Below are 55,677 nucleotides of genomic sequence, written 5' to 3'. Positions count from 1 at the left end.
CAAGTTCGCGGTCCGCGCGTACACCCGCTGCAGCAAGTGCGGTCGTCCGCACGCTGTCTACCGCAAGTTCGGGCTGTGCCGCATCTGCCTGCGCGAGATGGCGCACGCGGGCGAGCTGCCCGGCGTGCAGAAGTCCAGCTGGTAACCACGCACTGACGACAGCACCCCGCGGGCGCCATGCGCTCCCGCGGGGTGCTGTTGGCGGTTGATCGGCGAACGTGCGGAAGATGGCGAGGTTTTCGAGAAATCTCGCCATCTTCCGCACATTCGGCTGCTGTAGTTGGCTGATTTGGCTCTGAACTGCCGGTTGTCTACACTTGACCGGTTGCCTGTCGCTTTAGTCCAGGCGAGTCGGTATGTGATGCCTGCGGGTGCCACTACTGACGTGCGACCCCTGATCGAACCCGGTCAGGAACGGAAGAAACACTTCGCAGTAGGCCCACCGTGCGATGTGTCAGGCCCGTGGATGTTGATCTTCGTGCAAGCGGTTCATCCACCGGGAACCGACGCGAGCACGCTGTATGGGAACCGCAGCGGGAGAGGTTGATTGACGCTGTCATGACAATGACGGATCCGATCGCAGACTTTCTGACACGTCTGCGCAACGCCAACTCGGCGTACCACGACGAGGTGACCCTGCCCCACTCGAAGATCAAGGCCAACATCGCCGAGATCCTCAAGAAAGAGGGCTACATCACCGATTACCGCACCGAGGACGCCCGCGTCGGCAAGTCCCTGGTGGTGCAGCTCAAGTACGGCTCCAGCCGTGAGCGCAGCATCGCCGGCCTGCGTCGCGTGAGCAAGCCCGGTCTGCGGGTCTACGCAAAATCCACCAATCTGCCGCGGGTACTCGGCGGCCTGGGCGTGGCGATCATCTCCACGTCCTCGGGCCTGCTCACTGACCGCCAGGCAGCACGACAGGGCGTGGGCGGCGAAGTCCTCGCTTACGTCTGGTAGGGGGAAGCAGAACATGTCGCGTATTGGTAAGCAGCCCGTTTCGGTCCCCACCGGAGTCGACGTCACGATCGACGGGCAGAACGTTGCGGTCAAGGGCCCCAAGGGCGCACTGACCCTGGATGTGGCCGAGCCGATTGCGGTGTCCCGCAACGACGACGGCGCCATCGTGGTGACCCGACCGGATGATGAGCGGCGCAACCGCAGCCTGCACGGGCTGTCGCGCACCCTGATCGCCAACCTGGTCACCGGTGTGACCGAGGGCTACACCCGCAAGATGGAGATCTTCGGCGTTGGTTACCGCGTGGTGGCCAAGGGCTCGAACCTGGAGTTCGCCCTGGGCTACAGCCACCCGGTGCTGATCGAGGCTCCCGAGGGCATCACCTTCGCGGTGGAGACGCCCACGAAGTTCTCGGTGTCGGGTATCGACAAGCAGAAGGTCGGCCAGATCTCAGCGGTCATCCGTCGCCTGCGTCGCCCGGACCCGTACAAGGGCAAGGGCATTCGCTACGAGGGTGAGCAGATCCGCCGCAAGGTCGGAAAGACAGGTAAGTAACCATGGCTCCCAAAACTGTTACCGCAGAAAACGCAAAGCGTAAGCCGGTGGGCCAGAACATCTCTGAGACCCGTCGCAACTCTCGTCTGCGCCGCCACGCCCGGCTGCGCAAGAAGGTCGCCGGCACCGCCCAGACCCCACGTCTGGTGGTCAACCGGTCGGCCCGGCACATCCACGTCCAGCTCATCGACGATCTGGACGGCGTCACCCTGGCGGCGGCCTCGTCGATCGAGGCTGACGTTCGTGCGGTCGAAGGCGACAAGAAGGCGCACAGCGTGCGCGTCGGTCAGCTGATCGCCGAGCGTGCCAAGGCTGCCGGTATCGACACCGTGGTGTTCGATCGCGGCGGCTACACCTACGGTGGCCGCATCGCCGCGCTGGCCGATGCTGCGCGCGAGGGTGGGCTGAAATTCTGATGACTGTTAACGAGAGGACTGCATGATGGCCGAGCAGGCTGGCGCCGCTTCGGCGCAGGACAACCGTGGCGGTCGTGGTGACCGCGACGGCCGGGGCCGCCGCGATGACCGTGGTGGCCGCGGCCGCGGCGACGACCGTGGTGAGAAGAGCAACTACATCGAGCGCGTGGTCACGATCAACCGCGTGTCCAAGGTGGTCAAGGGTGGCCGCCGGTTCAGCTTCACCGCTCTGGTGATCGTCGGCGACGGTCACGGCATGGTCGGTGTGGGCTACGGCAAGGCCAAGGAAGTCCCGGCCGCCATCGCCAAGGGCGTCGAGGAAGCACGCAAGAACTTCTTCCGGGTTCCGCTGATCGGTGGCACCATCACCCACCCGGTGCAGGGTGAAGCCGCGGCCGGTGTGGTCATGCTGCGTCCGGCCAGCCCGGGTACCGGTGTGATCGCCGGCGGCGCGGCTCGTGCGGTACTGGAATGCGCTGGGGTGCACGACATCCTGGCCAAGTCGCTGGGTAGCGACAACGCGATCAACGTGGTTCACGCCACGGTTGCCGCGCTGAAGCTGCTGCAGCGTCCGGAAGAGGTGGCGGCCCGTCGCGGTCTGCCCATCGAGGATGTTGCGCCGGCCGGCATGCTGCGGGCCCGACGCGAGAGCGAAGCGCTGGCTGCTGCAGCCGCGCGTGAGGGATCGGCATAACCATGGCAGAGCTCAAGATCACCCAGGTGCGCGGGATCATCGGCGCGCGCTGGAAGCAGCGCGAAAGCCTGCGGACGCTGGGACTGAAGAAGATCCGTCAGTCGGTGGTTCGTGAGGACAACGCCCAGACGCGTGGCCTCATCAACGTCGTGCATCACCTCGTTGAAGTTGAGGAAGTCAAATGAGTGTCATCAAGCTTCATGACCTGAAGCCGGCTGCCGGCTCGAAGACCGCCAAGACCCGTGTTGGTCGTGGTGAGGGCTCCAAGGGTAAGACCGCCGGTCGCGGTACCAAGGGCACCAAGGCCCGCAAGAACGTCCCGGTGACGTTCGAGGGTGGCCAGATGCCGATCCACATGCGGCTTCCGAAGCTCAAGGGCTTCAAGAACCGCTTCCGGACCTCCTACGAGGTCGTCAACGTCGGCGACATCAACAAGGCCTTCCCGCAGGGCGGCACCATCGGTGTCGACGAGTTGGTGGCCAAGGGCCTGGTTCGCAAGAACAGCCTGGTCAAGGTTCTCGGCGACGGCAAGCTGACCGCCAAGATCGACGTCACCGCGAACAAGTTCAGTGGCAGTGCCCGCGAGGCCATCACCGCTGCCGGTGGTTCGGTCACCGAACTGTAGTTGGCGGCTCGCCGCCGAGCTGTAATTTTCTCTCCGCGAGCAGACACGGAAGTCCCCGCACGCCCGGCGTGTCGGGGACTTTCGCGTCTGCTCGGCAGGGGCGGTGATTGAATCTAACCGGAGGTGCTGCCGTGGATGCCGATGTGATCGTGGTGGGCGGGGGACTGGCCGGGCTGGTAGCCACACGTGAATTGACCCGGCGCGGAAAGAAGGTCGCCGTCGTCGATCAAGAAAATGCCGCGAATCTGGGTGGGCAGGCGTTCTGGTCGTTCGGCGGGATCTTCCTCGTCGACAGCCCCGAGCAGCGGCGCATGAGGATCAAGGACTCGCTCGACCTGGCGTGGAACGACTGGCAGGGCAGTGCCGCCTTCGACCGCATCGACGACGAAGACGCCTGGGCGGCCAAGTGGGCCCGGGCTTACGTGGAGTTTGCCGCCGGGGAGAAACGCGCCTACCTCACCGAGCACGGCATCACTTTCGTGCCGACCGTGGGCTGGGCCGAGCGCGGCGATCTGCGTGCCGACGGCCACGGCAACTCGGTGCCCCGGTTTCACGTCGCCTGGGGGACCGGGACGGGAATCGTTGAGCCCTTTGTGAATTCGGCTCTTTCCGCCGCCGGCGAAAGACTCGTCACATTCCACCATCGGCACCGGGTCGATGAGTTGGTGTTCACCGGTGGCTCTGTCACCGGCGTCCGTGGTGTGGCGCTGGCACCCGACGACGCTCCGCGCGGCGCACCGTCAAACCGCGATGGCGTGGGCGATTTCGAACTGAGCGCGCAAGCAGTCGTCGTCGCCTCGGGCGGAATCGGCGCCAACCATGACATGGTCCGCCGCTACTGGCCGGCGCGCATGGGCACTCCGCCGCGGTCGATGATCACCGGCGTCCCCGCGTACGTCGACGGCCGTATGCTCGACATCGCCGCCGACGCCGGTGTGCGCCTGGTGAACCGGGACCGCATGTGGCACTACACCGAAGGTATCCAGAACTGGAATCCGATCTGGCCCGACCACGCGATCCGGATCCTGCCCGGCCCGTCGTCGATGTGGTTCGACGCCATCGGCCGCCGGCTGCCGGCGCCGTACCTGCCCGGCTACGACACCCTGGGCACCTTGCGTCACCTGCGCACCGACCCTGACATCGCGGGCTACGATCATTCCTGGTTCATCCTGACCCAGAAGATCATCGAGAAGGAGTTCGCGCTGTCGGGGTCGGAACAGAATCCCGACATCACCGGTAAGGATCGGTCTGCGATGTTGCGCGAGCGGGTGTTGAGTCGCTCGGCCCCCGGCCCAGTCGAGGCGTTCAAACGCCACGGTGCCGACTTCGTCGTTGCCGACGATCTCGAATCCCTCGTGGCGAAGATGAACGCGCTCACCGACGAACCGTTGCTCGACGCGAAGGGCATCCGGGCGCAGATCGAATCCCGCGACTTGCAATTCGCCAACCCGTACGCCAAAGACGCTCAGGTGCAAGGCATCCGCAACGCGCGGCGCTACCTCGGTGATCGCCTGGCCCGGGTCGCCACGCCGCACCGCATCCTCGATCCGGCCGCGGGCCCGCTCATCGGCGTCAAACTGCATGTCCTGACCCGAAAAACGTTGGGCGGCATCCAGACTGATCTGTCTTCGCGCGCCCTCGGGACCGGCGGCGAGACCATCCCCGGGCTGTACGCTGCGGGTGAAGTCGCCGGGTTCGGTGGCGGCGGTGTGCATGGCTACAACGCGCTGGAAGGTACGTTCCTGGGTGGCTGCATCTTCTCCGGCCGCGCCGCCGGGCGCGCGGCTGCCGAAGCGCTCTGATTCTCCCGCGAGCAGACGCGAAAACCCTCGAACAGCGGCGTGTCAGGGACTTTCACGTCTGCTCGGCGACCTTAGGTGAGCGCTGGAAGGACCTCGGCGGCAAGGCGTTCCATCTGCTCACGATCTTCGGCGACGTTCTCGCCGACGGGGTTGAGCACGACCATCTGCGCACCGGCGTCGGCCACTGCCCGCAACCCGCGCGCCACATCGGCGGGGGTGCCCGACACCGGAACCGCTTCGATGCCGGGCGTCTGGCCGTAGATCCGGTGCAGTCCGTCGATCACGCGTCGGTGGGCGCGGGCGGGATCATCGTCGATCATGAGGTAAACCCGTTTACCGATGGTGTAGCCGGACGGATCCTTGCCCTGCTCATCGAGCTCGCGGCGCACCGTCTCGACCGATTCGGCGAACGTCGCGGTGGTCGACGACCCTGCGCCCAGGAACGAATCTCCGTAGCGCACCGCGCGGGCCAGCGCCTTGGGTGCGGTGCCGCCGAACCAGATCGGCGGATGCGGGCGCTGCACGGGCTTCGGCTGGATCGGCAGATCGTCGACCTCGCGGAACTTCCCGTGAAACGTGACGCGTGGCTCGTCGGACCAGGCCGCCTTCATCAACTCCAAACCCTCGTTGAAGTAGCTGATGAAGGTGGTGCGGTCCACCCCGAACGCGGCGAACGGCCGGAAGTTTCCGCCGTGCCCGACCCCGACATCGAGACGCCCGTGGCTGAGTCGGTCGACGGCGGTGATGGCTGAGGCCAGTTGCAGCGGGTCGTGCAGGGAGGTGATGAGCACCGCGACCCCCAACCGCAACCGGGTGGTGCAGGCCGCCGCGTACGACAACAGCGGCAGCGGGGCGATCCCCGGCGACTCACCGATCGTCTGCTCCACGGTCCAGCCGCCTTCGAAACCCAACTCCTCGGCACGGGCCAGATAGGCCTTCAGGCCCGCGTCATCGAATCGGCCGGTGCCCAGTTGCGGTATCGAAATCGAGAACCTCACCACACCACGGTACGGACGACACGGCCTCACTACCGGGCGTACGGGTGAACCGGCGCCAGGTTGTGGCCCGTAGCAGGTCACCTCTTGCGCGAGCAGACGCGCAGGTATCCCGACACTCCGGTGTTGCGGGACTTTGGTGTCTGTTCGCGTAGAACTGGGGGCGCACAATCGGATTCGCCGCTCACCTAGAGGCGCTGCGGTAAGTTTCGAGAGAGCTGAAGCGTTCGGCTCACCGATTGTGCGGGGGTTGGGGCCGATGCGACCAGATGTCGCCGCGAGGTTCCATAGCTTGCCGGTGCAAATCGCATCGCCGGGTGTGTCGCAGTCCGACCCGTTTCGCGGCCCCTCGGGCCTGTGCTGCGACGTCGGTAGGCTCGGGGCATGTTCGACTTCCTCCCGAGTCTGCCCGGTCCCGACGAATTGCGGGCGTTGGTCCGCAAGGTCGACACCGTTCGGCACAATGGCATTCCCAGTGCATGTGTTCTCGAACTCGATCTGACGTCCGTACCTGCGGAGACGGCCGGGTTCGATCCGTTGGCGATGATCTCCAGCGGAGGACGGCCGCTGGTCCTGCGCCAGGCTGTTGCAGCGATACACCGAGCGGCCGACGACGACCGGGTAGCCGGGCTGATCGCCCGGGTGCAGATTCCGGCCGCGGCAGCCGGGCCGGTACAGGAGTTGCGCGACGCGATCGCCGAGTTCGGCGCCGTCAAGCCGACCCTGGCCTGGTCGGAAACCTATCCGGGCACATTGTCGTACTACCTGGCCTCGGCGTTCCGCGAGGTGTGGATGCAACCGTCGGGCACGGTCGGACTGGTCGGTTTCGCGACCAATGCGATGTTCCTGCGGGATGCCCTGGACAAGGCCGGGATTGAAGCGCAGTTCGTGACGCGTGGCGAATACAAGTCTGCGACAAACATTTTCACGCAGGACCGCTACACTGACGCGCACCGTGAAGCCGACAGCCGGTTGATCCAGAGCCTTCAGACCCAGGTGTGGCAGGCGACCGCGGAATCCCGGCACATATCGGTCGACACCATCGACGCGTTGGCCGACAAGGCGCCGTTGCTGCGCGACGATGCCGTATCGGGCGGGCTGATCGACCGGATCGGCTTCCGTGACGAGGCGTACGCGCGCATCAGTGAACTTTGCGGTGCCGCGGCGGAATCCGATGGTGAGGGCAGTGCCCCGCGGCTGTACCTGTCGCGGTACGCGCGGGCGTCGGCGCCCAAGCCTGCGCCCCCGCTACCCGGGCTCAAATCGAAGCCGACCGTCGCCGTGGTGACGGTGCACGGTCCGATTGTCAGTGGTAAGGGTGGTCGTCAGGTGCTGCCGTTCGGTAATTCCGGCGCCGGGGGCGACACCATCGCCGCGGCGTTGCGTGAGGCCGCCGCCCGAGACGACGTGGTGGCCATTGTGCTGCGGGTGGACAGCCCCGGCGGCTCGGTGACCGCCTCCGAGACCATCTGGCGTGAGGTGGTGCGGGCCCGCTCACCTGAGAAGGGAGACGGCAAGCCCGTCGTCGCGTCGATGGGTGCGGTGGCGGCATCCGGTGGCTACTACGCGGCCATGGCCGCCGACGCGATCGTCGCCAATCCGGGCACCATCACCGGCTCGATCGGGGTGTTGACCGGAAAGCTGGTGTCGCGTGAGCTCAAGGACAAGCTCGGGGTCGGTTCCGACGCGGTGCGCACCAATGCCAATGCCGACGCGTGGTCGACCAATGCGCCGTTCACCGATGAGCAGCACGCCCAGGTCGAGGCCGAGGCCGACCTGTTCTACGAGGACTTCGTGCAGCGGGTCGCAGATGGCCGTGGCTTGGCGGTGGATGCCGTCCAGGACGTGGCCCGTGGCCGGGTGTGGACCGGGGCCGACGCTCACGAACGTGGGCTCGTCGACGAACTCGGCGGGCTGCGCACCGCAATTCGCCGGGCCAAGCTGCTGGCCGGCCTCGACGAGGACACCAAGGTCAAGATCGCGCACCTGCCCGGGTCATCGTTGCGGGACCTGTTGTCGCCCAAGCCATCATCACAGCCGGCCGCCGCGTCGCTGCCCGAGGCGCTCGGCTCGCTGGCCGTCGCGTCGGCAACCGGGGTGCTGGAGCAGGCCCAGCGCTCGCTGACCGGAGCCAACGCGGTGTGGTTGGGGGACTACCGCTTCTGAAGCTCGCGTCTGCTCGGCGGACTGAGAACGGGCAGTTACCCGTTCTGACGCCGGTGTTAATTGCGGCACGGTGCTCAGGGCGGTGCATTCCGCGTAGTGGCACGGTAACGTCAAACCTTGGCAACTACTGAATTGCCGACGAGACGACGGCCTGGCCCTGCGGTGTCAACCCAGTCAGACCAGCCGAAAGAGAGCGCACGGCGGGGAACGGTGTCGTCAGACACTATGGAGGAGCTGTGCCCGCGCGCAAGAGCCCGATGACGGGCTTCGGAGACAAGCCGGAGATCGACTACCGCGAACTCGCTGAAAGTGCCCCGGATTCAGGCGTGCTCAGACGCGCGATCGCCGCATCGGCGATCGGTAACGCCACAGAATGGTTCGATTACGGAATTTACGCCTACGGCGTGAGCTACATATCTGCGGCCATATTCCCCGGCGACACCGAGCAGGCAACGTTGTTGGCGCTTGCGACATTTGCGGTTTCGTTCCTGGTGCGACCACTCGGGGGATTCGTCTGGGGCCCGCTCGGCGATCGGGTCGGCCGTAAACACGTGCTGGCCATCACGATCGTGCTGATGGCCGGCGCTACGTTCTGCGTGGGTCTGGTGCCGTCGTACGCTTCGATCGGCTTGTGGGCGCCGGCGATCATGGTCGTGCTGCGGATGATCCAGGGGTTCTCCACGGGAGGCGAATACGGCGGTGCCGCAACGTTTATGGCGGAGTATGCACCGTCGCGTCGACGCGGTTTCCTCGGCAGCTTCCTGGAATTTGGGACCCTGTCGGGCTTTTCGCTGGGTGCGCTGCTGATGCTCGGGTTCTCGGTGTTGCTCACCGACGACCAGATGGGGGCGTGGGGTTGGCGGTTGCCGTTCATGGTTGCCGCGCCGCTGGGCCTGATCGGTGTCTACCTGCGCTCCAGACTTGAAGACACGCCCGTGTTCCGCGAGCTCGAGCAGTCCGGGGATACCGAACAGGGGGCGGTCACTCAGTTCAAGGATCTGGTCGGGGAGTACTGGGCACCGGTCCTACGGTTGGGTGGCCTGGTGGTGGCGCTCAACGTCGTCAACTACACGCTGCTCACCTACATGCCTACCTACCTGGAGCGGACCATCGGCCTGTCGAGCAGTCACGCGCTGATCGTTCCGATCATCGGGATGCTGATGATGATGGTGTTCCTGCCGTTCTCCGGCCACATCTCGGATCGGGTGGGGCGCAAACCGATGTGGTGGTTCTCGCTGATCGGGCTGTTCGTCGCCGGCATACCGATGTTCCTGTTGATGGCGACGAACATGGTCGGCGCGGTAATCGGATTCGCTGTCCTCGGGTTGCTCTATGTGCCGCAGCTGTCGACGATCTCGGCGACTTTCCCGGCGATGTTCCCCACGCACGTCCGCTACGCGGGATTCGCGATCGCATACAACGTATCGACGTCACTGTTCGGTGGCACCGCACCGGCGGTCAATGATTGGCTGGTCTCGGTCACCGGTGACCATCTCGTGCCTGCTTACTACATGATGATCGCCTGCGTGATCGGGGCGATCGCGCTGATAAAGATTCCCGAGACCGCCCGCTGTCCGATCAACGGCACTGAGATCCCCGGAACACCCGAAGCGCCACCACAACTCGAATACGACGTCGGGGTCAGCGCGGCGTCGTAGACCTCCCGGCCGATGCGACCAGGCGTTCATGAAACCGGGTATCGGCGTGGCTCAGCGTGTGCATGGCGGTGTCGGGGACCAGCGCGGCCTCGGCGTCGGCCGCGCGCACTTGGTGAACGTCGCGCGAGGTCCGCTTGTCGACGCGGCACCCCGAACCTGTGCTGTCGTCTGGGATGCGTTGCCGCTGTTGGCGCCGACCCGGGCAGGGAGAACACCACGGTGACCCCGATTCCCGGTGACCTGTGGTGGTTTTCGTTCGACTCCGACGCCCTGGGCAACCCGGCCTACAGCTATGAGAACACCACTGGCACCGGGACCACCGGAGCCATCGTCGACCTCGCGGTGTTATACGGACGCAACAACTTACTGATCAACGGTGATGCTGAGTGGGATGCGGGATTCAGCCCAGCGTGCCGCTGATGTAGACGATCTCACCCATCGGGTCATGGTCGACCGCATCGGGTAAGGGTAGGCGATAGCGAGCGAACAATTCCGAGCGCGCAGTACCGGTCATCTCCCACCCCTTGGTAGTGAGATAGTCTGCGGCAGAATGCCGTTCGCCGTGGTAGATCAGCGACGGCATGTCCATGGTCAACCCGATCTGGCTGAACCCGGCGGCCGCAGCCCGCGCCTTTTCCGGATCGAAATCCTTCAGGCCGGGCACGAATTCGGTTGCCACGGCGCTGCCGGGAGCGCTGAGGGCGTCGATGTTGTCGAACAAGCGATCCTGTGCATCCGGCGGCAGATAGATCAGCAGACCTTCAGCGCACCAGGCTGTCGGCTGTTCCGGATCGAAACCCGCCTCCCGCAGCGCGGCCGGCCAGTCTTCACGCAGATCGACCGGCACGGTCCGGCGCTGCGCTGTCGGTGCCGCACCGAGGTCGGCCAGGACCCCGGTCTTGAACTCGATGACCTCCGGTTGGTCGATCTCGTAGACGACGGTGCCGTCGGGCCAGGGCAGCCGGTAGGCGCGCGAGTCCAGACCGGACGCCAGGATCACCGCCTGCCGGATGCCGCGTTCGGTGGCCGCCGCGAAGTAGTCATCGAAAAACCGGGTACGCACGGCCATCTCGTCGATGTTGGCCCGCGCGCTGGCCGCCGCTTCCGGCGCGATGGCCTCGATGGCGTCGAAGTCGAGTTCACCGTTGACCATCTTGGTGAACGCATCGATACCGACGGCCCGCACCAGCGGCGCCGCGAACGGATCGTCGATCAGGCCGTGGGGCGCAGAGCTGGCAATCGCCCGCCCGGTTGCGACGAGCGTCGCCGTCGCCCCCACACTCGATGCCAGATCCCAGGTGTCGCCGTCGGCCCGCGCCATCAGCGCCTCATTTCCGTTCTGCAGACAGATAGCCCGAATCACCGGCAAGGTCGGCGAGGTCCTCGGGGTAGTCGAACCCGTATCCAGCGTAGGCCTCGCGTGCGGTCCGCACAGTCGACTGCCAGCCGTGCCCGTCGAGATAGTCGCCAGCGGTGTGACGGTCACCGGAATAGAACAGGTCCATCAGGTCGACATCGGACCCGACCCGCTTCGACCACTCGCTGACCTTCTTCGTCCATTCCTCGGGCAGGGTGTTCATGTCCATGTGTTCGGTGGCCAGCCGACTTCCGGACGCCGACAGTTCGGTGATGTTGTCGAAGAGCCGATCCTGAGCGTCGGGCGGCAGGTAGATGAGCAGCCCCTCGGCGATCCATGCGGTGGGTTCGGTCGGATCGAAACCGGCGGTACGCAATGCGGCCGGCCAATCATCGCGCAGGTCGATCGCGACCGTCCGACGATCGGCGGCAGGTTCGGCACCGAGCCCTGCGAGCGTGCGCGTCTTGAACTCGATCACCTGAGCCTGGTCGATCTCGAACACCACGGTGCCCGCGGGCCAGGGCAGCCGGTAGGCACGGGTGTCCAGGCCCGAGGCCAGGATCACGGCCTGGCGAATCCCGGCGTCGGTTGCGCTGGTGAAGAAGTTATCGAAGAACCGGGTGCGCACGGCGATCTGCTCGCACATCCGCTGCCGGTCCAGCAGCTGATCGCCCTCGACGCAAATCTCGCCATCGGCCAACCGGATGCAGTGCTCCAGCCCGACGGCTTTGACCAGCGGGTCGGCGTACGGGTCGTTGATCAGCGGATCGGGCTGCTTGGTGGCCAGGGCGCGGGACGCGGCGACACCCGTCGCCGTCGAGCCGACGCTGGTTGCCAGGTCCCAGGTGTCACCCTCGGTGCGTGCCATGGTTTGTCCTCACTGTCGTACTGCCACGATTGCCAATGAATCACGTTGTGCTGCGGCGTCGTCGGAATCGGGGAAGGTGCGGCCGTATTCGGCGAACACCTCGGGGCGCCGCCGGGCTGTCACCGACCAGCCACTGTCGGTGAGATAGTCGACCACCGAATTGCGCTCACCGACGTACCAGAGCTCGGACAGGTCGATGTCGAACCCGTGTTCGCGCCACCGCTCGACCATGGATTGGCTGCGATTGCGCACGGCCGCGGCGATGTCCGGGTGGTACTCGGTGGCCAGCCGGCTGCCCGGGGCGCTCAGCGCGGTGATGTTGTCGAACAGCCGGTCCTGCGCCTCGGGCGGCAGGTAGACCAGCAGACCCTCGGCACTCCACGCGGTCGGCGCCTCAGCATCGAACCCGCTTGCGCGTAACGCCGCCGGCCAGTCGTCGCGCAGGTCGACAGCCACGGCACGGCGCTCCGCGGTGGGGGTGGCGCCGATCCGGGTCATCGCCGCGGTCTTGGCACCGATCACTTCCGGCTGGTCGATCTCGTAGACCACGGTGCCGGCCGGCCAGGGCAGCCGGTAGGCCCGGGCGTCCAGTCCTGAAGCGAGGATGACGGCCTGTCGGATCCCGGCGCCTCCGGCGGCGGTGGTGGAATTGCCGCCTCCGGCGGTGCTGGTGGAATTGCCGCCTCCGGCGGCGGTGATGAAGAAGTCGTCGAAAAATTTCGTCCGCACCGCCATCACCGACGTCATCAGCTCCGCGACCGCGGAGTCGTCGCCGTCGAGCATGATGTCGCCGTCGACGAGCTTGGTGAAGAAGTCCACGCCCACTGCACGCACCAGGGGTGCTGCGTAGGGATCGTCGATCAGGGGATCGGGTTCGGTACTGGCGATCGCGCGGGCTGCGGCCACCATGGTGGCCGTTGCGCCGACGCTGGAGGCGAGGTCCCAGCTGTCCGTATCGGTACGTGCCATGCCGGTCCCTACCGCTGCGCGCTGATGTAGAACACCGATACGGCATGCACCTCGTCCTCGACCGGCGGCAGGCCGGTCTGGATCAACAGATCGTTGGAGCTGATACCGGTGACCTCCCACGAGTGGCCCTCCAGATAGGTGGTCACGTCGGCGCGGTCGCCCAGGAAGATCAGCTCGTTGAGGTCGATGTCCAAGCCGTGTGCACGCCAGCGGTCGGTGAAGTCCTGCATTCGGGCGCGGATCGTCTCTTCGTCATTGGCCTCGGTGGCGGGAACACCCTCGACGCCGAGTCTGCTGCCCGGTGCGCTGAGCGCGGTCACCTGATCGAGCAGGCGGTCCTGGGCGTCGGGCGGCAGGTAACCCAGCAAACCCTCGGCGATCCATGCCGTCGGCTTGGTGGGATCGAAACCGGCCTCGGTCAGCGCCGTGGGCCAGTCGAAGCGAAGGTCGATGGCCACCGCGCGGCGATCGGTGGTGGGCGTGGCACCCAACCCGGCGAGGGTGGTCGATTTGAATTCGACGACCTGGGGCTGGTCGATCTCGAACACCACGGTGCCGTCTGGCCACGGCAGGCGGTAGGCCCGCGAATCCAAGCCCGCGGCCAGGATCACCGCCTGACGGATGCCGGTGCGGGTGGCCGCCAGGAAGAAGTCGTCGAAGAACCGGGTACGGGCGGCCATGCCGTTGGCGAACCGGGTCAGCCCGGTCACGGCCTCCTCGTCGAGGCCGTCTGTGGTGAAATTCTCGTCGACCAGTTTGGTGAAGAAGTCCATCGCGACGGCCCGCACCAGGGGAGCGGCGAACGGATCGTCGATCACCGGGTCCGGGGCGTTGGTCGCCATCGCCCGGGCTGCCGCGACCATCGTCGCGGTGGCTCCCACGCTAGACGCCAGGTCCCAGGTGTCGTTGTCCGTACGCGCCATGAACTCCCCTTAGATCCTATTAGTTAGGTAGTGTAACGAGCTGTCGCCGACTGTACGCTTCGAACCTGAATATGGGCTTGGCCTGCGGGTGAAGCTGATCGATGCGGGGCCGCCCTGGTGCAACTGTTACTCTCGTAGACTGTTTGACGCTTGAGTTCGCGGGCTGTGCGCCCGCCGGGCTGGCATGTATACGACTTGACCAAGACGCTGGACCCACCAGCCCCATTTGGCACGCCGCGCTGAGACGCTGGCTGCGCAGGAGGAAGAGTGCTTTCGGCTTTCATCTCATCGCTGCGGACGGCCGACCTCAGACGCAAGATCCTGTTCACGTTGGGCCTGGTGATCCTGTACCGCGTCGGTGCGTCGATCCCGTCCCCCGGGGTGAACTACCCGAACGTGCAGAAATGCATCGAGCAGGTCAGCGGCGGCGACTCAGCACAGATCTACTCACTGATCAACCTGTTCTCCGGCGGCGCCCTGTTGCAGTTGACCGTGTTCGCGGTCGGCGTGATGCCCTACATCACTGCCAGCATCATCGTGCAGCTGCTGGTGGTGGTCATCCCGCGCTTCGAGCAGCTGCAGAAGGAAGGTCAGGCCGGCCAGGCCAAGATGACGCAGTACACGCGTTATCTGTCGATCGCGTTGGCCATCCTGCAGGCCACCAGCATCGTGGCGCTGGCCGCCAACGGTGGGTTGCTGCAGGGCTGCTCGCTGAACATCATCCAGGACAGCTCGATCTTCGGGCTGATCGTCATCGTGCTGGTGATGACCGCCGGTGCCGCCCTGGTCATGTGGATGGGCGAGCTCGTCACCGAGCGCGGTATCGGCAACGGCATGTCCCTGCTGATCTTCGCCGGCATCGCCGCGCGTATCCCGTCCGAGGGCAAGACCATCCTGGACAGCCGCGGCGGCCTGGTCTTCACCGCCGTGTGCGCGGCCACGCTGGCCATCATCATCGGCGTGGTGTTCGTGGAACAGGGTCAGCGTCGCATCCCGGTCCAGTACGCCAAGCGCATGGTCGGCCGCAAGATGTACGGCGGTACGTCCACCTACCTGCCGCTGAAGGTCAACCAGGCCGGCGTCATCCCGGTGATCTTCGCGTCGTCACTGATCTACATCCCGCACCTGATCACCCAGCTGATCCGCAGCGGCAACCCCAACGGCGGCAACAGCTGGTGGGACAAGGTTGTCGCCAACTACCTGACCAACCCCGCGGACCCCGTCTACATCGCGATCTACTTCGGCCTGATCATCTTCTTCACGTACTTCTACGTGTCGATCACGTTCAACCCGGACGAGCGCGCCGACGAGATGAAGAAGTTCGGTGGCTTCATTCCCGGTATCCGCCCGGGTAAGCCGACCGCGGACTACCTGCGTTATGTGCTGAGCAGGATCACCCTGCCGGGCTCGATCTACCTCGGTGTGATCGCGGTGCTGCCGAACCTGTTCCTGCAGATCGGCAACACCGGGACGGTGCAGAATCTCCCCTTCGGAGGAACTGCGGTTCTCATTATGATTGGCGTCGGACTGGATACCGTCAAACAAATCGAGAGCCAACTCATGCAACGCAACTACGAAGGGTTCCTCAAGTGAGAGTCGTTCTACTCGGACCGCCCGGGGCGGGCAAAGGCACACAGGCCGAAAAGCTGTCCGAGAAGCTCGGCATCCCGCAGATCTCCACCGGGGACCTCTTCCGCAAGAACATCGGCGACGGCACACCCCTGGGTGTCGAGGCCAAGCGGTACCTCGACGCGGGTGACCTGGTTCCTGCCGAACTGACGAATCGCCTGGTAGGGGACCGAATCGACCAGGCCGACGCGGCCAACGGGTTCATCCTGGACGGCTACCCGCGCTCGGTCGAGCAGGCCCGCGCGCTGCACGACATGCTCGAGGCCCGTAACACCAAGCTGGACGCGGTGCTGGAGTTCGCGGTCTCCGAGGATGAGCTGCTCGCCCGGCTCAAGGGCCGCGGCCGCGCCGACGACACCGAAGAGGTCATCCACAACCGGATGAAGGTCTATCGCGAAGAGACCGAGCCGTTGCTGAAGTACTACGGCGACGAGGTCAAGACGGTCGCAGCGGTGGGCGCCCTCGACGAGGTGTTCGCCCGCGCTCTGAGCGCCCTCGGCCGGTGAACCGGCAATGCGGGCGGCCGGTGAACCGGCAATGCGGGCGGCCGGTGAACCGACAATGAGGCAGCGTCGGTGATCTCGTTACCAGGCTTGCGCAACCGTAAGGTGGTCGCGCAGCGCAGCGCCGGGGAACTCGATGCCATGGCGGTTGCGGGCGCGCTGGTCGCGTCGGCGCTGCGGGCGGTGCGTGCGGCGGCGGCGCCGGGTGTGAGCACGCTTGAGCTCGATCGAATCGCTGAGTCCGTCATCCGCGACGGCGGCGGTATCCCGTCGTTTCTCGGGTACCACGGCTTTCCCGCCAGCATCTGCGCGTCGGTGAACGATCGTGTAGTGCACGGTATTCCCTCGGCCGGCGAGGTGCTGGCCGCCGGTGACCTGGTATCGATCGACTGCGGCGCGATCGTTGACGGCTGGCACGGCGATTCGGCGGTCACCTTCGGCATCGGCGCACTGATCGACGCCGACGAGGCCCTGTCCGAGGCCACCAAAGCAGCCATGGAAGCCGGGATCGCCGCGATGCTGCCAGGCAACCGGCTCACCGATGTCTCGCACGCCATCGAGGTCGAGACCCATGCCGCGGGAGCCCGCCACGACCGCAAATACGGGATCGTGGCCGGCTATGGCGGGCACGGAATCGGCAGGCAGATGCACATGGATCCGTTCCTGCCCAATGAGGGTTCGCCGGGCCGTGGGCCATACCTGGCCCCGGGTTCGGTGCTGGCCATCGAACCGATGCTGACGCTCGGCACCGGCAAGACCGTGGTGTTGGACGACGAATGGACTGTCATCACCACCGACGGGAGCCGTGCCGCGCACTGGGAGCACACCGTTGCGGTCACCGAGGACGGCCCTCGGATCCTCACCCGCTGAGGTCCTCAGCAACCGCGCGGCTCGATGTTTCCGGACCGTCGCGCGGGGCGGGCTCGAAGGTCTCAATGAACTCGATCACCGCCAACGTCGTATTACTGGCGGAGGTTGGTTGATGGACGATCCGGAGGCCGCCATGATCCGGGGGCTCTACGACGAGCACGCCGCGGCCTTGTGGCAGTACGCGCTGCGTCTCACCGGAGATCAGGCGCGCGCCGAGGATGTGGTGCAGGAGACGTTGCTGCGGGCGTGGCGGCACCCCGATGTCACCGCGAATACCGATCGGTCGGCCAGGGCCTGGCTGTTCACGGTGGCGCGGAACATGATTATCGATGAACGCCGAAGCGCCCGGTTCCGCAACGAGACGGGTATGCCGTCCCCGGAATTGATGGCCGACCACGCCGTCCCTGACCAGGTGGACACCGCATTGGACCGGTTGTTGCTGAGCACCGCACTGAGCCAGCTGTCCGAAGAGCACCGGGCTGTGGTGCGGCGGGCCTACTACCAGGGCTGGACCACCACGCAGATCGCGGCCGACCTGCAGATTCCCGAAGGCACCGTGAAGTCGCGACTGCACTACGCCGTCCGCGCACTACGACTTAATCTGCAAGAGATGGGGGTGACACGATGACACGATTCGGTGTAGCCCGCATTGAGCCGGTCGACGGCGACCGCTACCTGACCTGGGATGCGGCCTATGTACTGGGCTCATTGACGGGCGCCGAGCGTCGCGAATACGAAGTCCACCTGGGGGGCTGCGGGCGATGCCGCGCGGCTGTCGCCGAGTTGAGCGGCATGCCGGCCTTGCTCGCTCTGCTCGACCTCGACGACGTGCGCGCGCTCGACGAGGAGCTGCCCGGCCCGCCGTTGCGGCCCGAAGTGTTGGATTCGGTGCTCGCCAAAGTCAGCTGGCGTCGGCGTCGGTACCGGTGGGTGACCTTGGCTGCGGTTGGGTTGGCGGCTGTCCTGCTGGCGGTCGGGCTCGTCGTTGCGATCCGCCCGGAGGTATTCGGTCTGCACACCGGTTCGCAACATCAGCAGGCCGCACGGATGTTCGAGATGTCCAAGGTGTCCGATACCCCGATCAACGCCAGTGTTGGGCTGAGCAGCTACGCGTGGGGCACGCGGATCAACATGGCGTGCACGTATGGAGACTGGGGCAAGAAAGATGCTTCGCCGCAGAATCTGGGCATGGTGGTGGTCGGCCGCGACGGTAGCCGGACCGAGGTGGCAACGTGGCTCGGATTGTCCGGCGCAACGGCGCTGCCCAGTGGGAACACGACGTTGCCGATCAACGAAATCGCTGCGGTGCAAATGGTCTCTTCGCCCGATGGAAGAGTCCTACTTCAGAGAAATCTGTGAATCCGACTGCCGGTGCACCGCGCCCTCACCGCCGTTCACGCCGCGGCAGCGGTGATGCGGTATGAAGAAGCGTGCCCTCATCACCCGACAAGCGCGACCCCATTGCGCTGGCCCGTGCCAACTGGGAGAGCGCGGGCTGGGGTGACGTCGCCGACGGCATGGTTGCGGTGACATCGGTGATGCGTGCGCACCAGATTCTGCTGGCCCGCGTCGAGACCGCATTGCGGCCCTACGGCCTGAGCTTCTCGCGCTTCGAGTTGCTGCGGCTACTGGCGTTCAGCAGGGCCGGGGCGTTGCCCATCACCAAGGCCTCGGACCGGCTGCAGGTCCACGTCACCAGCGTCACGCATGCCATCCGCCGGTTGGAGGCCAGCGGGCTGGTCGAGCGTATTCCACATCCGACTGACGGCCGAACGACCCTGGTGCAGATCACGGAGCTGGGACGTGCCACGGTCGAGGATGCCACCGTCACCCTGAACGAGCAGGTGTTCGGCGACGTCGGGATGTCCCCGCAGCAATCCCGCGCGTTGGTCGCGTCGATCGAGACGCTCCGTCGCAATTCCGGCGATTTCTGACCCGCGTCACGCAGCGATCTCGAGGTTCAGGAACTCGGGGGCCTTGATCACGCGGCGCAGGATGAATCGGATGAATACCGGCATGTCTGCGGCGGTTTTATCCTGGTAGACCTGTGGCGCCGTGAGTCGGTAACGGTGTCGTCGGGTTTCCAACTCGCACCCTCCCGCGGCCAGGACATTGCGGACCCAGTCGGCCTGCCGTCCGTAGGTCAGTGCGATGACGTAGCCGTTCGGGCGCTTGAACGCCCACAGCGGGGTGCGGAAGATCCGCCCCGATTTGCGTCCACGGTGGATGACGACGGCCCAGCCGGGGGCCCAGGGGGCGATGAACCGGGTGAGCCGGTTGAGACCGATCTTGTTGGCGTGGGCAACCCATCGTGGAGCCGGCATCGGGAACTCCTCATATGTGGAATTAACTCCCCGAAGGGTAGCTCCGCTGCAATCGTGACCGGATCGTCGACGGCGATCCGGTCGGTCTCGCGGAGGGTTGACCAGGGTGTTCTTCGATGCGTGGGAACACCCCGACACGCGTGCGCCGCTCCTGGCAATCTTGCGCGGGGCGGCCACCCACGAAGACTCCGCGGCGTTGGTACGGCTGCACCTATTCGATGATCACGGGTAGCGGGATTGTCGCGGTGACCGCGGTACCAGCCCCCGGGCGGGATCGGATGTTGAGCCTGCCGCCGACGATCTCGGCTCGTTCGGCCATCGACAGCAGCCCGTAGCCGCCCATCTCGTCACTGCCCAGTGGATGCTCGAAGGTGTCGAAACCCTTTCCGTCGTCCACGATTTCGAGTCGGGCCACGTTGTGATCGACGGCGAAGGTGAGCCGTGCCCGGCTCGCGTCGGCGTGCTTGACGACGTTTTGCAGACATTCCTGGGCAATGCGGTACAGCGCCAACTCGATGTGATCGGGCACCCGGGTCTCGGCGAGCTCGACGTCCAGGTCGATCCCGGGGATGGAGCGCGCCAGGCTGGCCAGACCGCCGGCCAGACCGAGATCGTCCAGTACCGGCGGCCGCAGTCCGCTGATCGCGGCGCGGGCCTCCTGCAGTGTCAGGCCTGCGAGTTCCCGTGCCTTGTCGAGCTGTTCAGCCAGCGCCCGGGGGTCATCGACGGCGCGGGCCGCGGCATCGAGCCGGTAAGACAGCGTCACCAGCCGCTGCGAGATGCCGTCGTGGATGTCGCCGGCCAACCGGCGCCGCTCGATCTCCTGCGCCTCGATGACCTGCTCGACGAAATTCTCGTGGGCGTGCTCGCGGGCCACCAGCTGCCGGTGCAGCCGGGCCTGGTGCAGCGCACCGGCGATGAGCCGGCCGATCACGACCAGCAACTCGACGTCGCGTTCTCCGAACTCGCGGCGGTTGACGGTGTGCACGTTGAGGACACCCACCAGCCCACCTGGGTCGGTCTGCATCGGCACCGACACCATCGACGTGAAGTCGCGCCCGCGCAGCGATTCGAAAGGCGTGTAGCGGGGGTCGGCTCCCTTGTCGTGGCTGATCACCACCGGTTCGCGGTGACTGGCCACCCAGCCCGAGATGCCCTGGCCGAGCGGCAACCGGATCTTGCCGACCTCGGCGTCGAACGGCGGGGTCGCGCCGGCCAGCGTCAGTGCCCGGTCGGAGTCATCGAGCACGTGCACGAAGCACACGTCGGTCGCGGTGGCTGCGGTGATCATCCGGGCGGCCGCGGCGGCGAGGTGCTCCACTCCGGGGCCGCTCGCGGTGGCCTGGATGAGCTCCCGTAACAACGCCAGCTCGCGGTCGGCGGTGAGTATCATCGGGCCGAATTCGCTGGTCAACGGTAGATGCCTTCGCGCAGGGCGGTGGCGACGGCGCCGGCGCGGTCGGTCACGCCGAGCTTGCGGTAGATCGACCGTAGATGGGTCTTGACGGTCTCCTCGCCGATCACCAATTTGGTCGCGATTCCGCGGTTGGACAGCCCGGCGACCACGAACGACAGGATCTCGCTCTCCCGCTGGGTCAGGCCTTGCCGAACACCTGGCCAGAACTCGTCGCGCTGCAGCCGCGCGGCCGTGTCGGCCGCGCGGGCCGCCATGCCGGGATCGATCGCGGTCGCGCCGCCGTAGGCGAATTCGATCTGACGCACCAGCTCGTCGCTGCTGATGCTCTTGAGCAGATAGCCCGATGCGCCGACCCGCAGGGCCTGGAACAGATACTGCTCGTCGTCGTAGACCGACAGCATCACGACCTTGCGGTCCGGATTACGTTCACGCAGGTCGCGGCATAGATCGAGGCCGCTGGAACCTTGCATGCGGACATCGCACAGCACGATGTCGGGGTTGAGCTCTTCGACAACGGTAAGGGCTCGCTCAGCGCCAACTGCGTGGCCGATCACCAGAACCCGGTCTTTGAAAGCGGCAAGCATGGCCTTGAGACCCTCGATGACCATTTCGTGGTCATCGACCAGCACAAGGCGCACTGGGCTGGAGGCCGCCATGGCATCAGCCTATGTGCGGCAGCGCATGTGAGGAGAAGATCCGGCCTCGCGGCGGCCGAGTGAAAGTTCGCGTCCCCAATCACCCGTACGGGGGAGGCGGACTCCATGTGATGTGGACCACTCTCATGAGGTGTCGTCACAGCAGCAGAAAGTATGGCGTGCCGGACGGTTCTGGTGGGACTGTCCTGAGCCGGCAGACGCAGGAGCGTTCCCGCTACGTGCGGTGATCTTCGACCTCGACGCGCTGTCCGACTTGGACATCGACGGACATCGGGTCGTCTTCAACGCGGCATTCGCCGCGCACGGCCTGTCACTGGAATGGGGTGTGGAGCGCTACCGGCAGCTGCTGGCATTGCACGATGAACATCAGCGCGTCGCTGCCGAACTCCGTAAGCGCTGCGTGGGGCCGGAATGCGACGTGCTCACCGAACTGCTCGCCGACGAGATCTGTGCCACCAAAGACATGATGTTCGACAAGATGATCCTCGACGCCGGATTGGCCCCGCGGCCCGGTTTGGTCGACCTGGTGATGGACGCCTTCGCCGCGGAGGTCCCGGTCGGTGTGGTGTCGGGCGGCCGGCGTCGATGGGTGGAGCCGTTGGTGCGGCAGTTGGTGGGCGAGGGTCTGGTGGAAACCGTTGTCACCGGTGACGACGCGACTTCGTCGGCGTGCGGCGCCGCCCACCGGCAAGCGCTCGCCGAGCTCGGAGTGTCGGCGCACGATGCGTTGGCGGTCGCCGGGTCGAGCACGGGATTGCGGGCGGCGAATGCGGCGGGACTGGCCACCGTGTTGGTCGGTGCCGAACCCGGCGCCGCCCAGCCTGCCGTCGTGGTACGGCCGGATTACGCCGGCGCGGGGGATGCGTTGCGGTTGGCGACCTGCCGGCGGCTACACGCCGCATGGTGGGCGCAGCACAGCCCCTCAGCCGCGTAGCGTCTCGATCACTGCGCTGAAGTCCTTACCGGCGTTGGAGACGTCGGAGGCAATGAAGTCGGCGTAGATCTTCGCCGCATGGGTGCCCAGTGGCGCCGACGAACCCGTCGACGCCACAGCCGCCATGGCCAGGCCGAGGTCCTTGTTCATCAACGCGGTGGAGAAGCCCGGCTTGAAGTCGTTGTTGGCCGGGGACGTCGGGACAGGCCCCGGCACCGGACAATTGGTGTGTACTGCCCAGCAGTTGCCGGTCGCACCGGTGATCACGTCGAACAGTGACTGCTTGTCCAGTCCCAGCTTCTCGGCCAGCACGAACGCCTCGCCGACGGCGATCTGCTGCACCGCGAGCACCATGTTGTTGCACACCTTGGCGGCCTGGCCGGCTCCTGCGGCTCCGCAGTGAATGATCTTGCCCGCCATGGGTTCCAGGATGGCGCGGCCCCGTTCGACAGCCTTGTCCTCGCCGCCGACCATGAACGCCAGTGTCCCCGCCACCGCGCCTTTGACGCCGCCGGAGACCGGGGCGTCCAGCTGGTCGAAACCGTGCTCGCCTGCCAGCTTGTGCACCTCACGGGCATCGTCGACGGAGATGGTGGAGCTGTCGATGAACAGCGCGCCGGCGGTCGCGGCGGGCAGCATCTCTGCATAGCAGCTCTTCACCAGTGCGCCGTCGGGCAACATGGTGATCACCACGTCCGCCCCCGCCACGGCCTCGACTTCACTGCCGAACATGCTGACACCATTGGCCTTTGCAGCCTCCTGCGCCGCAGGGACCGGATCGAACCCGCGCACGGTGTGCCCTGCGGCAACCAAGTTTGTGGACATCGGGCCGCCCATGTGGCCGAGGCCGAGGAAAGCGATTGTGCTCACGTGCAACTCCTATCCCGCCGCGCGGGCGCGGCCAGCATCTGTTGAATTGCGGGCTCTGCCCGCGTCCGCTGAATTGCGGGCTCTGGCCGCGGCCGCACGCCCGATCACCACGCGCATGATTTCGTTGGTTCCCTCAAGGATGCGATGCACCCGCAGATCGCGGACGATTTTCTCCAACCCGTACTCGCGCAGATAGCCGTAGCCACCATGCAGTTGCAGGGCTTGATCGGCCACCTCGAAGCACGTGTCGGTGACGTAGCGTTTGGCCATCGCGCACAGGGCCACCTTGTCAGGATGGTTGCTATCGAGTGCCGAGGCCGCCCGCCACAACATGTTTCGTGACGCCTCCAGCCCGGTGGCCATGTCTGCCAGCGTGAACCGGATGGTCGGTTCGTCGAGCAGGACACCGCCGAACGCCTGGCGGCCGGCTACGTAATCCAGCGCCTTGTCGTACGCGGCCTGAGCACCGCCGAGCGAGCAGGCGGCGATGTTGATCCGGCCGCCGTTGAGACCATTCATGGCGATGCCGAACCCGGCGCCCTCGGTGCCGCCGAGCAGCGCATCGGCAGAAACCCGCACACCGTCGAAGATCACTTGCGCGGTGGGTTGGGCATTCCAGCCCATCTTCTGTTCTTGTGCCCCGAAACTCAGCCCCGGCGTGCCCTTTTCGACCACGAAGGCGGAAATGCCCCTCGGCCCCGGTGAACCGGTGCGCGCCATCACCACGTAGACATCCGAGCTGCCCGCCCCGGAGATGAACTGCTTGTCGCCGTCGAGTACGTAGTCAGAACCGTCGCGCACGGCCCTCGTGCGCAGGGCCGCGGCGTCCGAGCCAGCACCCGGTTCGGTCAGGCAGTAGCTGGCGATGGCATCCATCGACGCCAACCGCGGCACCCAGGTCTTGCGTTGCTCCTCGGTGCCGAAGCTGTCCACCATCCACGCGCACATGTTGTGAATGGACAGAAATGCCGCGATGGCCGGGTCGGCGGCGGCGAGTTGCTCGAAGATACGCACGGCATCCAGCCGTCGCAGCCCGCTGCCGCCGGCGTCCTCACGGCAGTAGATCGCCGCCATGCCGAGTTCGGCCGCCTCGCGCAGTACGTCGGTGGGGAAGTGGTGTTTCTCGTCCCACTCCAACGCGTATGGCGCGATGCACTTTTCGGCGAACGCGGCTGCTGTCTCAGCGATCACGCGTTCGTCGTCATCCAGCTCGTAGAGATGCACGGTGGGTACTACTTCATGGTCGGGATGACGAATTCGGCGCCATCCTTGATGCCTGACGGCCATCGCTGCGTCACGGTCTTGACCTTGGTATAGAACTGCACCGACGCGGGGCCGTGCTGGTTGAGATCACCGAAGCCCGATCGCTTCCAGCCGCCGAACGTGTGGTACGCCACTGGAACCGGGATCGGCACGTTCACGCCGACCATGCCGACCTGGACCCGGGACACGAAATCGCGGGCGGCATCGCCGTCACGGGTGAAAATCGCCACGCCGTTGCCGTATTCGTGCTGAGACGGAAGGGCCACTGCCTCTTCGTAGTTCTGCGCCCGCACAATGCAGAGCACCGGCCCGAATATCTCGTCGGTGTAAATCGACATGTCGGGAGTGACGTGGTCGAACAGGGTGGGGCCGATGAAGTAGCCGCCCTGAAGGCTCACGTCGCCGAAAGTCAGCTCGTCACTGGCCCGCTCGCGGCCGTCGACCACGAGCTCGGCACCGGCTTCCACACCCTGGCCGATGTAGTCCTTGACCCGGGCCAGGGCCGCCTCGGTCACCAGTGGTCCGTAGTCGGCCTTGGGATCGAGGCTGTGACCCACCCGCAACTGGGTGACCCGCTCGACGAGCCGGTTACGAAGCCGGCGCGCGGTTTCTTCGCCCACGGGGACGGCGACACTGATGGCCATGCAGCGCTCGCCGGCGCTGCCATAGCCTGCCCCGATGAGCGCGTCGACAGCCTGATCCAGATCGGCGTCGGGCATGACGATCATGTGGTTTTTGGCACCGCCGAAGCACTGCGCGCGCTTGGCGTGCGCGGCCGCGGTGGCGTAGATGTATTGCGCGATGTCGGAGCTGCCGACGAAGCCGACAGCCTTGATATCCGGATGCTCGAGGATCGCGTCGACGGCTTCCTTGTCGCCCTGGACCACCTGGAACACGCCCGCCGGCAGGCCAGCCTCGAGAAACAGCTCGGCCAGGCGCAGCGGCACCGAGGGATCGCGCTCAGAAGGCTTGAGAATGAACGCATTTCCGCATGCCAGGGCGGGGCCGGCCTTCCACAGCGGGATCATCGCGGGGAAATTGAACGGCGTGATCCCGGCGACCACGCCCAGCGGTTGGCGGATCGAGTACACGTCGATGCCGGTGCCTGCGCTTTCGGTGAACTCACCTTTGAGCAGGTGTGGGATGCCGACCGAAAACTCGATCACCTCGATGCCGCGCTGGATGTCGCCGAGCGAGTCGGCCACGGTCTTGCCGTGCTCGAGGGACAGCAGCTCGGCCAGCTCGTCGGCATTCTGGTTGACCAGGTCGATGAACCGTATGAGAATTCGGGCGCGGCGCTGCGGGTTGAAAGCGGCCCACGTCTTTTGGGCCTCGACGGCGACGGCGACCGCGTCGTCCACATCGGCGGCCGAAGCCATCAGAACCTGGGCCTGGACCTCGCCGGTGCTGGGATTGAACACATCGGCAGTGCGGGTCGATCCGGCGGTGGTCCGCTCGCCGTTGATGAAGTGGGGAATCTGTGTAGTCATGACGTCCGTCCAGGATTTGTGCGCAATGGTGGCAGCTCGGGGTTTCACCCAGGATACTTGCATATCCTAGTAATTGGCTGTGTCGTTTGGCAAGGGTTCTGATCGCCCGCGAGCAGACGCTCGGGGTTCGCCAGTGGTGTGTCTCGCGGTCTGCGGCGCGCGTGCACGACGGTGAGCTGACCGTCGCCTGATCAGCAGACGCGGAGGTCCGGTTTCCCCGGCGTGTCGGGGACTTTCACGTCTGCTGGCGGTAGGAAAATGCCTACCTAACCGAGAGGCTCCGCAGAGCCTGCATGCGCGGTGCGGACGGCCGTGCCACAGGTCCATCCTTACCCGAGATCGATACCCGCGTGACCGTTGTCGTCTCGCACTCCGGAATCCGGGACGCTAAGACCCGTTGCGTAACTCCTCGACGAAGCCACGAGTTTCTTTCCAGGTCGGCAGCAGACCCGCGGCGCGCACCTCATCCAGAGTGGGTGCTGCGGCATCGCGTTCGGAGATGACCAGCTCATGGCCGGCGGGCCAATCGATGCCGAGGTCGGTGGCCAGGATGGTGTGCTCCCGCTCCGGGGCGTAGGGCGCCGAGCACAGGTACATCACCGTCGAATCATCTTCCAGCGCAAGGAAAGCGTGACCCAGGCCCTCGGACAGATAGATCGAGCGGCGGTCCCGGTCATCGAGCAGCACCGAATCCCACTGGCCGTACGTCGGCGAACCGACCCGGATGTCGACCACGACGTCGAACACCGCACCCCGCACGCACGTCACGTACTTGGCCTGGCTCGGGGGGAGTTCGGCGAAGTGCACACCGCGCAGCACTCCGGCCGCCGACACCGAGCAGTTTGCCTGCTGCAGATCGAACTTGTGCCCGGTGAAGCCGCTGAAGCCCGAGGCGGTGAACCATTCGAAGAACATCCCGCGGGAATCGCCGTGCAGTTTGGGGGTGAGTTCCCATGCTCCCGGGACCTTGAGCTCGCGTGCGGTCACTGGCCGCGCTCCTGGTAGTTGGTCTCGACCTTCTCTTTCAGCGGGCCCCACCACGATTCGTTGGCGCGGTACCAGTCGATGGTGTTGCGCAGACCGTCCTCGAAGTCGGTGTGCACCGGCTTCCAGCCCAGCTCGTCGGTGAGGGTCGACGGGTCGATGGCGTATCGCAGATCGTGCCCCGCACGGTCGGTGACGTGGTCGAAATCGTCGGGGTCACGGTCCATCAAACGCAATAGGGTGCGCATCACGGTCAGGTTGTTCTGCTCGCACTGCGCGCCGATCAGGTAGGTCTGCCCGGCCCGGCCGTCGGCCAGGATCCGGCGCACCGCGGCATTGTGATCGGCGACGTGGATCCAGTCGCGGACATTGGCGCCGGCGCCGTAGAGCTTGGGCCGGCGGCCGGTGAGCATGTTGGTGATCTGACGCGGAATGAACTTCTCCACGTGCTGGTACGGACCGTAGTTGTTGGAGCAGTTCGACAGCGTTGCGTGGATGCCGTAGGAGCGCACCCATGCCCGCACCAGCAGATCGGCGGCCGCCTTCGTCGACGAGTACGGGCTCGACGGGTTGTACGGCGTCTTCTCGGTGAACCGCGCCGGATCGTCGAGAGGCAGGTCGCCGTACACCTCGTCAGTGGAGATGTGGTGCAGCCGCACCCCGTGCCGCCGTACCGCCTCCAGCACCGTGAAGGTGCCGACGACGTTCGACTGCACGAACGGTGCCGGATCCGCCAGGGCGTTGTCCACATGGGTTTCGGCGGCGAAGTGCACGACGGCGTCGGCCTCGGCGGTTAGGCTCGACACCAGAGCCGTGTCGCACACGTCGCCCTCGACCAAGCGGATCTCGTCGGCCACCGGCGTCAGCGACTCCCGGCTGCCCGCATACGTGAGGGCATCGAGCACCGTCACTGATGCGCCGTCCCGCACGGCGTCCTGCACGAAATTCGCACCGATGAACCCGGCACCCCCGGTGACCAGCAACCGCATGGGCCAACTCTAACGGGCGGCCCGGTCAGCCTTTCAGGCCCAGCGGCCCGGCCAACTCCGTCAGGGTCGGCACCAGCTTGTCCCACCCGCCGAGCACCTGGATCGCCACGTGGTCGGCGCCCGCGTCGAGATGTTGCCGCAAACGGTCTGCAACGGCGTCGGGCGTGCCGTGCGCGACGACCGCATCGATCAGGCGATCGCTACCCGGCTTGGCGATGTCGTCCTCGCTGAATCCCAACCGGCGCCAGCTGTTCAGATAATTGCTCAGATTCAGGTAGAAATCGACGGTCTCGCGCCCGACCGCGCGGGCGGCCTCGCCCTGCTGCTCGGATCCGTCGGTCAACACCACCTTGTGCTCGGGCGCCAGAAAGGCATCCGGACCGATGAGTTGGCGTGCGTGTGCGGTGTGCTCGGGCGTGGTCAGGTACGGGTGCGCGCCCGCGCTGCGGTCCGCGGCGAGCTTGAGCACCTTGGGGCCCAGGGCTGCCACCACGCGCCGATCCTTGGGCACGCCGTGCTCATCGAGCGCGTCGAGATACTCGACCAGCACGTCGTAGGGCTTGCGGTACTCCTGGGTGTGCTCGGGGTGCCCGACGCCGATGCCGAGGATGAACCGGTCCGGATATGCGGCCTCGATGCGGTGATAGGACTCGGCCACCTGCGCCGCCGGGGCGGACCACACATTGACGATGCCGGTGGCCACCCGCAGGGCGTCCGTGGCCGCCAGGATCGGTTCCACGAACGCCAGATCCGCGGCCGGTGACCCGCCCGGCCAGATGGCGCCGTAGCCCAGCTTCTCGATCTCGACGGCTTGCTCGGGCGTCGGCGCACCGAATGTCCACACCCCAAAGCGGCCCAGGTTCAATGTCATTGGCGTCCCTTTCGATTACTGAAGGCCCAGCGGGCCGGCGAGTTTGGCAAGTACCGGTACCAGTTTGTCGCTTGGTGCCTGTGGTGTCGTGGTGTCAGTCATGGTCGGGTCAACTCGGCGTCACTCGACCGCTATTCCGAAAAACTCGCGATGATTCTCACCGTTCGCCGGGCTACATCGGTGTCGGCAGGTCTTCGGGTGCGGGCGCCTCAAGTGGTAGCAGCACGATGAATCGGGTGTCGCCCGGTTCGGACTGCACCCGCAGGTCACCGTTGTGCTTCTCGACGACGATGCGCCATGCGAGGTCGAGGCCCAGGCCCGTGCCCTCACCGAACGGTTTCGTGGTGAAGAACGGCGTGAAGATCCGCTCGGTGATGTCGGCCGGAATACCCGGGCCGTCGTCGCAGATCTCCACGCGGACCAGATCTCCTTCGCGCCCGGTGCGCACCGTCAGCGTGCCTTCGCCGTTCATCGCCTGGATCGCGTTGTCGATGATGTTGGTCCACACCTGGTTGAGATCACCCGGGTAGCAGACCAGCTCGGGCAGCGACTTGTCCCAGTCCTTGACGAGTTGAACGCCCTTGCCTTCCTTGCCGATCCGGTCCCCGAACATCATCAGCGTGCTGTGCAGCAGTTCGTGGATATCGGCGCTCTGGTACGGCGCACGGTCCATCTGCGAATACTGCTTGGCTCCGGCCAGCAGCGCCGAGATCCGCTTGCTGGCCTCGGCGATCTGATTCATCAGCAATTCGGTCTCGATGGTGTAGCGCAGCCAGCCGATCGCGCTCATGAAGGATGCTGTGGCATCGACGTCGTCAAGTGAGGCCGCGACACTTTCGAACCAGTCGATGTCCAGCCCGGCGTCGACGAATGTCGGCGCGTAATCCCAGGCGCTGGTGATTCCGCGGTCCTCGAGCCACTCGCCGATCTGCTCCTCACGGTCGGAGGCCTCCAGCGCGGTCAGATCCTGCGCCTTGTGTTTGGCGATCTGCTCGGCCACCCGGTCTTGGATACTGACCAGCTCACGCAATGCGGCAGGCGGGACGTGCCCGTCGCCGAGCATCGCCAGCTTGTGGCGCATCTTGCTGATCCGGTCGCGCAGGTCGGCGACCGCCCGCGCGGTCGCCGCTGCGGGATTGTTGAGCTGATGAGTCAATCCGGCTGAAAGTTGGCCAAGGGCAAGCAGTTTCTCCCGTTGGCCGATGATCTGGCGGCGCCGGAGGCCACCGACCTTGTGACCCTCCAACAGGTGTACCGCCATCGGGAACTCGGTGCGCATGAAGTCGGCGTAGGCCTTGGCGTCCAGGACGAAAAACCGGGACGGCTTGGTCACCCGAACAGACGCCTCGTACACCGGCTGCTCACCCGGGATGTAAGCCGACCACGCACCGCAGTAGACCCCGCGCATCGAAGTGCGGTTGGTCTCGATGTCGATGCCGCCGGACTTCATCGTCATCACCAGTTCGCCGTCGAGCATCACGTAGAAGCACGTGGCGGGTTCACCCTCGGTGCAGACGGGGCCCGGCTCGAACGTGGCGATATGACCGTTGGCACACAGGATGTCGAGTTGTTCGTCGCTCAGTGACTCGAACAGGAACAGGGTCCGCAGTTCTTCGCGTATGCAGCCTTCGCTCATGGTTGTCATCAGCTCCTCAGGCTTCGCCGGCGGGCCGGCCATCATGATTCCGCCAGGTAACGGTGCACCAACATCACCGCCATCGACCCTTCGCCGACCGCGGCCGCCACCCGTTTGGCAGAGTCGGCACGCACATCACCTGCAACAAACACACCGGGCACACTTGTTTCCAGGTGGTGCGGCGGACGTTCCAACGTCCAGCCGCAGACGTCGCGCAGGTCTGGTCCGGCGAGGATGAAGCCGTGGTCGTCGCGGGCCACCACACCGTCGAGCCACTCGGTGCGTGGGGTAGCGCCGATGAAACAGCACATCCGCGTCGACATCACCTTCTCCCGCTCGCCCGTGCGCTTGTCTTCCAGCACCAGCCCGACGAGGTGGTTGTCCTCGCCGATCGCCTCCACCACCTCGGTACAGGTGCGGACGTGGATGTTGGGGGTCTCCTCGATCTGCTGGATCAGGTAGTAGGACATCGACGCCTCCAGCGACGGTCCCCGGACCAGCAGCGTCACCGACTTCGCTCCGCGCGACATGAACATGGCCGCCTGCCCGGCCGAGTTCGCGCCGCCGACGATGTAGACGTCTTCACCCTCGCATTCCGAGGCGTCGGAGACCGAGGCGCCGTAGTACACGCCGCGGCCGACGTAATTCAGTGGGTTCAGCGGGTCGTCCCAACAGCCCGGCACCGGCAGTTGCCGATAGTCGACCCCGGTCGCCAGGATCACCGCACGGGCGCCGATGGTGTTGCCGTCGGCGAATGTGATGGTCCGCGCCGCCCCGGCGACTTCGAGCGCGGTGGCTTCGCGGGTGGTGATGACCTCGGCGCCGAAACGCTCGGCCTGCCTGCGGGCCGACGTGGCCAACTCCGCGCCCGACACCCCGGTGGGGAAGCCCAGGTAGTTCTCGATCCGTGAACTGCGTCCGGCCTGTCCGCCGGTCGTCGTGCCCTCGATAAGAACCGTCTTGAGCCCCTCGGAGGCGCCGTAGACTGCCGCGGCCAACCCGGCCGGACCACCGCCGATGACCGCCAGGTCGTACATCGTCAGCGACGGGCTGGTGGACAGCCCCAGCATGTCGGCGAGCTCACCGTCGGTGGGCTCGACCAACGTCTCGCCACCCTCGGTGATCACCACGGGAAGCTGGCGGCCGTCCAGACCGGCGGCCTCGAGCAGTTGCCTGCCCTTCGGTTCGTCGGAGGTGAACGCCCGATAGGTGTGCTGGTTGCGCGCCAGGAACTGGCGGACCTCCCAGGACCGGGCGCTCCACTGGTGGCCGATCACCTTGGTGTGGGGGATAGCCCGGTCGCCGACGGCGTGCCAGGCCTCGAGCAGCCCGTCGATCACCGGATAGAGCTTCTCCTCCGGCGGATCCCACGGCTTGAGCAGGTAATGGTCCAGGTCGACGATGTTGATGGCGTCGATCGCCGCGGTGGTGTCGGCATATGCCGTCAACAGCACGCGGCGGGCCATCGGGTAGAGGTCCATGGCCGCTTCCAGGAACTCGATACCGCTCATCTGCGGCATCCGGTAGTCGGCCACGAACACCGCGACGGTGTCACCGCGGAGCTTGAGTTCGTTGATGGTCTCCAAGGCGTCCAAACCGGACTCGGCACGCATGATCCGGTACCGCTCGCCGTAGTGTCGGCGCAGATCGCGGGCGACAGCACGGGAGACGGCCGGATCGTCGTCGACGGTGAGGATCACTGGTTTACGGGGCGCAGACGCGGGTCCAGTCATATCGATCCAAGTATGCGCCCCACTGCCAGCGATTTTCTCGGCCAGGCGGTGCTACTCCGACGACGCCGTGACGGCCTGCCCGTCGATCCGGCTCGGCGCGGACTGATCGCCCTCGATCCGGTTCAGCATGGACGGCAGGTCGTGTCGCCGCTGGCCAGCTGCGATTTTGGCGCAGCCGAAACAGCGAGTAGTGTGGACCAACGGTGCGGCTTCCGCGCCGACTCTTTGCGTGCCCTGTCTTGGAACTTTGGAGTTCTATCGATCCAGCTCACGTTTTCAGTCGGTCGTGTGGCTGTGCCACGGGCGCACGATACGAAACGAAAGCAAGGATCGCTAGACAGTATGGCCAAGAAAGACGGTGCCATCGAGGTCGAGGGTCGCGTGGTCGAACCCCTGCCCAATGCGATGTTCCGCATTGAGTTGGAGAACGGACACAAGGTCCTGGCCCACATCAGCGGCAAGATGCGGCAGCACTACATCCGCATCCTGCCCGAGGACCGCGTCGTGGTGGAGCTCTCTCCCTATGACCTGTCCCGGGGTCGCATTGTGTACCGGTACAAGTAACCGCCCCCAAAAAAGTTCCGCCAGACAAGACGAGAGAACAGGATCGCGAAGCCGTGAAGGTGAACCCGAGCGTCAAGCCGATCTGCGACAAGTGCAGGGTGATCCGCCGGCACGGGCGGGTCATGGTGATCTGCTCCGATCCGCGGCACAAGCAGAGACAAGGTTAGTCAGGGCTTCCTTCGGGACCCGGCCGACCACAACGGCGAGCAAAACAACTGAATGAAGACCTCCCAGTACCACTGAACGGATACGCCGTTCATCCACGTCCGGCACGGAGGCCGGATCCCGATAGACGGGGAACGGACTGGGAACAGACCTCCGCCAGAAGAAGGAATACCGCCACATGGCACGGCTCGTGGGCGTTGATCTTCCGCGCGACAAGCGCATGGAGATCGCGCTGACCTACATCTACGGCATTGGCCGTACCCGCTCTCAGGAAATCCTGGACGCGACCGGAATCGACCGGAACATGCGCACCAAGGACCTCACCGACGACCAGGTGACCGTTCTGCGCGACTACATCGAAGGCAACCTCAAGGTTGAGGGTGACCTGCGCCGCGAGGTGCAGGCCGACATTCGTCGCAAGATCGAAATCGGCTGCTACCAGGGCTTGCGGCACCGCCGCGGTCTGCCGGTGCGTGGCCAGCGGACCAAGACCAACGCGCGTACCCGCAAGGGCCCCAAGCGCACCATCGCCGGCAAGAAGAAGGCCAGGTAACCCATGCCACCGAAGAAGGCAGGCGCTCCCAAGAAGGGCGTGAAGACGCGTCGCAGGGAAAAGAAGAACGTCCCGCACGGCGCCGCGCACATCAAGAGCACGTTCAACAACACCATCGTTTCGATCACCGACCCGCAGGGCAACGTCATCGCCTGGGCGTCGTCGGGTCACGTCGGCTTCAAGGGGTCGCGTAAGTCGACGCCGTTCGCCGCTCAGCTGGCTGCCGAGAACGCCGCCCGCAAGGCGCAGGAGCACGGCGTGAAGAAGGTCGACGTGTTCGTCAAGGGCCCGGGTTCGGGCCGCGAGACCGCCATCCGTTCGCTGCAGGCCGCCGGCCTGGAGGTGGGCGCGATTTCCGATGTCACCCCGCAGCCGCACAACGGTTGCCGTCCGCCCAAGCGGCGCCGGGTCTAGGCACAGGGCCAGGAAGGAAACTAGAAGCTCATGGCTCGTTACACCGGACCCGCGACCCGCAAGTCGCGCCGCCTCGGCGTCGACCTGGTCGGCGGCGATCAGTCGTTCGAGAAGCGCCCCTACCCGCCCGGCCAGCACGGCCGCGCGCGGATCAAGGAGAGCGAATACCGCACGCAGCTGCAGGAGAAGCAGAAGGCTCGCTTCACCTACGGCGTGCTGGAGAAGCAGTTCCGCAAGTACTACGAAGAGGCCAACCGCAAGTCGGGTAAGACCGGCGAGAACCTGCTCCAGATCCTGGAGAGCCGGTTGGACAACGTCGTGTACCGCGCCGGTTTGGCCCGGACCCGCCGGATGGCGCGTCAGCTGGTCAGCCACGGCCACTTCACCGTCAACGGTGTCAAGGTGAACATCCCGAGCTACCGGGTGTCGCAGTACGACATCATCGACGTGCGGGACAAGTCGCTGAACACCGATCCGTTCATCATCTCTCGCGAGACCGCGGGCGAGCGGCCGATCCCGTCCTGGCTGCAGGTCGTCGGCGAGCGCCAGCGCGTCCTGGTTCACCAGCTCCCTGAGCGGGCGCAGATCCAGGTGCCGCTCGCAGAGCAGCTCATCGTCGAGTTCTACTCGAAGTAACGCTTTCCGACCACCCGGTCAGAAAGCACCCAGACGGCATCAAATAGCGGGTGCCGAGAAGGAGATAGAAAACAATGCTGATTTCTCAGCGGCCCACACTGTCCGAAGAGACCGTCGCCGAGAACCGCTCCAAGTTCGTCATCGAACCGCTGGAGCCGGGTTTCGGATACACGCTGGGTAACTCGCTGCGGCGCACGCTGCTGTCGTCCATCCCGGGCGCAGCGGTGACCAGCATCCGCATCGACGGTGTGCTGCACGAGTTCACCACCGTCCCCGGGGTGAAGGAAGACGTCACCGACATCATCCTGAACCTCAAGGGCCTGGTCGTCTCCTCCGAGGAGGACGAGCCGGTCACCATGTACCTGCGCAAGCAGGGGCCGGGTGCGGTCACCGCCGGTGACATCGTGCCGCCGGCCGGTGTGACGGTGCACAACCCCGACATGCACATCGCGACGCTGAACGACAAGGGCAAGCTGGAGGTCGAGCTCGTCGTCGAGCGTGGCCGCGGCTACGTCCCAGCCGTGCAGAACAAGGCGTCGGGCGCCGAGATCGGCCGTATCCCGGTCGACTCCATCTACAGCCCCGTGCTGAAGGTCACCTACAAGGTGGAGGCCACCCGCGTCGAGCAGCGCACCGACTTCGACAAGCTGATCCTCGACGTCGAGACCAAGAACTCGATCAGCCCGCGTGACGCTCTGGCGTCGGCCGGCAAGACCCTGGTCGAACTGTTCGGTCTGGCACGCGAACTCAACGTCGAGGCGGAAGGCATCGAGATCGGGCCGTCGCCCGCCGAGGCCGACCACATCGCGTCGTTCGCCCTGCCGATCGACGATCTGGATCTGACGGTGCGGTCGTACAACTGCCTCAAGCGCGAGGGTGTGCACACGGTGGGCGAGCTGGTGGCCCGCACGGAGTCCGATCTGCTGGACATCCGCAACTTCGGCCAGAAGTCCATCGACGAGGTGAAGATCAAGCTGCACCAGCTGGGTCTCTCGCTCAAGGACAGCCCGGCCACCTTCGATCCGTCCGAGGTCGCCGGTTACGACGCCGCCACCGGAACCTGGACCAGCGATGCCGGCTACGACCTGGACACCGACCAGGACTTCGCCGAAACCGAACAGCTCTAACAGGGTAGATTCCCCCGGGCTTCGCCCGCCCGATCCGTCCCGGTCCTACCTGATACGGGGACCGGCCCCATTTAGGAGATAGTCGCAATGCCCAAGCCCACCAAGGGTGCCCGCCTCGGCGGGTCGTCCTCACACCAGAAGGCGATCCTGGCCAACCTGGCCACGTCGCTGTTCGAGCATGGTCGGATCAAGACGACCGAGCCCAAGGCGCGGGCGCTGCGGCCCTACGCGGAGAAGCTGATCACTCACGCCAAGAAGGGCAACCTGCACAACCGGCGTGAGGTCATGAAGAAGATCCGCGACAAGGACGTCGTGCACGCCCTCTTCGCCGAGATCGGTCCCTTCTTCGCCGACCGCGACGGCGGCTACACCCGCATCATCAAGGTCGAGAACCGCAAGGGCGACAACGCCCCCATGGCAGTCATCGAGCTGGTGCGGGAGAAGACCGCGACCTCCGAAGCGGACCGTGCACGCCGGGCCGCCGCGTCGCAGGCCAAGGCGGCCGACACCAAGGTTGAGGACGCCAAGGCTGAAGAGGCCGAGGTCGTCGAGGCCGACGAGGCTGCACTGGCCGAGGAGACCCCGGCCAACGAGGCCGAGGCCGCTGACGAGGCCATCGCCGACGCTCAGACGGCTGAGGCCGAGGCTTCGGCTGAGGATGACGCCAAGTCCTAAGGACGTTCACGACGTGCCCGCCATCGACTCCGGTGGCGGGCACGTTCGTCTGCGGTTGGACATCGCCTACGACGGAACGGATTTCGCCGGCTGGGCTCCTCAGGCCGGGCAACGCACCGTGGCCGGCGTGATCGAGGAGACGCTGTCGACGGTGTTCCGCGATCCGGTGCGGTTGGTGACTGCGGGGCGTACCGACACCGGCGTGCACGCCACGGGGCAGGTCGCCCACGTCGACGTGCCATGTGACGCACTGAGTTTCGCCTACCCCCGCACCTCCCGGCCCGGTGATCCTGAATTCTTGCCGCTGGTGCGACGGTTGGCGCGATTCCTGCCGACGGATGTGCGGGTGCGCCGTATCGAGCGGGCTGCTGCCGGTTTTGATGCCCGGTTCTCTGCGTTGCGCCGGCACTACGAATACCGCCTGTCCCTCGCGCCGTGGGGGGTGGACCCGCAGCAGGCCCGGTTCGTGACGCCGTGGCCGCGACCGCTGGACCTGGATGCGATGACCGTGGCATCGCAGGAGTTGTTGGGGCTGCAGGACTTCGCCGCATTCTGCCGGTTCCGTGAGGGTGCGACGACGATCCGTGACCTGCAGCGGCTGTCGTGGGCGCGCAGCGACAATCTGGTGACCGCCCGCGTCACCGCCGACGCATTCTGCTGGAACATGGTCCGCTCGCTGGTCGGTGCGCTGCTTGCGGTCGGGGAGGGGCGGCGCGAACCTGCGTGGATCGCCGGGCTTCTGGAGGCCGATCGCAGGTCCAGTGAATTCGCCGCCGCGCCTGCGCGAGGGCTGACTCTGGTGGCCGTCGACTATCCGCCCGACGATCAGCTGGCCGCGCGCATCGCCGTCACCCGGGATCTGCGCACGCTCTGAGCGCTGCCGCCGCCGAGACGACGGTTTTTGGCGCCAAATCGCCAAAACCCCGCGAAAAACCGTAGTGTCGGCGGGTCAGAGTCGAGCGGAGACGAACCTGGCGGCTTGGGCCACCATGCCCGATCGGATATAGCCGGGCGCCAGATGATCCTGCCATTCGGAGCGCCACTTGTACGGGCTGCTCGGATTGCAGATCGGATCGTCCGAGTGGCACAGGTCGATCGTGCGGTTTTGGTATGCCGGACTCAACGCCGTGATCGGCACAGCCCAGTTGGCGCCGTTGCCGAACAGTGCCACCGCCGCGATGTGCCGGTCGGTGCCCGCGGGTAGCGGGCTGTTGAAGGTGAACGCTGAGATGGGTACCGCGAGCACGAGATCGGTTGCGGCGGCGCCCAGCGAATAGCCACCCAACACGAGTCGGGTGTTCGGACAGTTGCGGGTCATCCACTGGATGTGGCGGCTCATGTCGTTGGCGCCCACGTCGACCTGGGTGTCGGCCGGGTAGTTCACCGGATAGAGGCTGATGTTCGGTCCGCGCAGGGCACGCAGGGCATTGACGAACGCAGCACCGACCTGTCCGGGCCCCGGGGGCTCCATGCGGCCGCGGGCGAACACCACCTCCGCCGGTGGGCATATGCCAGCCTTTGCGACGCCAATCAGGCTCGGCGCCACTGTCATTGGTACCACGACGGCAGTCAGGGCGGTGACCAGCGCGGCCAACGTCTGACGGCCAATCACGAATTCGATGGTATTGACGATCCCGTCGAGAATGGGTGCCGGTCCGGCAACGATCCGGCGACGAAGCGGTTCGCCTACGGACTACACCAGCCCGGCGACGAAGGCGGCGGCTTGGTTGGCGGCGCCTTCGTAGGCGCGGTGCGCGTCGACACTGTTGCCGTCGGTGCAGACGGGGTCGTTGGGGTTGCACAGATCGATGGCCCGCGCCCCGTAAACCGGGCTGGCGGTCATCGGTAGACCAAGCTTGGCCGACGGATTGCCGAACACTGCGACGGCCGCGATGTGGTCAGCAGCGTTGGGTGGCAATGGTGCATTGAAACCGACCGCCGGGAACGGGACCGCGGAGATGACGTCGATCACCGCCGCGCCCTGCGAGTAGCCGCCGAGCACGAGCCGAGTGTTGGGGCAGTTGTCTATCATCCACTGGACGTGGCCGCTGGCGTCGTTGGCGCCGTCGGCGGCAGCCAGGAAGTCGTAACTGGCGGGATAGTTCACCGCGTACGTGCCCACAGAACGGCCCCCCACCTTGTTGCGGAGCGCGCTGACGAAGGCGTTGCCGATCCGGCCGAGACCGGGCGTGTCATTGGTGCCGCGGGCGAACACGACCTGGATGTCGGGGCAGTTATCGGCCGAGGCGACGGCGAGCGTGCTTGCGGGCGCCGGCGTGACGAGTGCCGCCGCGGCGGTCAGGACGGCGGCGGCAACGAGAAGCGAGTAGCGACGAACAAGATCCATGGGCACACCAAATCCTAGCTTTCGGGCGTCACTAGACCAGGCGAGCGACGAAGTTTGCGGCCTGATCCGTCAGGCCTGCCGTCACGTAATTGCTGTGCGCGAACGGGTTCCGACCGCGCGAGCAGATCGGGTCCCCGTCCGTGCAGAGGTCGATGGCTTTGCCCCCGAAGATGGACGACGTAACAGGATTCCCGAACTTCGCGGCCGGGTTTCCGAAGGCCACCACGGCGGCGATCTGGGGCATCAGACTGCTGGGCAGCGGCGGTGCTGACCCGATTTCGCCGACCTTGTCGCCGAGCGGTGGTATGCCGGCGAGCATGTCGACCACGGCGGCACCCTGCGAGTAGCCGCCGAGGACGATCTTTGTGTCCGGGCACGAGGACGCCAGCGCGGTGATGCGGTTGACGGCGTCGTTCGCGCCGTCGGCGGCAGTCAGGAAGTCATAGCTCGCGGGATAGTTCACCCCATATGTGCCGACGGTGCGACCGCCCACCTGGGAACGTAGCGCGTCGGCGAAGGCCTGCCCCGGGCGTCCGAGGTCGGGTGCATCGTTGGTGCCACGGGCGAAGATGACTTCGATGTCGGGACACGTTTCGGCCACGGCCGGCGCGGCGAAGGTGAGCGGTAATGCAGCACTGACCAGGGTCGAGATGATCGCGGCCACCCGGGCCGACTTCCGGAGAAGACTCACGGACCACATCGTCACACAAAATGCTTAGCTACGGCTAATCGTTTGCCGGGTCCGTTGTCTCGCGTAGCGGCATATCGGGCCAGCTCGCGAGCTCGACTTGACCGGCCGAACCGGGACTCACCTGCTCACTGCGGTCGCCCTGGCGGGCCAGCGCCAACCCCAACAGGACCACGGTGCCACCGATCGCCTGGCTGACCGTCATGGCTTCCCCCACCAGGATCCAGGCGGAGAGCACCGCGAACATGACCTCGGACAAGCCGACCAGCGATGCGAAACGCGGCTTGAGGCGGGCGATGCCGAAGATGCCGAGCGTGTAGGCGAGAGCCGTCGGAATCAGGCCCAAGGTGATCACCGGTACCAGCCACGGCGTGGTGAAACCGGCGATGACGACGGGGTTGGTCGTGAACGTCAGCGGCATCACACCCGTGACGCCGAGCAGCGCAACGGCTGCGGCTCCGACGATCAGGCCGCCCGATGCCAGGCTGATCGGGTTCAGACCCTCGCCGTCGGTGCTGACGTTGTTGGACATCACGAAGTAGCAGACCGCGCACACCGCGGCGGCCAGGGCCCAGGCGACGCCGATGATGTTGATGTGGGCGCCACTGAAGACATTGAGCACCAGCATGATCCCGGCGACCGCAAGACCGGCGCCGGCGAACGTCATCGAACTGGGGCGCCGCCGGGTGGTGGCCCATACCCACCCGACCACGAGGATCGGGGCGGTGTACTCCAGCAGGAGGGCCACGCCGACCGAGAGGTGCGCCACGGCGTTGTAGTAGCAGAGTTGAGCACCGGCGATGGGCACCAGCCCATAACTGATGACGGTCTTGGCGTGCCGAAGGGCCTCGCGGACCCAGCGGGGCCGGACAAAGCTGGCGAAGAGGGCCATTGCCACTGCTCCGCCCGCGAGCCGGGCGGTGACGGCGCCGGTCGGGCTCCAGCCGGCTTCGATCAGTGCTTTCGCGAAGGGACCCGAAGACCCGAACGCCAGCGCCGAACTGAGTGCGAACAGCAGGCCGAGCCGAAAGTGGTTGCCTGTGCTCGAGCGGTCGAGTTCGGTCGTGGCCATGGGTACACCTCCCGGGGCGTGCGTAAGCATGTAATGAGTAAAATGAATTTTGGTCATGACGCTACGACGGAAGGGGGTCACGAGTCAAATGCTTTTCACTTATGACACGGAGCTCACACTCCGGGCCGCCGCAGTGCTGGTCAACAGCGACCGGGTGGACGGGGAACAGCTCGGTGACCTGGCGGCTTTGGATGTGTATCTGGACAGCTTCGGATGGACCGGGCGGCGCGACCGCGACGACGCAGAACTGCGGGCGGTACACCGGCTCCGCACCCGGCTCGGGGACATCTGGGCAGTCGCCGAGGATGAGGAAGCCACGGTGGCCAGGGTCAACGTCTTGCTGCGGGAGACCAAGGCATCGCCGTGGCTGACCCGTCATGCGGAGAACCCCGATTGGCACCTGCATCTGGGCGCTGCAGACGACCCACTCTGGCAGCGGATGGGCGCCGAGATCTCCATGGCGATCGCAGACCTGATCCGCGGGGGTGAGCTCAGGCGGTTGAAGATCTGTGCGGCCCCGGACTGCACAGCGGTGCTGACCGACCTGTCCCGCAACCGCTCGCGGATTTTCTGCGACACCGGCAACTGTGGCAACCGCCAGCACGTCGCGGCCTACCGGCAACGGCAGCGCGCGGAGTAGCGCAGCAGCACCTCGGCGGCAGGGCTCCATTTCGGAGCAAGTTTTGGGTACCACTTTTCGTGCGCGGTGGGTGGCCGGGTGCGAGATAGAGTGATCGCCGGGGGACACATGGCACGACAACCGGCGACCCGGCTGCAGCTCAACGGGCATCGCTTCCTGATCCGGCGCACGCAGCACGCCCTGGTGCGCGGCGACGCCAGGATGATCGACGATCCGTTACGCGCACAATCGATTTCCCTTGCTGCTGGCGCAGTGCTCACGGTCGTGGCCTTCGCGGTGTACGCGGCGACGGCCATGCTGCGTCCCGGCGGCGATCTCGGTGAGACGCCGATAGTCATGACCCACGACACCGGGGCGCTGTACGTCCGGATCGCCGACACCATGCACCCGGTGCTCAACCTGGCGTCCGCCCGATTGTTGGCCGGAACACCCGGCGATCCGCGGCCGGTGAGCGCACGCGCGCTTGCCGGGGCGAAACGCGGACCGCTCGTGGGCATCCCGGGTGCACCCACGCAGATCGACCGTCCGTTGAGTATCGACGAATCGGATTGGACGGTGTGCGATGTGGCAGATCCGTCCTCGAGCGTGTTGATCGTAGGCAGGCTGCCTGCGGATGCTTCCGGATTGCCGTGGGGGCAGGCGCTACTGGTGGCGCCACGCGGTGAGGGCGCCGCGGCGACATACCTGATCTTCGACGGCTGGCGCGCGGCGGTCGATCTGCGGGATATCGCTGTGGTGCGCGCATTGCATCTGGAAGGTATTGCACCGCTGTCGGTTTCACGATCACTACTCGACAGTGTGCCGGAGGCGCCGGCGATCCAGGCACCGCAGATCGCCGATGCCGGCGCACCCGGTCCGCCCGCGCTGGGCGGTCTGGGCGTGGGCACGGTGGTGCGGGTGGAACGGGCGGCAGGCCACGAGTTCTACGTCGTGCTCTCCGGCGGGGTGCAGCGCATTCATCGGATCGTCGCTGACCTGATCCGGTTCACCGTCGCCCAGCCGGGCGGACAACCGCCGGTGGTCGCGGCCGACGCGATTGCGAACGTGCCGTTCGTCGAGACGTTGCCGGTGCGCACGTTTCCCGATCGGGTTGCACAGCACACCGGCGACACCGTGTGCGCCGGATGGGATCCCCGGCGTGCAGGGAAGGATACGAAAAGTACCGTCATTGTTGGTGATTCGCTACCCTTGGGCAGCCCCGACGATGGCGTGGTATTGGCGCAGGCAGACGAGGAGGGGCCGAACATCGACCGCGTCATCATCCCGGCCGGCCGCGGCGCATTGGTACGTTCCACTGCTGTCGCCGGCGGTACTGGGACCGCCGGTTCGCTGTTCTATCTCAATGATCGCGGCGTGCTGTTCGGTGTACACGACGAGCAGGCCGCCGAACATCTCGGTCTCGCCGTCTCGGCGGTGCCGGCTCCGTGGCCGATGCTGGCACTGCTGCCCCGAGGCCCCGAACTGAGCCGCGACGCGGCGTCAGTCGTCCGCGACGGTGTGACCGTCATCGGGGCGGCGCCGTAACCGGTTGGTGGCCAACACCGTTACCAGGACCGCCACGATGCATGCCGCAGCACCCCCGAATGCGGTCCGGCGCTGCGGACCGTCAGCGACCCTGGCTGCTGTCGTCGGTACCACCGGCGGGACAGCGGCCGGCGCGGCAGCGACGGGTGCCCCGCTGCTGACCGCCGCCGTGGCGTCGACGACACCGCTGCCGACGAACGGATCCCAGCCTGCCGGCGGTCGGTGTGCCGTCGCCTCGATACGCCGCATGACATCGCGCGCGCCGAGATGCGGAAACCGCGCCCGAACCAGGGCAGCGATGCCGGCAACGACCGGAGCCGCGTAGCTGGTGCCGGAGATCGGATTCGCTTCTGCGAGATGGTCGATCAGTCCTTCGGCGTCGGGATGCAGTGATACCACGCCCTCACCGGGCGCGGCGACGTCAACCCATGGCCCACCCAGTGTGAAATCCGATGCCGCGCCGTCGCGGTCGACCGATCCGACCGTCAGGACCAGATCGTCGTACCAGGCCGGACTGGCCACCGAGCGCACGGTGTCCCAGTTCGGTCCTCCGGCGCCGCCCGCCGACGGATTCTGCTCGGGGCAGTGGCCGGCACCGCCGACGTTCCCGGCCGCGGTCACGACGACGACGTTCTTGACATCGACCGCGTAGGCGAGCGCGGCGCCCAATGCCCGGTCGTCGAGCGAGTCGGTGGCCGCGATGCACGCCACTGACGAGATGTTGATGACGGTCGCACCGAGGTCGGCCGCGGTGCGCACGGCCCGGGCCAGGGTGTCGACATCACCGATCCCTGTTGACTGCCCCTCGGCGGCGAACTTGGTGCTCGACTGACGGATACTGAGAATCGTTGCCTCGGGCGCGATCCCGCTGAAGCCAAGGCCATCGGGGGAGCCGCCGATCAGCCCGGCCACGATGGTGCCGTGGCCGTCGCAATCGCCGGTGCCGTCGCCACGCGCCACATAGTCACCGCCGCCGACGAGGTGGGGTAGCAGCCGGTGCCGGGCCACACCGGTGTCGATCACCGCAACCGTCTGGCCGCTGCCTCTGGTGAGCCGCCACACCGCATCGAGCTCGATCGGGTTGTGGGCGCCTTCGGCCGCATGAGTGGTCGGCGTGAAGCACTGCCCGCGCTGCCGAGTTGGGCCCGGCGGAGCGGGAGCGGACGGCGGCGGCAGCAAGGCATTGTCGACCGACGGCGGAATCACCGTGAGGATCGGTCGCGGTCCCACCGCGGTGACAGATGGTGCCGCCGCGATCTGAAGCACCGCCGCCGCCGCGATCAAGCGCAGAGGCCGGCTCATGACAGGCTCAGGCCCCGCGCCAATTCGAACAGCCCGGCCAGCCAGCACGCCAGCGGTACCATCGAAGCCAGGGCGAGGTATTCCGTAGCGTCGATGATGCGCACCGCCCGGTGAGTGGCGGCCGTAGTGGGCACAACCGGCACGAGCGCCGTCAGCCCCACGCCGACCGCAACACCGGCGGCCCAATTCGCGGACATCGGCGACCAAGCCACCGTGAGGACGAATGTCGCTGTCGCGGCCGCGAATCCAGCTGCGATGAGGGATGTCCGGCACAGGCCCGAGGCATGCGAACGAGCGCGCAGCACCAGCGCCACCGCGACCGCGCCGGTGAATGCCAGTGCCGCCGGCGGCACCGACTGCCGGGCGCCGACGGCGACAAGGACCGTCCCCAGTCCGGCTGCAACGGACAACCCGGTAACCAGACCCACCAGGGCCCGATGTCCGACCAGGGCACGGCCCGTGACGTCATCGGCATCGTCGTGGTCGCCGGGAACCGCCGGCGTGAGGCCGGCCAGTGCGATGGACAATCGCGGAGCGATGGTGAGAGCGCCGAGCGCCGCCGTCGCCAACAGGGCCCCGAGTGCTGCTGCGGGTATCGGGCGGATCACCGCCAAGCCGGTCGCCACCGCCACTGTCGCGGCCACCGCCAGCACGGCGATCAAAACGACTGTCCCGCAATCGGATAGCCGCAGCAGTACGACACCTACAGAGGCCGAAGCCACCGCGGCCAGAAAGACGTTCGCCGGTGCGGGGCCGCCCGGGACCGCGAGGAACCCGAACACCGCAACCTGCAGCATCGCACCGAGATCCAGCGCCGTGACGGATTCCGGGCTGCGGTGCACTCGGCGGGCAACGATCGCAGCGCCCGTCACGGCAATGGCCAGGGCGGCCGCCGTGGCCACTCCACCGGCACCGGGTGCGGACCCACCCGCCCACAGCAGTGTCAGTGCGCCAAGAAGTACCGCCGCCAGACAGCAGGCCGGTCGCAAAGTCGCGGGCAGATCGTCGGGGATCGCGGCGAGCGCACTGGCGAGAGACGGATCCCGGGGCCGGGGCTTCGGTACCGTGGTGGCCGACAACAGCAGCAGATCGCCATCGCGAACATCGTTCTGGGCCAGTGACATCGACTCGTCCAGTGACGGACCGCCGACACGGGACAAGCTCCAGTGGCGCAATCCGGTGCCGGCACCGACGGCGTCGGTGATGGCGGGGATGAGCTGCCTGACGGCCATCGACGACGGGAGGGTCAGATCGACCGTCGCCGATTCGTCGGCGTCGGGCAGCTCACAATGAATCGCCACGCGGCACAGTGCATCCGGCATTCATCACCCCCCGGTCGACGCCAGTCAACACACCGTAACCGAGCAATGCGGAAGCGGATTGCAGCAATTCGGCTGGAACGGTTGGGCTCCGGCGTGCGTCCTACCGTCGATGGAGTTCACCGCACAACACCGGTCGGTCTCCTCACCGGCCCCGTCCGGCGAGGTGGTCATCGACGCGCCGCCACCGGTGCCGACGAGTGCACCGGCGAACCTAGTGACCCGCGTGCTGCCCGTGGTGTTGGTGCTGGCCATGGCGGGCATGATGGTCGTCTACTTCAGTTCGGGCGCCGCGACCTCGCGCGGACCGATGTTCACGCTGTTCCCCGTGATGATGGTGATGTCGGCCCTCGGCACGCTGGCCTACAGTGTGCGTGGCAACGGACGGACCGCGGAACTGAACCGAGACCGGCGGAACTATCTGAACTATCTCGACGGCATCGACATCGCCGCCGCCGGGACCGCGAGTGCACAGCGGGATTCGTTGCACTCGGCCTACCCGCACCCCGAACTGTTGTGGACGTTGGTCGGCACTGACCGCATGTGCCGGCGCCGGCCCGCCGATCCCGACTTCTGCGTGGTCCGGATCGGTGTGGGCGAGGTCGCCTTGGCCACCCGCCTGGTCGCCCCCGAACTCCCAGCGTCCACCGAGCAAGACCCGGTGACGGCGACAGCGGTGCGCCGCCTGGTCGAGCGCCGTTCGACCGTGCCCGACGTACCGGTCACCATGGAATTGCCGAACAGCGGCAACATCTTTGTGGTCGGGGACCGGCCAGAGGCCCGCGCGCTGGTACGCGCGGTCATCTGTGGGCTGGCGGCAGCGCATGAACCGCATGATGTGCGCGTGGCCGCGGTGCTCGACGGAGCCTCCGAGCAGCAGTGGGAGTGGCTGAAATGGCTGCCGCACCACCAGCATCCGCGGTCGCCGCACCCATTCGAGAATCTGCAGCGCTACCGCACGCCGGCAGAGGCGTGCGCCGGGGCGGTGGCGGCGGAGCATCTGGTGGTCATCGTCGATCAGACGACGGGGCAGGTGCCGCAACCGACGACAGGTATCACCGTGGTGGTCATCGGAGGGACGACCGGGACCACAGACCGAATCCTCGATGTCGGCTCCGACGACATCTTCTGGGACAGTTTGGCTATCGACGATGCCGTGACCTGCGCGCGTCGACTCGCGCCGTATCGGCCGACGGAATCGGCCCGGGCACCCACGGACTGGCCCGGTCTCGTCGGTGTCGGCGACCCCGCGGCGCTGGACCCGGCGATCACCTGGCGACAGGCCGACCCGCGGCGCCTGTTGCGGGTGCCGATCGGTGTGTGCGAGACCGGTGCGCCGGTGTATGTCGACCTCAAGGAGGCGGCCCAGAACGGCATGGGCCCGCACGGGCTCTGTGTCGGAGCCACAGGATCGGGGAAATCGGAGTTTCTGCGGACCCTGGCCCTGGGTTTGATCGCGACCCATTCACCAGAGGTGCTCAACCTCATCCTCGTCGACTTCAAGGGCGGCGCAACATTTCTCGGCCTCCGCGCGGCACCGCATGTCAGTGCATTGATCACCAATCTCGCCGATGAAGCCGCGTTGGTGGCGCGGATGGCCGACGCGCTGGCCGGGGAGATCACCCGTCGCCAGGAGATCCTGCGGGCAGCAGGCAATCTCGCGAACATCACCGAATACCAACGGCACCGGACCGACCTACCGCCACTGCCCGCCCTGTTGATCGTGGTGGACGAATTCTCCGAACTGCTCCACCAACACCCCGATTTTGCCGAGTTGTTCGTCGCCATCGGTCGGCTGGGCCGCTCACTGGGCATGCATCTGCTGCTGGCCAGCCAGCGGCTCGACGAGGGCAGGCTCCGCGGCCTGGAAACCCACCTGTCGTACCGAGTGTGTTTGAAGACCTTCTCGCCCAGTGAGTCCCGCGCGGTGCTCGGCGTCACCGACGCGCACCAATTGCCGAGCACACCGGGGGCGGCCTTCCTGAAAACACCTGCCGGCGACCTGACTCGGTTTCAGACCGCGTTCGTCTCGACACCCATGCCCATGCCCGCGACTGCCGCGACGGCCCCGCCCGCGACGCATGTCCGCCCGTTCACCGCGCAATGGGCCCCGGCGGCTCCGGCGGCTCCGGAGACCGGCCCGACCTTGCTGGACACGGTGCTCGGGCGCCTGGCCGGACACGGCCGGCCGGCGCATCAGGTGTGGCTGCCGCCACTGCCGGACGCGGTACCGCTCAGTGATGTGTTGATGCCCGCACCCACACCGTTGACGGTCTCGATCGGATTGATCGACAGTCCCTTCGAGCAGCGTCGCGACCGCCTCACCGTCAGTCTCGACGGGACCGCGGGCAACGTGGCGATCGTCGGCGGCCCGCAGTCGGGCAAGTCGATGACCGCCAGGACTCTTGCACTGTCGCTGGCCGCCACTCATCACCCCCGCGACGTTCAGATCTACTGCCTCGATTTCGGCGGTGGCGGGCTGGCGTCCCTGCTGGCGCTGCCCCATGTCGGTGCGGTGGCCGGTCGACACGATCCGGATCTGGTGCGGCGCACGGTGGCTCAGCTGGAGTCCGTGGTGCGGCGTCGGGAAACACGCTTCGCTGAGACGGGGATCGATTCGATGGCCGACTATCGTCGTCATCGCGCATCCGGCGGCGTGGCCGATGACCAGTTCGGCGATGTGTTCCTGATCGTCGACGGCTGGTCGGCGCTCCGGCAGGACTTCGATGTGGTCGCGGAGGTGGTCACCGGACTTGCCGGACAAGGACTTTCGTTCGGTGTGCACGTCGTGCTCACCGCGTCGCGGTGGGCGGAATTCCGGCCCGCCGTCAAGGATCAACTCGGCACCCGCATCGAACTTCGGCTCGGTGAACCTGCCGAATCGGAGATGGATCGCAAGCGGGCCCGCACACTCGATGACCGCCGCCCGGGGCGGGGACTGACCCGAGACGGTCGCGAGTTGCTGATCGGGACACCGCGGCTCGACGGCGTCGCGACCACGGCAGGGCTGGTCGACGCGGTCGAGCGGGCCGGTGACACGTTGCGCGCCCACCACCCCGGCGTGTGTGCGCCACCGATCCTGCTGCTGCCGAAACTGGTCGAGCACCACAGCCTGCGCACTGCCAGCCGGTCACGGCCCGCTACCCAGGTGGTCCTCGGGCTGGGCGAGCGTGAACTACGCCCGGTACTAATGGATTTCACCGACCAGAGCGATCTGATCGTGCTCGGCGACGCCGGCTGCGGCAAGACGACGGTGTTGCGCACCTTGTGCACCGACCTGGTCGAGACCAACGGTGCGAGCGGCGTTCGCCTGCTCATCGTCGACTTCCGGCGCACCCTGCTCGGCGTCGTGGAGTCCGATCATCTGGCCGGCTACGCCGTCTCACCGGAGGCGCTGGCGGCTCAGTTGCCGGCTGCGCTGGAATTGTTGCGAGCCAGGATGCCCGGACTGGACGTCACCCAGCAGGAGTTGCGCAGCCGGTCGTGGTGGTCGGGGCCGGAGTTCTACGTCGTGGTGGACGACTACGACCTGGTGGCAGGCGAGCATGGCAATCCGCTGACACCGGTACTCGAATATCTGCCGCACGCAAAGGATGTGGGCCTGCATCTGGTCGTCGCCCGCCGGTCCGGTGGAGCGGCACGGGCCATGTTCGACCCGGTGCTGGCGCGGATGAAAGATCTCGGCTGCATGGGGCTGATGATGAGTGCGGGCCCCGACGACGGGACGCTGCTCGGTGGCGTGCGGCCGCGACCGCTGCCGCCCGGGCGTGGCACGCTGATCACCCGGACCGGGGCCGAGCAGCTGATCCAGGTGGCTGTCGTGCCAGAGCGGGACACGACGTGACAGCGACTGTGATCGAGGCGGGTCCCGTGCTGGTACGAGGCCCCGGCGCGGTTCCCGCCGAGCTGTCACAGATCGCAGTCGAGTGCATCGACGACGCATTGGCGCTCGTCGACGACGAGCCCATGCCGGTCGACGAGCTGTGGGTACAGGTGCTCCGCACGGCGGCAGGCGGCCACGCCGACACGCCGATCGTCGTATGCCCCACGTGGTGGACCACTGCCCGGGTCGACCGGGTCCGGGCTGCTGCTGCGGATATCGATGGGGTTGTGCTGCGCCGAGCGCCGGCGTTTGCCGCGGGACTGGAAGATCTGTCCTGGGCGGTGGTGGAGATCGCCGACGAGCTCGTCGTGGTGTCGCGCGGGGACGGTGAATCGGTGCGGCTGGTCCGCCGCGGCGTCCTGGCGACGTTGGCTGACCAGGTGGCTGATGCGACCCTGGGTGCCGCGCAGGTCATCGTCGATGCGCCGCCTGAGGTCGGTGGTTCCGACGGACTGGGCAAGGCGATCGCCGACGCCGTAGGGTGCTGTGGCGCAACGATATCCATCGCCGCGTCCCAGACACTCGGGCGCTGCGCCCGGGGTGCGGTCGCGCGCAACGAGGTGACTGCGACCTCCGCACCGACAAGGCGCCGGGGCAACCGCCGTGCTGTCGGCGCCGGGCTGGTGACGGCGATCGCGTGTGCAGCCATCGCGACGCGGCCGGGCGCCGAACCGGACCGGAGGGTGCTCGTGGAAGGCCGCGTCGGCATGCAGGTCCCGGCCGAGTGGAGTGTTCGCCGGATCACCGGTGGACCGGGATCGGCACGCGTCGAAGTGGTTTCGGCCGACGATCCGATCGCCGTGATCCATCTGACGCAGTCACCGGCCGACAGCGCCGACTCTCGAGCCGTGGCCGCGACCCTGCGCCGCGCCCTGGATGAGCAGCCGCCGGGCGTGTTCGTCGATTTCAATCCCGCCGACCGGATCGCCGACCGCCCCGTGGCCAGCTACCGCGAGGTGCGTGGCGGCCGGGAGATCCGCTGGGCGGTGCTGGTGGACCACGCGGTGCGCATCGCGATCGGTTGTCAGGGCGTAGCGGGCCGCGACCTGTTCCCGGAGTGCGAGGCGGCGATCCGTTCGGCGCATGCGGTGAATTGAAATCGGATGGAACCGAAACGGTACCGCCGGCGTCGAATTGATATACCCCGCAACACAAGACCGGAAGGTGCGAGATGGCTTCAACCTCGGGATCCCTTGGTACCGACTTCGACGTTATGACCACGGCGGCCGGCCGGATCGATGCCGTCAACGACGACATTCGGGCGATGCTGCAGACGTTCATCGGGCGGATGAGCAGCGTGCCACCGTCAGTCTGGGGCGGAGTGGCGGCGCTGCGGTTCCGTGATGTGGTGGACCGGTGGAATGGCGAATCCGTCAAGCTGCACACCGCGTTGCAGCGTATTGCCGAAACCATCCGCTACAACGAACGCACGCTGCGCGAAGCCGCCGAGGGACATTCGCAACAGCTCGGCGCCGTCGCGGACACCTTGTGATCGATCGGAGCCACGCATGAGCCAGGTACTGTCCTACAACTTCGGCGAGATCGAATACTCGGTCCGCCAGGAGATTCACACCACGTCCGCGCGGCTGAACGCGGCCCTCGACGACCTGCGGTCGCAGTTGGCCCCGCTGCAGCGGGTCTGGACCCGCGAAGCGGCCGAGGCCTACCAAGTGGAGCAGTCCCGGTGGAACCAGGCCGCGGCGTCACTCAACGAGATCTTGGTCAACCTCGGCAACGCGGTTCGCGATGGTGCCGATGAGGTGGCCGCCACCGACCGCAGCGCCGCCAACGCATGGGGTTACTGATCCCCGCCGACGAAGCTTGTGCGGTCCCGCTCGGAATGGAGAGGCCAGCGGGACCGCACATTTCGTCGAGCATGCAGCCAGGACAGCTGACCGGCGACACGATCGCGTTCGTTGCGGTAGTGCATCGCCAGCCAGGCGGCACGGTACACGTCGCCGGCCCGCTCCGCCCTGGCGATGCGGTCGTGTTCACGGGCGGCCAGCCACGACAGCCGCATCGCGAACACCGGTCCGGTGACGGTCTGCAGCACCCTGTCGTAGCCTCGGCTGAGTAGTGAAAGCGATTGATAGGCAGCGGTTTCTGCTTGTTTCCGAGCAGTGTCGGCGTGCTCGCGATAATCGGTGGTACCGACCCGTCGTCGGGTACGACGCAGTATGGTGCGCCAGCCGACCAGGGTGTGAGCGGCAACCAGGGCAGCGTTGACAGCTTCCAGTGAGCTGAGTGTGCCACCGTGGTCGCGGTCTCGAATCTCGGCGGCCCGCTCGAACAACGCAGCCACCGTCGGTGTCGGTGCCCTGGTGATCAGGTCAGTGGCGGGGCGGATCAAAGCGGTTGGGGCGCCGAAGTATCCGAACACCTCGCGGGTCAGACCGTCGTTGCGGACGAAATTGCCGACGGCACGGTGCAGCCAGCCCGCCAGAAGCAGTATCGGGATCGCGAACACCAGTTGATAGATCCACCAGACCCCGGCCACGAGCAGCCCGTAGTAGACGACCAGCGCGGCCAGCAATCCGAGAGCGATCAGCGTCAGCCGGACGATCTCCTTGCCGCGCCGGGGATACTGCGCTCGATAGGCCACCACGAGGGTGTCGCGATCGATGTCGGTGGCGATCTGCCGGTAACCGGGTGCGGTGGCCGGCAGCTTCTCGGCGAGCAACAGCGACCGATACAGCCGGCGCTGCAGTTGCCCCTTAAAAGTGAAGTCAGCGTGGTTGGTGACCACGGCGATCACTGCGGGGGCAACCGCGATCAGTGGCAGGCAGGCCATCACGATGTCGAACAGCATCGCTGCAGAGTCTAGGCGGCCTGCCCGGCTGATTTAGTGTTTGCCGTTACCCGCGGCGTCGTTGGGACGACTCGGTCGGCGCCGCCGGCCACTGCGGGCCGCGGGGCTTCCGGAACGGGAGCTGGTGACCCCGGCCGGATGGCCCGAGCCGCGTGGCTTGTTGCGCCGCGGCTGGGCTGGCTGGGGCCGTGCCGGTGTCGGCTCGGGACGTTTGGGTTCACCGAAAATTCGCTCACCGGGAGCGATCTGCTGCAGCACCGGATGATCGGTGCCGTTGACCCGGGTGATCGTCGGCTTGACGCCGGCCTTGCGCGTCAGGTTCCGAACATCCGACACCTGCGCATCGTGCATGAGCGTCACCACGGTGCCCTCGTTTCCCGCGCGGGCGGTACGTCCCGAACGGTGCAGGTACGCCTTGTGCTCGACCGGCGGGTCGGCGTGCACCACCAGGTTCACATCGTCGACGTGAATGCCGCGGGCGGCGATGTCGGTGGCCACCAGGACGGTCGCGGAACCGTCGGAAAACGAGGTGAGGTTACGGGTACGGGCATTCTGGGACAGGTTGCCGTGCAACTCGACCGCCGAGATACCTCGCGAATTGAGTTGGCGGGTAAGGTTTTTCGCACCGTGCTTGGTGCGTGCGAAGACGATGGTGCGGCCCGGGGCGGCGGCCAGGTCTGCGACCACGCTGACGCGGGCCGCGTTGTCCACGTGCAGCACGTGGTGCACCATCGCGGCGACAGGCGACTGCGCCGAGTCGACGCTGTGCACCACGGGATCGTGCAGGTAGCGCTTGACCAGCACATCGACCCCGGCATCGAGGGTGGCTGAGAAGAGCAGCCGCTGACCGTCTTTCGGAGTCTTGTCCAGCAGACGCTTGACGCCGGGCAGGAAGCCGAGGTCGGCCATGTGGTCGGCTTCGTCGAGCACGGTGATCTCGACGGCAGACAGATCGGCGTGACCCGATCGCACGTGGTCCTCCAGCCGGCCCGGGCAGGCGATCACCACGTCGACCCCCTGCTGCAGGGCGGAAATCTGCGGGCCGGCACTGACGCCGCCGAAGACATTCAGCGACTTCAGACCGGTCGCGGCGGCCAACGGAGCCAGCGAGGCCGCAATTTGGGTGACGAGTTCGCGGGTCGGGGCGAGAATCAGTGCGCGCGGCCGGCGGGACATCCGGCGGCTGTCGCTGCGGGCCAGCCGAGCGACCAGGGGCAGCAGGAACGCGTAGGTCTTGCCGGACCCGGTGCGGCCGCGGCCGAGCACATCGCGTCCTGTCAACGAGTCGGGCAGGGTCGCGGCCTGGATCGGGAACGGGGAGTGCACGCCGTCCTTCGCGAGGGCGGCGACGATCTCGGCCGGCAGGCCGAGCTCGGCGAATGTGGGCACAGTGCTACCACTGTGGGCTGGTGCAGACAAAATGAAACTCCGAAAAGTTAGAGGGCGGTCGTCCTGCCCGGCGCGGGTCACATCCCGCGGCGCTCGGTATGACGATCGAGGAGGCGGCACTGGCAGAACAGATGTGCCGATCAGCAGGGAGTCTACCGGTAGGCCGGCCGAAACCGCGGATCGCTCCGGTGTGACGTGCGTGACTGATGCGTCTTCCTCTGGCCCACATACGCCAGGAGCGATTCACTCCGAACCTGACATTTCTTCCTGTGAGCCCGGTCAACTATCCTGGCAGACACGCGCGTGGCCAGCGGAAATGGCTCAGCGCGAGGAGTGTGATCGAGGTGGGCATATCGAGGGCCGCCGGCGGCCGGGTGCCGTCGGCGCAGCTGCGTGCGGTCCGCGAGCTTTTCGTCGCCGGTGAGGTCGACGTCGCCTACCTCGACTCGACCCACGTCCGGCGCGTCGTCGTCGAGAGCTGGCAACGCAGCCTGGCCACTGGTGTGGACCCTGACCGGGGCGCACAGGCGGCGGCCGCCGCCGCCCGGCTCAGCGCGCTGCGGGAGGCCAATCCGTTGTCGAGTGCCCTTCCGGTGATCCGCCGGCTGCTGGTCGACGATGCCGCCGATTCTGGTGTCGTCGTCGCGATCACCGGCGCCGACGGCACGTTGCTGTGGGTGGAAGGTGACCTCGCCGCGTGCCGCAAAGTCGAGGCGATGAACTTCGTTCCGGGGGCCGACTGGAGCGAGCGCAGCGCAGGCACCAACGCGCCGGGCACGGCACTCGCCCTCGACGCCGAGGTGCAGATCCGCGGTTCCGAACACTTCTCCCGTGTCGTCCAGCCGTGGAACTGCACAGCGGTGCCGGTTCACGACCCGGCGACCGGAGCGCTGCTCGGCACCATCGATCTCACTGGTGGCTCAGCCATCGTGACGCCGCAGACATTGGCTCTGGTCCGCGCCACCGCTGTGGCGGTGGAAAACCATCTGGCGCTGTTGCGGTTGACCCAGCCCGCGAGTGAGCCCACGCCCACCGAGGCCCGCCTCAGCGTGCTGGGGGCCGACCGTCCACAGTGGCAGCACACCGACAGCGACGGGATGGCGCGTTCAGCCATGCTGACCGGCCGGCATGCCGACATCCTGGTGTTGCTCCTGCGCCATCCGGAAGGTCTCAGCGCCGACCACCTCGCCGTGCTCCTCGACGAGAAGGACCTCGACGTGGTGACAGTCCGTGCCGAGATGTCGCGGTTGCGCCGGGTCATCGGCGAGGCCTACCTCGCGTCACGGCCCTACCGGCTGGCCAAACCCATCGCCAGCGACATGGGTGAGGTGTTCGATGCGCTGGGCGCCGACGACGTGGACGCGGCGTTGCGAGCGTATTCCGGTGAGCTGCTGCCGCAATCGGTGTCCCCAGCGGTGGCGCGGCTGCGGACCGAGCTGAGTGCCGGCCTGCGCGGCGCTGTGCTGGCCGAATCCAACCTGGAAACGCTGCGGCGCTGGCTGGAACTGCCCGAAGGCCGTGACGACCGCGAAGGTTGGCGGAGGTTGTACGACCACAGCGACGCGGGTGCCGGTACCCGGGCCAAGGCACACGGCCACCTCGTCGGCATCGATTTCGATCTGAGCTGATCTGCTCCTCACGTCCGCGGACTTGAATCTGCTCGGCACGACGTTGCAACGTCGTGCAACTGTGGTGCAACCCTGCGGAACCTATCTTCAGTGATCACCGACACATTCGTCGTCTGAAGGCAGGGAGAAGTCATGACTGTGTACGCCCGTCCGGGTGCCGAAGGCTCGTTGATGACCTTCGAGTCGCGCTACGCCAACTACATCGGTGGCGAATGGGTGGCCCCCGTCGAGGGCCGGTACTTCGAGAATTCGTCGCCGGTCACCGGGCAGGTGTTCTGTGAGATCCCGCGGTCCACCGAGGCTGATGTCGAGAAGGCGTTGGACGCCGCGCATGCGGCCGCCCCGGCGTGGGGTAAGACCTCGCCCGCCGAGCGTGCCAACGTTCTCAACAAGATCGCCGATCGGATCGAGGCCAACCTCGAGTCCGTCGCGCTGGCCGAGTCGTGGGACAACGGCAAGCCGATCCGGGAGACGCTCAATGCGGATATCCCGTTGGCGGTGGATCATTTCCGGTATTTCGCAGGGGCGATCCGGGCGCAGGAAGGCTCGCTGAGCCAGATCGACGAGGACACCGTCGCTTACCACTTCCACGAGCCGCTGGGCGTGGTGGGGCAGATCATCCCGTGGAATTTTCCGATCCTGATGGCGACCTGGAAGCTGGCGCCCGCCTTGGCGGCGGGTAATGCGGTGGTGCTCAAGCCCGCCGAACAGACCCCGGCGTCGATCCTCTACCTGTTCTCGCTCATCGGCGACCTGCTGCCCGCCGGTGTGGTGAACATCGTCAACGGGT

57 protein-coding genes and 2 pseudogenes (1 of these 59 only partly in view) are annotated in these 55,677 nt (G+C 66.5%); 35 read left to right on the top strand and 24 right to left on the bottom strand.

From position 1 onward, the window contains the following. The 8 genes from H276_RS0115850 to H276_RS0115815 form a co-directional block, all read left to right on the top strand. A protein-coding gene (locus H276_RS0115850) for a type Z 30S ribosomal protein S14 (RefSeq protein WP_019972288.1) crosses the window boundary here: on the top strand, positions 1-145 show its 3' portion. Its footprint begins 41 nt before the window's first position; only the last 145 of its 186 coding nucleotides appear in the window; the start codon falls outside the window, past its left edge; it ends in the stop codon at positions 143-145. A gap of 413 nt (positions 146-558) precedes the next feature. After that, positions 559-957, top strand: a complete 399-nt coding sequence (gene rpsH, locus H276_RS0115845) for a 30S ribosomal protein S8 (RefSeq protein ID WP_019972287.1) — start codon at positions 559-561, stop codon at positions 955-957. A 13-nt stretch (positions 958-970) separates the two neighbouring features. Beyond that, positions 971-1,510, top strand: coding sequence for a 50S ribosomal protein L6 (gene rplF, locus H276_RS0115840; protein ID WP_019972286.1), 540 nt, complete (start codon positions 971-973; stop codon positions 1,508-1,510). Positions 1,511-1,512: 2 nt separating this feature from the next. Then, a complete protein-coding gene (gene rplR, locus H276_RS0115835; protein ID WP_026357059.1) occupies positions 1,513-1,926 on the top strand; it encodes a 50S ribosomal protein L18 in 414 nt (137 codons plus the stop codon). A 25-nt stretch (positions 1,927-1,951) separates the two neighbouring features. Then, a complete protein-coding gene (gene rpsE, locus H276_RS0115830) occupies positions 1,952-2,620 on the top strand; it encodes a 30S ribosomal protein S5 (RefSeq protein WP_026357058.1) in 669 nt (222 codons plus the stop codon). Positions 2,621-2,622: 2 nt separating this feature from the next. Beyond that, complete coding sequence (rpmD, locus tag H276_RS0115825; protein ID WP_018601819.1) at positions 2,623-2,805, top strand: 50S ribosomal protein L30; 183 nt, start codon at positions 2,623-2,625, stop codon at positions 2,803-2,805. After that, the gene (gene rplO, locus H276_RS0115820) at positions 2,802-3,245 is read left to right on the top strand and encodes a 50S ribosomal protein L15 (protein ID WP_019972283.1); all 444 of its coding nucleotides are present in this window, start codon (positions 2,802-2,804) and stop codon (positions 3,243-3,245) included. The genes rpmD and rplO overlap by 4 nt, the downstream gene beginning before the upstream one ends. A 131-nt stretch (positions 3,246-3,376) precedes the next feature. Beyond that, positions 3,377-5,047 (top strand): FAD-binding dehydrogenase, encoded by a 1,671-nt coding sequence (locus H276_RS0115815; RefSeq protein ID WP_019972282.1) that lies wholly within the window; start codon positions 3,377-3,379, stop codon positions 5,045-5,047. A 71-nt stretch (positions 5,048-5,118) separates the two neighbouring features. On the opposite strand, the gene H276_RS0115810 is transcribed toward H276_RS0115815, so the two are convergent. Beyond that, positions 5,119-6,045 (bottom strand): LLM class flavin-dependent oxidoreductase, encoded by a 927-nt coding sequence (locus H276_RS0115810; protein WP_026357057.1) that lies wholly within the window; start codon positions 6,043-6,045, stop codon positions 5,119-5,121. Positions 6,046-6,426: 381 nt separating this feature from the next. Here H276_RS0115810 and sppA point away from each other — a divergent pair, with 381 nt between their 5' ends. The 3 genes and pseudogenes from sppA to H276_RS24175 form a co-directional block, all read left to right on the top strand. Beyond that, on the top strand, positions 6,427-8,208 hold the full coding sequence (sppA, locus tag H276_RS0115805) for a signal peptide peptidase SppA (RefSeq protein ID WP_019972280.1): 1,782 nt from the start codon (positions 6,427-6,429) through the stop codon (positions 8,206-8,208). Positions 8,209-8,465: 257 nt separating this feature from the next. Next, positions 8,466-9,866 carry an MFS transporter gene (locus H276_RS0115800; protein ID WP_036461207.1) on the top strand — a complete coding sequence of 467 codons (1,401 nt, stop codon included), beginning with the start codon at positions 8,466-8,468 and terminating at the stop codon, positions 9,864-9,866. A 109-nt stretch (positions 9,867-9,975) separates the two neighbouring features. Next, positions 9,976-10,265 (top strand): annotated as a pseudogene (locus H276_RS24175) (DUF3830 family protein); the annotation flags it as partial. A 1-nt stretch (position 10,266) separates the two neighbouring features. Here the strand turns inward: H276_RS24175 and H276_RS0115790 are convergent. The 4 genes from H276_RS0115790 to H276_RS0115775 are packed head-to-tail and all read right to left on the bottom strand — an operon-like array spanning position 10,267 to position 13,983. Continuing rightward, positions 10,267-11,187, bottom strand: coding sequence for a class I SAM-dependent methyltransferase (locus H276_RS0115790; RefSeq protein WP_019972276.1), 921 nt, complete (start codon positions 11,185-11,187; stop codon positions 10,267-10,269). 7 nt (positions 11,188-11,194) lie between these two features. Continuing rightward, positions 11,195-12,091 carry a class I SAM-dependent methyltransferase gene (locus tag H276_RS0115785; protein ID WP_019972275.1) on the bottom strand — a complete coding sequence of 299 codons (897 nt, stop codon included), beginning with the start codon at positions 12,089-12,091 and terminating at the stop codon, positions 11,195-11,197. Positions 12,092-12,100: 9 nt separating this feature from the next. Further along, positions 12,101-13,060, bottom strand: a complete 960-nt coding sequence (locus H276_RS0115780; protein ID WP_019972274.1) for a class I SAM-dependent methyltransferase — start codon at positions 13,058-13,060, stop codon at positions 12,101-12,103. A gap of 8 nt (positions 13,061-13,068) precedes the next feature. After that, positions 13,069-13,983: a class I SAM-dependent methyltransferase gene (locus H276_RS0115775; RefSeq protein WP_019972273.1), complete on the bottom strand. Its 915-nt coding sequence runs from the start codon at positions 13,981-13,983 to the stop codon at positions 13,069-13,071. A gap of 267 nt (positions 13,984-14,250) precedes the next feature. Here H276_RS0115775 and secY point away from each other — a divergent pair, with 267 nt between their 5' ends. From secY to H276_RS0115740, 6 genes are all read left to right on the top strand, one after another. Then, the gene (gene secY / locus H276_RS0115770; RefSeq protein WP_019972272.1) at positions 14,251-15,576 is read left to right on the top strand and encodes a preprotein translocase subunit SecY; all 1,326 of its coding nucleotides are present in this window, start codon (positions 14,251-14,253) and stop codon (positions 15,574-15,576) included. Further along, positions 15,573-16,118 (top strand): adenylate kinase, encoded by a 546-nt coding sequence (locus tag H276_RS0115765; RefSeq protein ID WP_019972271.1) that lies wholly within the window; start codon positions 15,573-15,575, stop codon positions 16,116-16,118. The genes secY and H276_RS0115765 overlap by 4 nt, the downstream gene beginning before the upstream one ends. Before the next feature lie 69 nt (positions 16,119-16,187). Next, positions 16,188-16,985, top strand: coding sequence for a type I methionyl aminopeptidase (gene map, locus H276_RS0115760; protein WP_019972270.1), 798 nt, complete (start codon positions 16,188-16,190; stop codon positions 16,983-16,985). Between the two features lie 112 nt (positions 16,986-17,097). Continuing rightward, positions 17,098-17,613 (top strand): sigma-70 family RNA polymerase sigma factor, encoded by a 516-nt coding sequence (locus H276_RS0115750; RefSeq protein ID WP_019972269.1) that lies wholly within the window; start codon positions 17,098-17,100, stop codon positions 17,611-17,613. After that, entirely contained in the window at positions 17,610-18,344 is a 735-nt protein-coding gene (locus H276_RS0115745; protein ID WP_019972268.1) for a zf-HC2 domain-containing protein, read from the top strand. The genes H276_RS0115750 and H276_RS0115745 overlap by 4 nt, the downstream gene beginning before the upstream one ends. A gap of 71 nt (positions 18,345-18,415) precedes the next feature. Then, the gene (locus H276_RS0115740) at positions 18,416-18,919 is read left to right on the top strand and encodes a MarR family winged helix-turn-helix transcriptional regulator (RefSeq protein ID WP_019972267.1); all 504 of its coding nucleotides are present in this window, start codon (positions 18,416-18,418) and stop codon (positions 18,917-18,919) included. 6 nt (positions 18,920-18,925) lie between these two features. Here the strand turns inward: H276_RS0115740 and H276_RS0115735 are convergent, their stop codons facing one another. Then, positions 18,926-19,309, bottom strand: a complete 384-nt coding sequence (locus H276_RS0115735) for a nitroreductase family deazaflavin-dependent oxidoreductase (protein WP_019972266.1) — start codon at positions 19,307-19,309, stop codon at positions 18,926-18,928. A 97-nt stretch (positions 19,310-19,406) separates the two neighbouring features. Between H276_RS0115735 and H276_RS25685 the strand changes: the two are divergent. Beyond that, positions 19,407-19,514: pseudogene (locus tag H276_RS25685) on the top strand (TetR/AcrR family transcriptional regulator); the annotation flags it as partial. Between the two features lie 6 nt (positions 19,515-19,520). Here H276_RS25685 and H276_RS0115730 read toward each other — a convergent pair. Continuing rightward, complete coding sequence (locus H276_RS0115730; protein ID WP_019972265.1) at positions 19,521-20,702, bottom strand: GAF domain-containing sensor histidine kinase; 1,182 nt, start codon at positions 20,700-20,702, stop codon at positions 19,521-19,523. Positions 20,703-20,719: 17 nt separating this feature from the next. Next, complete coding sequence (locus H276_RS0115725; RefSeq protein WP_026357055.1) at positions 20,720-21,382, bottom strand: response regulator transcription factor; 663 nt, start codon at positions 21,380-21,382, stop codon at positions 20,720-20,722. 130 nt (positions 21,383-21,512) lie between these two features. Between H276_RS0115725 and H276_RS0115720 the strand changes: the two genes are divergently transcribed. After that, a complete protein-coding gene (locus H276_RS0115720) occupies positions 21,513-22,316 on the top strand; it encodes an HAD family hydrolase (RefSeq protein ID WP_026357054.1) in 804 nt (267 codons plus the stop codon). Here the strand turns inward: H276_RS0115720 and mmsB are convergent. The 8 genes from mmsB to H276_RS0115680 form a co-directional block, all read right to left on the bottom strand. Beyond that, positions 22,305-23,186 (bottom strand): 3-hydroxyisobutyrate dehydrogenase, encoded by an 882-nt coding sequence (gene mmsB / locus H276_RS0115715; protein ID WP_026357053.1) that lies wholly within the window; start codon positions 23,184-23,186, stop codon positions 22,305-22,307. The two genes, H276_RS0115720 and mmsB, sit on opposite strands and share 12 nt — an antisense overlap. Positions 23,187-23,195: 9 nt before the next feature. Beyond that, a complete protein-coding gene (locus tag H276_RS0115710; protein WP_019972261.1) occupies positions 23,196-24,410 on the bottom strand; it encodes an acyl-CoA dehydrogenase family protein in 1,215 nt (404 codons plus the stop codon). A gap of 8 nt (positions 24,411-24,418) precedes the next feature. Beyond that, positions 24,419-25,939 (bottom strand): CoA-acylating methylmalonate-semialdehyde dehydrogenase, encoded by a 1,521-nt coding sequence (locus H276_RS0115705; RefSeq protein ID WP_026357052.1) that lies wholly within the window; start codon positions 25,937-25,939, stop codon positions 24,419-24,421. Between the two features lie 387 nt (positions 25,940-26,326). Continuing rightward, positions 26,327-26,926 (bottom strand): dTDP-4-dehydrorhamnose 3,5-epimerase family protein, encoded by a 600-nt coding sequence (locus tag H276_RS0115700; RefSeq protein ID WP_019972259.1) that lies wholly within the window; start codon positions 26,924-26,926, stop codon positions 26,327-26,329. Further along, positions 26,923-27,912: a dTDP-glucose 4,6-dehydratase gene (gene rfbB / locus H276_RS0115695; RefSeq protein WP_019972258.1), complete on the bottom strand. Its 990-nt coding sequence runs from the start codon at positions 27,910-27,912 to the stop codon at positions 26,923-26,925. Before rfbB ends, H276_RS0115700 begins: the two co-directional genes overlap by 4 nt. A 25-nt stretch (positions 27,913-27,937) precedes the next feature. Then, positions 27,938-28,783, bottom strand: coding sequence for an LLM class F420-dependent oxidoreductase (locus H276_RS0115690; RefSeq protein WP_019972257.1), 846 nt, complete (start codon positions 28,781-28,783; stop codon positions 27,938-27,940). A 172-nt stretch (positions 28,784-28,955) separates the two neighbouring features. Next, positions 28,956-30,419 (bottom strand): ATP-binding protein, encoded by a 1,464-nt coding sequence (locus H276_RS0115685; RefSeq protein WP_026357051.1) that lies wholly within the window; start codon positions 30,417-30,419, stop codon positions 28,956-28,958. A 41-nt stretch (positions 30,420-30,460) separates the two neighbouring features. Continuing rightward, positions 30,461-32,152 (bottom strand): FAD-dependent oxidoreductase, encoded by a 1,692-nt coding sequence (locus tag H276_RS0115680; RefSeq protein ID WP_026357050.1) that lies wholly within the window; start codon positions 32,150-32,152, stop codon positions 30,461-30,463. A gap of 342 nt (positions 32,153-32,494) precedes the next feature. Here H276_RS0115680 and infA point away from each other — a divergent pair, with 342 nt between their 5' ends. The 8 genes from infA (at position 32,495) to truA (ending at position 37,160) form a co-directional block, all read left to right on the top strand. Beyond that, entirely contained in the window at positions 32,495-32,716 is a 222-nt protein-coding gene (infA, locus tag H276_RS0115675) for a translation initiation factor IF-1 (RefSeq protein ID WP_003418601.1), read from the top strand. A 53-nt stretch (positions 32,717-32,769) separates the two neighbouring features. After that, complete coding sequence (gene rpmJ, locus H276_RS24170) at positions 32,770-32,883, top strand: 50S ribosomal protein L36 (RefSeq protein WP_003879483.1); 114 nt, start codon at positions 32,770-32,772, stop codon at positions 32,881-32,883. A 176-nt stretch (positions 32,884-33,059) separates the two neighbouring features. Then, the gene (gene rpsM, locus H276_RS0115670) at positions 33,060-33,434 is read left to right on the top strand and encodes a 30S ribosomal protein S13 (protein WP_018601786.1); all 375 of its coding nucleotides are present in this window, start codon (positions 33,060-33,062) and stop codon (positions 33,432-33,434) included. A 3-nt stretch (positions 33,435-33,437) separates the two neighbouring features. Then, positions 33,438-33,848 (top strand): 30S ribosomal protein S11, encoded by a 411-nt coding sequence (rpsK, locus tag H276_RS0115665; protein WP_019972253.1) that lies wholly within the window; start codon positions 33,438-33,440, stop codon positions 33,846-33,848. A 30-nt stretch (positions 33,849-33,878) separates the two neighbouring features. Continuing rightward, on the top strand, positions 33,879-34,484 hold the full coding sequence (gene rpsD / locus H276_RS0115660) for a 30S ribosomal protein S4 (RefSeq protein ID WP_019972252.1): 606 nt from the start codon (positions 33,879-33,881) through the stop codon (positions 34,482-34,484). A 74-nt stretch (positions 34,485-34,558) separates the two neighbouring features. Continuing rightward, positions 34,559-35,611 carry a DNA-directed RNA polymerase subunit alpha gene (locus H276_RS0115655; RefSeq protein WP_018601783.1) on the top strand — a complete coding sequence of 351 codons (1,053 nt, stop codon included), beginning with the start codon at positions 34,559-34,561 and terminating at the stop codon, positions 35,609-35,611. An 87-nt stretch (positions 35,612-35,698) separates the two neighbouring features. Continuing rightward, complete coding sequence (gene rplQ / locus H276_RS0115650; protein ID WP_019972251.1) at positions 35,699-36,286, top strand: 50S ribosomal protein L17; 588 nt, start codon at positions 35,699-35,701, stop codon at positions 36,284-36,286. Then, positions 36,270-37,160, top strand: a complete 891-nt coding sequence (gene truA, locus H276_RS0115645) for a tRNA pseudouridine(38-40) synthase TruA (protein WP_231376693.1) — start codon at positions 36,270-36,272, stop codon at positions 37,158-37,160. Before rplQ ends, truA begins: the two co-directional genes overlap by 17 nt. Positions 37,161-37,235: 75 nt before the next feature. On the opposite strand, the gene H276_RS0115640 is transcribed toward truA, so the two are convergent. The 4 genes from H276_RS0115640 to H276_RS0115625 all read right to left on the bottom strand — a co-directional run bounded on the left by H276_RS0115640 (position 37,236) and on the right by H276_RS0115625 (position 40,393). Then, a complete protein-coding gene (locus tag H276_RS0115640; RefSeq protein ID WP_051111465.1) occupies positions 37,236-37,838 on the bottom strand; it encodes a cutinase family protein in 603 nt (200 codons plus the stop codon). Positions 37,839-37,979: 141 nt separating this feature from the next. Then, positions 37,980-38,633: a cutinase family protein gene (locus H276_RS0115635; RefSeq protein ID WP_019972248.1), complete on the bottom strand. Its 654-nt coding sequence runs from the start codon at positions 38,631-38,633 to the stop codon at positions 37,980-37,982. 31 nt (positions 38,634-38,664) lie between these two features. Beyond that, entirely contained in the window at positions 38,665-39,333 is a 669-nt protein-coding gene (locus H276_RS0115630) for a cutinase family protein (protein WP_019972247.1), read from the bottom strand. A 25-nt stretch (positions 39,334-39,358) separates the two neighbouring features. Next, on the bottom strand, positions 39,359-40,393 hold the full coding sequence (locus tag H276_RS0115625; protein WP_019972246.1) for a DMT family transporter: 1,035 nt from the start codon (positions 40,391-40,393) through the stop codon (positions 39,359-39,361). Positions 40,394-40,481: 88 nt separating this feature from the next. Here H276_RS0115625 and H276_RS0115620 point away from each other — a divergent pair, with 88 nt between their 5' ends. Both H276_RS0115620 and eccB read left to right on the top strand, forming a co-directional pair. Continuing rightward, positions 40,482-41,033 carry a CGNR zinc finger domain-containing protein gene (locus tag H276_RS0115620; protein WP_019972245.1) on the top strand — a complete coding sequence of 184 codons (552 nt, stop codon included), beginning with the start codon at positions 40,482-40,484 and terminating at the stop codon, positions 41,031-41,033. Positions 41,034-41,141: 108 nt separating this feature from the next. Next, on the top strand, positions 41,142-42,557 hold the full coding sequence (gene eccB, locus H276_RS0115615; RefSeq protein WP_019972244.1) for a type VII secretion protein EccB: 1,416 nt from the start codon (positions 41,142-41,144) through the stop codon (positions 42,555-42,557). Here the strand turns inward: eccB and mycP are convergent. Together mycP and eccD are read right to left on the bottom strand one after the other, a co-directional pair. Beyond that, positions 42,513-43,859 (bottom strand): type VII secretion-associated serine protease mycosin, encoded by a 1,347-nt coding sequence (mycP, locus tag H276_RS0115610; protein ID WP_019972243.1) that lies wholly within the window; start codon positions 43,857-43,859, stop codon positions 42,513-42,515. The two genes, eccB and mycP, sit on opposite strands and share 45 nt — an antisense overlap. Next, positions 43,856-45,160 (bottom strand): type VII secretion integral membrane protein EccD, encoded by a 1,305-nt coding sequence (eccD, locus tag H276_RS0115605; RefSeq protein ID WP_231376692.1) that lies wholly within the window; start codon positions 45,158-45,160, stop codon positions 43,856-43,858. Before eccD ends, mycP begins: the two co-directional genes overlap by 4 nt. A gap of 130 nt (positions 45,161-45,290) precedes the next feature. On the opposite strand from eccD, the gene H276_RS0115600 reads away from it, so the two are divergent. From H276_RS0115600 to H276_RS0115585, 4 genes are all read left to right on the top strand, one after another. Next, on the top strand, positions 45,291-49,022 hold the full coding sequence (locus H276_RS0115600) for a type VII secretion protein EccC (RefSeq protein WP_019972241.1): 3,732 nt from the start codon (positions 45,291-45,293) through the stop codon (positions 49,020-49,022). Then, positions 49,019-50,158 (top strand): type VII secretion-associated protein, encoded by a 1,140-nt coding sequence (locus H276_RS0115595; protein ID WP_019972240.1) that lies wholly within the window; start codon positions 49,019-49,021, stop codon positions 50,156-50,158. Before H276_RS0115600 ends, H276_RS0115595 begins: the two co-directional genes overlap by 4 nt. 74 nt (positions 50,159-50,232) lie before the next feature. Further along, a complete protein-coding gene (locus tag H276_RS0115590; protein WP_026357048.1) occupies positions 50,233-50,553 on the top strand; it encodes a WXG100 family type VII secretion target in 321 nt (106 codons plus the stop codon). A 16-nt stretch (positions 50,554-50,569) separates the two neighbouring features. Then, positions 50,570-50,866 carry a WXG100 family type VII secretion target gene (locus H276_RS0115585; protein ID WP_019972238.1) on the top strand — a complete coding sequence of 99 codons (297 nt, stop codon included), beginning with the start codon at positions 50,570-50,572 and terminating at the stop codon, positions 50,864-50,866. Here the strand turns inward: H276_RS0115585 and H276_RS0115580 are convergent. Next, on the bottom strand, positions 50,860-51,870 hold the full coding sequence (locus H276_RS0115580) for a hypothetical protein (RefSeq protein ID WP_019972237.1): 1,011 nt from the start codon (positions 51,868-51,870) through the stop codon (positions 50,860-50,862). The genes H276_RS0115585 and H276_RS0115580 overlap by 7 nt on opposite strands. A gap of 33 nt (positions 51,871-51,903) precedes the next feature. After that, positions 51,904-53,259, bottom strand: coding sequence for a DEAD/DEAH box helicase (locus H276_RS0115575; RefSeq protein ID WP_019972236.1), 1,356 nt, complete (start codon positions 53,257-53,259; stop codon positions 51,904-51,906). 335 nt (positions 53,260-53,594) lie between these two features. Here H276_RS0115575 and H276_RS0115570 point away from each other — a divergent pair, with 335 nt between their 5' ends. Both H276_RS0115570 and H276_RS0115565 read left to right on the top strand, forming a co-directional pair. After that, positions 53,595-54,887 carry a GAF domain-containing protein gene (locus H276_RS0115570; protein WP_019972235.1) on the top strand — a complete coding sequence of 431 codons (1,293 nt, stop codon included), beginning with the start codon at positions 53,595-53,597 and terminating at the stop codon, positions 54,885-54,887. 132 nt (positions 54,888-55,019) lie between these two features. Beyond that, the coding region (locus H276_RS0115565) for an aldehyde dehydrogenase family protein (protein WP_019972234.1) at positions 55,020-55,677 on the top strand (658 nt) is incomplete at its 3' end.

The organism is Mycobacterium sp. 141, assembly GCF_000382405.1.
In the GTDB taxonomy this organism is placed as follows: Bacteria; Actinomycetota; Actinomycetes; order Mycobacteriales; family Mycobacteriaceae; genus Mycobacterium.
This window is presented reverse-complemented; position numbering and strand designations above follow the sequence as displayed.

Excerpts from the sequence above, each read along its gene's own strand:
- rpsH (WP_019972287.1), top strand. The coding sequence starts at position 559 with ATGACAATGACGGATCCGATCGCAGACTTTCTGACACGTCTGCGCAAC.
- rplF (WP_019972286.1), top strand. The coding sequence starts at position 971 with ATGTCGCGTATTGGTAAGCAGCCCGTTTCGGTCCCCACCGGAGTCGAC.
- rplR (WP_026357059.1), top strand. The coding sequence starts at position 1,513 with ATGGCTCCCAAAACTGTTACCGCAGAAAACGCAAAGCGTAAGCCGGTG.
- rpsE (WP_026357058.1), top strand. The coding sequence starts at position 1,952 with ATGGCCGAGCAGGCTGGCGCCGCTTCGGCGCAGGACAACCGTGGCGGT.
- rpmD (WP_018601819.1), top strand. The coding sequence starts at position 2,623 with ATGGCAGAGCTCAAGATCACCCAGGTGCGCGGGATCATCGGCGCGCGC.
- rplO (WP_019972283.1), top strand. The coding sequence starts at position 2,802 with ATGAGTGTCATCAAGCTTCATGACCTGAAGCCGGCTGCCGGCTCGAAG.
- sppA (WP_019972280.1), top strand. The coding sequence starts at position 6,427 with ATGTTCGACTTCCTCCCGAGTCTGCCCGGTCCCGACGAATTGCGGGCG.
- H276_RS0115800 (WP_036461207.1), top strand. The coding sequence starts at position 8,466 with ATGACGGGCTTCGGAGACAAGCCGGAGATCGACTACCGCGAACTCGCT.
- H276_RS0115790 (WP_019972276.1), bottom strand. The coding sequence starts at position 11,187 with ATGGCGCGGGCCGACGGCGACACCTGGGATCTGGCATCGAGTGTGGGG.
- H276_RS0115785 (WP_019972275.1), bottom strand. The coding sequence starts at position 12,091 with ATGGCACGCACCGAGGGTGACACCTGGGACCTGGCAACCAGCGTCGGC.
- H276_RS0115780 (WP_019972274.1), bottom strand. The coding sequence starts at position 13,060 with ATGGCACGTACCGATACGGACAGCTGGGACCTCGCCTCCAGCGTCGGC.
- H276_RS0115775 (WP_019972273.1), bottom strand. The coding sequence starts at position 13,983 with ATGGCGCGTACGGACAACGACACCTGGGACCTGGCGTCTAGCGTGGGA.
- H276_RS0115750 (WP_019972269.1), top strand. The coding sequence starts at position 17,098 with ATGGACGATCCGGAGGCCGCCATGATCCGGGGGCTCTACGACGAGCAC.
- H276_RS0115745 (WP_019972268.1), top strand. The coding sequence starts at position 17,610 with ATGACACGATTCGGTGTAGCCCGCATTGAGCCGGTCGACGGCGACCGC.
- H276_RS0115735 (WP_019972266.1), bottom strand. The coding sequence starts at position 19,309 with ATGCCGGCTCCACGATGGGTTGCCCACGCCAACAAGATCGGTCTCAAC.
- H276_RS0115730 (WP_019972265.1), bottom strand. The coding sequence starts at position 20,702 with ATGATACTCACCGCCGACCGCGAGCTGGCGTTGTTACGGGAGCTCATC.
- H276_RS0115725 (WP_026357055.1), bottom strand. The coding sequence starts at position 21,382 with ATGGCGGCCTCCAGCCCAGTGCGCCTTGTGCTGGTCGATGACCACGAA.
- H276_RS0115705 (WP_026357052.1), bottom strand. The coding sequence starts at position 25,939 with ATGACTACACAGATTCCCCACTTCATCAACGGCGAGCGGACCACCGCC.
- rfbB (WP_019972258.1), bottom strand. The coding sequence starts at position 27,912 with ATGCGGTTGCTGGTCACCGGGGGTGCCGGGTTCATCGGTGCGAATTTC.
- H276_RS0115690 (WP_019972257.1), bottom strand. The coding sequence starts at position 28,783 with ATGACATTGAACCTGGGCCGCTTTGGGGTGTGGACATTCGGTGCGCCG.
- H276_RS0115685 (WP_026357051.1), bottom strand. The coding sequence starts at position 30,419 with ATGAGCGAAGGCTGCATACGCGAAGAACTGCGGACCCTGTTCCTGTTC.
- H276_RS0115680 (WP_026357050.1), bottom strand. The coding sequence starts at position 32,152 with ATGACTGGACCCGCGTCTGCGCCCCGTAAACCAGTGATCCTCACCGTC.
- infA (WP_003418601.1), top strand. The coding sequence starts at position 32,495 with ATGGCCAAGAAAGACGGTGCCATCGAGGTCGAGGGTCGCGTGGTCGAA.
- rpsM (WP_018601786.1), top strand. The coding sequence starts at position 33,060 with ATGGCACGGCTCGTGGGCGTTGATCTTCCGCGCGACAAGCGCATGGAG.
- rpsK (WP_019972253.1), top strand. The coding sequence starts at position 33,438 with ATGCCACCGAAGAAGGCAGGCGCTCCCAAGAAGGGCGTGAAGACGCGT.
- rpsD (WP_019972252.1), top strand. The coding sequence starts at position 33,879 with ATGGCTCGTTACACCGGACCCGCGACCCGCAAGTCGCGCCGCCTCGGC.
- H276_RS0115655 (WP_018601783.1), top strand. The coding sequence starts at position 34,559 with ATGCTGATTTCTCAGCGGCCCACACTGTCCGAAGAGACCGTCGCCGAG.
- rplQ (WP_019972251.1), top strand. The coding sequence starts at position 35,699 with ATGCCCAAGCCCACCAAGGGTGCCCGCCTCGGCGGGTCGTCCTCACAC.
- truA (WP_231376693.1), top strand. The coding sequence starts at position 36,270 with ATGACGCCAAGTCCTAAGGACGTTCACGACGTGCCCGCCATCGACTCC.
- H276_RS0115640 (WP_051111465.1), bottom strand. The coding sequence starts at position 37,838 with ATGACAGTGGCGCCGAGCCTGATTGGCGTCGCAAAGGCTGGCATATGC.
- H276_RS0115635 (WP_019972248.1), bottom strand. The coding sequence starts at position 38,633 with ATGGATCTTGTTCGTCGCTACTCGCTTCTCGTTGCCGCCGCCGTCCTG.
- H276_RS0115630 (WP_019972247.1), bottom strand. The coding sequence starts at position 39,333 with ATGTGGTCCGTGAGTCTTCTCCGGAAGTCGGCCCGGGTGGCCGCGATC.
- H276_RS0115625 (WP_019972246.1), bottom strand. The coding sequence starts at position 40,393 with ATGGCCACGACCGAACTCGACCGCTCGAGCACAGGCAACCACTTTCGG.
- H276_RS0115620 (WP_019972245.1), top strand. The coding sequence starts at position 40,482 with ATGCTTTTCACTTATGACACGGAGCTCACACTCCGGGCCGCCGCAGTG.
- eccB (WP_019972244.1), top strand. The coding sequence starts at position 41,142 with ATGGCACGACAACCGGCGACCCGGCTGCAGCTCAACGGGCATCGCTTC.
- mycP (WP_019972243.1), bottom strand. The coding sequence starts at position 43,859 with ATGAGCCGGCCTCTGCGCTTGATCGCGGCGGCGGCGGTGCTTCAGATC.
- H276_RS0115600 (WP_019972241.1), top strand. The coding sequence starts at position 45,291 with ATGGAGTTCACCGCACAACACCGGTCGGTCTCCTCACCGGCCCCGTCC.
- H276_RS0115590 (WP_026357048.1), top strand. The coding sequence starts at position 50,233 with ATGGCTTCAACCTCGGGATCCCTTGGTACCGACTTCGACGTTATGACC.
- H276_RS0115585 (WP_019972238.1), top strand. The coding sequence starts at position 50,570 with ATGAGCCAGGTACTGTCCTACAACTTCGGCGAGATCGAATACTCGGTC.
- H276_RS0115580 (WP_019972237.1), bottom strand. The coding sequence starts at position 51,870 with ATGCTGTTCGACATCGTGATGGCCTGCCTGCCACTGATCGCGGTTGCC.